Origin of the sequence: Streptomyces sp. NPDC005576 (assembly GCF_042871745.1) — a bacterium.
Taxonomy (GTDB): domain Bacteria; phylum Actinomycetota; class Actinomycetes; order Streptomycetales; family Streptomycetaceae; genus Streptomyces.
Genome location: NZ_JBIAJC010000010.1, coordinates 111,855 through 166,960, shown reverse-complemented (window position 1 = coordinate 166,960; position 55,106 = coordinate 111,855). Strand labels below are relative to the sequence as shown.

The window sequence follows — 55,106 nt, the reverse complement described above, 5'->3', positions numbered from 1 at the left end:
CTCGCGGGTTGGTTGGGGTGGGTGGGGGGGGGGGGGGGGGGGGGGGGGGTGGGGGGGGGGGGGGCGGGGGGGGGGGGGGGGGGGGGGGGGGGGTGGGGGGGGGGGGGGGGGGGGCGGGGGGGGGGGGGGGGGGGGGGGGGGGCGGGCGCCGCGGGCCCCCCCCCCCCCCCCCCCCCCCCCCCGCCGGGAGTTTCGGAAGGGTGTGGGCGGGCCACTCTCTTGCCATGACCGAACGCCCTGTGGTCAAGCGCACCGCACGCGCCATCCTGCTCGACGGCGACCGACTCGTCCTGATCAAGCGGACCAAGCCGGGGGTGGACCCCTACTGGGTGACACCCGGCGGCGGGGTCGAGCCCGAGGACGCGACGGTCGTCGATGCCCTGCACCGAGAGGTCGACGAGGAGTTGGGGGCCAAGATCGTCGATGTGGTGCCCTGCTTCGTCGACACCGTCGAACACATCACGGACGACGGGTCCGCCGGGGTGAAGGTCCAGCACTTCTTCGTCTGCCGACTGGCGTCGATGGACCTGTCGCGACGCCACGGCCCCGAGATCGAGGCCCCCTGCGGGGAATACGAGATCGTCCGGATCCCCTTCAGCCGGGTGGGGATCGCCGCCGTCCACCTCGTCCCGCTCTCCCTCCGCCACTACCTGGACGGCAACATCGAAGGCGTACGGGCCATGCACGCACCCGACTTGGGGTGACTCGGGCCGGGTCGGGCAGCGCCGGCTCCTCGACGGTGTCGTGGTGAATGCGCTGCGGCGGGACGTCCCTGTCCCCGAGGGCGTGCACGCGACTGCGGATCGCGCCGGGGTTGACCGGCCACGGAGAGGCGTCCCGTTCGTCCCCAGCCGGGCCTCTGGTCAGAGAGCCCCTGCCTCTGCCACGCCCTCGAACTGTCTCTCGGTCCGGGATTTCCGGTACCCGACCACACCGGCACCGTCCGGCAGTGGTGTTTCACGTGAAACACGCGTGAGCGGCCGTCGTGGCGTGTGGGTCCGCAGGCCCCGCGCACCGGCGCCGCACTTCGCACCGGCCCAGGGATGTAAGGCGTACCGCCCGGAACACCGACGGAAAACCTTGGCGAAGGAAGAGACAAAAAGGTGGACGGGCCGCCTCGACGTCGGACAGCCTGACTCTCATGCCCACCATCCGGCACGGCCTGCCCGACAACCTGCCCATCCGGCTCCTCGCCCGCGGCGACCTGGTCGCCTGTGCCGATCTCAGCGAGGACCGGGGCTGGCCCCGGGACGAACACCGATGGGGCCTGCTCCTCGGAGCGGGTACGGCATACGGCATCGACGACCCCGCCGGCAAGGGCTTGGCGGCCGCCTGTGTGGTAACCACCTACGAGCCGACGCACGCCGCACTCGGCATGATGCTGGTCGCGGAGCGGTTCGCGCGGCAGGGCGTGGGGCGCCGTCTGCTCGTCCACGTTCTGGCGGAGCACGGTCGGACACCCCTGACCCTCTTCGCGACGGACCAGGGGCGCCCGCTCTACGAGAAGTTCGGCTTCGTCGTCGTGGGAAGGGTGGAGAGGTCGGTCGGACGCCTTCTGCCGGAGGGCGCACGGGCGGAGGCCGGCGGAGGAGTGGACGGCTCGGTCGCGACGACGCGTCGGGCGACGGCCCGGGACCTGCCGGCGGTCGTGGCGCTGGACGCTTCGGCCTTTGGTACCGAGCGGACGCAGATACTCGCGCGGTTGCCCGCCTTCTCGGATCATTTCCGGGTCGCCGAGCGGGCGGGCGAGCTGGTGGGGTTCGCGGCGCTCTGGCCCAGCGGGGGGAGCCATGTGATCGGACCGCTCATCGCGCCGGACACGGACACCGCCAAGGCGTTGGTGACCTCGCTCGCCTCGGAGACGGACCTCCCGCTGAGGGTGGAGATCGACACCCGTCACACCGAGCTGCGTGAATGGCTCGCTCACCGCGGCCTCTCCGCCGTCTCCACCACGGCGGTGATGGCCAGGGGATGCCCGGAAGTACCCGGCGACTGGAGCCGCAGGTTCTCACCACTGACCGTCGCAACGGGCTGACGCGACAGCCGCTCCCCTGCGACTGCCGCGTCAGCGTTCCGCTCCGCGGCCGGACGGGTTGCGGAGCGGAACGTGGGGGAGAACGCTCAGACCAGCGAGGCCGCGGCGCCGGTGGCGAACCCGTGGTCCTGCTCGGGGGCGCCACCACCGACACCCACGGCGCCGATCAGCTGACCGTCGCGGTGCACCGGCACGCCGCCCGCGACGAAGAGCAGGGGACGGTCGAGCGCGGTCGTCAGCGAGTGGAAGATCCCGCCGGGCTGTACCGCCTCCACGAGGTCGGCCGTGGGGGAGTTCAGCTGCAGGGCCGTGTAGGCCTTGCGGGTACTGGTCTCGCCCGCGATGAGGACGGCACGGTCGTCCCGGCGGAAGGCGAGCAGGTGCCCGCCGGCGTCGAGGACGGTGACGGCGGCTGCGACACCGGCGGTCTCGGCCGCGGTGCGGGCCGCCTCGATCAGAACTTCCGCGTCGTCGATGGTGAGGGGCGCGACGGCGGTGCGGCGGGTGGTGCTCATGGTGATTCTCCTGCGTGACGCGATGAAAGGTACGGGCGGTCGTGGGGACGGCCCGAAGGGGGAAGTCAGGACCGGGTCGCGGCGGACGCGGCGGCCGGTTCGGGAAGGTGGGCGGCGACGATCCGGCCGCCCCGCGCCTGATGGCGCTCCAGCAGGCTGGAGACCACGGCGAGAATCAGGGCGGCTCCCGCGAGTGCTGCACCGACCCAGTTGGGCGCGGTGTAGCTGAAGCCGGCCGCGATCACCAGGCCGCCGAGCCAGGCGGAGAGCGCGTTGCCCAGGTTGAAGGCGCCGATGTTGACCGCGGAGGCCAGCGTCGGAGCACCCGATGCCTGGTCCAGCACCCGCTTCTGCAACGGCGGCACGGTGGCGAATCCCAGCGCGCCGATGAGGACGATGGTGACGGCTGCGGCGATCTTGTTGTGAGCGGTCACGGTGAACAGGGCCAGCACGACCGCGAGCGAGCCGAGCGTGACGAAGAGCATCGGCATCAGATGCCGGTCCGCGAACTTTCCGCCCAACAGATTGCCGGCCACCATGCCGATGCCGAAGAGGACCAGCAGCCAGGTGACCGAGGACGGCGCGAAGCCGGCGATCCCGGTCATCATCGGAGTGATGTAGGTGATCGCGGCGAAGACGCCGCCGAAGCCGAGCACCGTCATGGCCATGGCGAGCAGGACCTGCACGTTCCGGAAGGCCGCCAGCTCATGACGGAGTCGTACGCCTTCAGGACGGGGCTGCTCCGGCACGAGCTTCGCCACACCGAGCAGACCGACCACACCGAGGGCGGCGACGACGACGAAGGTCACCCGCCATCCGGCGGTCTGACCGATGTACGTACCCAGCGGAACACCGACCACATTGGCGACGGTGAGACCGGTGAACATCATGGCGATGGCGCCGGCCTTCTTCTGCGGGGCCACCAGGTCGGCCGCGACGACCGATCCGATACCGAAGAAGGCTCCGTGGGCGAGCGAGGCGATCACCCGTCCGATGATCATCACGCTGAACACCGGGGCCAGGGCTGACACGACGTTGCCGATGACGAAGAGGCCCATCAGCAGCATCAGCATGCGCTTACGACTGATCCTGGTGCCCAGCAGCGTCATGAGCGGTGCGCCCGCGACCACGCCGAGTGCGTACCCCGTGACCAGGAAGCCCGCGGTCGGGATGGACACCTGGAAGTCCGCGGCCACCTCGGGGAGCAACCCCATGATCACGAACTCGGTGGTCCCGATTCCGAAAGCCCCGATGGCGAGGGCGAGGAGCGCTAGCGGCATGGGTTCACCTTCTCTGAAGATTGCGTCTGCGCCTTACAGGCGTCCACAATAATTGCAGACGCTGGTTATTTGCAAGCGCGGGCTATTGCATATGTCCACTATCCTGGAGCCAAGCAGCTCCAGCACGGAGGAGAGACGAATGACCGCCACGGACCCCGCCCTGACCGCCCTTTCCCAGGGCTGGTGCGCTCTTTCCCTGCTGCACGGAAGGATCGAGGCGCACATCGAGCGAGCCCTGCAGGCCGGTCACAACCTCAGCGTCCGCGAGTACTCCCTGCTGGGCGTACTGAGCCGACAGCACCAGGGCCCCGGCGGCCACCTCCAGATGAAGCAGGTGGCCGACGCGGTCGTGCTGAGTCAGAGCGCCACCACCCGTCTGGTGACCCGCCTGGAGGACAGAGGGCTGCTCACGCGGTACCTCTGCGACACGGACCGCCGGGGCATCTACACCGACGTGACCGAGGCGGGCATGACCTTGCTCGCCGAAGCCAGGCCCACCAACGACACCGCACTGCGGACCGCTCTCGACGAGGCGGCCGAGCATCCCGAACTGGCCCCGCTCGTCCGGGCGGTCGAAGGGCTCAAGGTCCCCGCGTAGGGAGTGTCTCTCCGGGCGCGCACTGCATAGGGTGCCGATCATGAAGGAACTGCTGATACGGCCCGCGATCCTGACCGACGTCCCGGCCATCGTCTCGCTGCTCGCCGACGATCCGCTGGGCGCACAGCGCGAGTCGCCCGACGACCTCTCACCGTACGAGAGGGCGTTCCACCGGCTCGCGAACGATGCGAACCAGTACCTGATGGTCGCGGTACGCGGGGATCGAGTGGTCGGAACGGCCCAACTCACCATCGTGCCCGGGCTGTCGCGGCGGGGCGCCACCCGCTCCGTCATCGAGGGGGTCCGGGTACACAGCGAGGAGCGGGGCAGTGGTCTCGGAACACAGATGATCCAGTGGGCCGTCGACGAATCCCGTCGCCAGGAGTGCCACTTGGTCCAGCTGACCTCCGACGCGTCCCGGACAGACGCCCACCGCTTCTACGAGCGCCTCGGCTTCACCCCGAGTCACGTGGGTTTCAAGCTCGCGCTCTGAGGCACCTGCGCACGGCCTCACCGCGCATCCGGGCGGGGAGGGGGCACCGGATACGCCTCCACCTGTGGGGGACGGCCAGTCGGCACGCCAGCAGGGCGGGCAACCGGGCGGGGGCGTTTCACGTGAAACACCCTCGCGCGGTGGTTCAGAGCCTGCTCTCGGCTCTCTGCCCTGCCCCTCCGCCGAGGCGGTGAGCCTTCCGTTCAGCGCCCCCGAGCCCTCCCCCGAGCAGTCCTCAAAGAGCCAGCCCCCGCCAGCCCTCCGGGTCCACGCCCCCGGGGATGGCAGCCGCGGCATCGTACGGTTCACGAGTGAAGACGAAGGAGCCGAGGTCCAGATGGGCCACCGTTCCTTCGGCGTCCCGCACGATCCGCAACCGCTCCCCCGCGTGGTATCCGCTGAGCCCGGTCCAACCGCCGTCCGCCTCCGCCCGGAACTTCGCACCCCGGCCCGTCCCCGCCAGTGGGGCCAGTTCAAGGCCTCGGCCGTCGAGCAGCCTCACCACGTACCGCTGGGTTCCCCAGTACCAGGGTCCGGTCAGCGCCAGCAGATCCTGGTCGACCTCGGGCAGCGGGCGCCAGGGCTCCGGGATGCGCGGCTCCGCCTCCGCGACGATCCGCACCAGGTCCTGGGCCACCTCGGCGGGGGAAGGCCCCGAGGTGGCGTTGGTGAGCACGACCGCCGCCACGTCGTCCTCCGCGCACACCCAGAGGCAGGCCAGGAACCCGGGAAGCGAACCGGAGTGCCCGAAGAGAGTACGCCCGTCCCTGTGGACGACTTGGAGCCCGAGCCCGTACGTGCCGGTCCAGTCGCCGGCCTCGAGCGGTACGGAAGGGGCCCGCATCTCCCTGACCGAGTGGGCACCCAGGACCCGGTCGTCCCCCTCGGTGAGGAAGCCCGCGAAGGTGAGGAGGTCCCCCGCGGTCGACCAGAGCTGCCCGGCGGGAGCCATCAGCCCCAGATCGTGGCTCGGCTCGGGCAGCATCACGTCCGCCCAGGGGTGCACGGCCCAGCCCCCCGCGTGTGGCGCCCGGGGCCCCACGCTCGTACGGTGCATCCCCAGCGGCTCCAGGATCTCGCGCCCCAGCACCGCCTCCCAGGAGTCGCCGCGCACGGCCTCGACGAGTGAACCGAGCACGGTGTAGCCGGGGTTCGAGTAGTGGTGGCGGAGGCCGGCCGGGTGCCGGAAGGGCTCCTCGCCCAAGACGGCGGCCAGGTCCGGGCGGGTCTCCCCGGGAGTCCGCTCCCACCACGGGGCAGGGGTCTCGGCGGCGAGCCCGGCACTGTGGCCGAGGAGTTGGCGAATGCTCACCCCTCCGACACCGGAGCCCGGCAGGTACTTCTCCACCTGGTCGTCCAGGTCGAGCAGACCCTCGTCCCTCAGTCGGAGCACCAGGACGGCGGTGAAGGTCTTGGTGATCGAGCCGATCCTGTACTGCGTATCGCTGTCGGGCTCATGTCCGTCCACACAACTACGCCCCCCGCTCCAGCCGATCCGCCCCTCCCGGAGCACCCCGGCGACCATCGAAGGGGTCCGCCCTTCCCGCTGAGCGGTGGCGGTTCGGTGCAGCAGGGCCCGGCGAGTGGCCGGCAGCAGTTCTTCATCCCAAGACGTCATGAGCAGAAGGACTACCGAAGACAGCGCTGCCGCGCCAATCCGTTTCTCGCGCGCGGCCGCTGCACCAGCACTCCACCGGTTCCCATCGAGGTCGTCGGCCGACAGATGGTGCCGAACTACTCCTGATGCGGCGGAGTCTGCGGTCGATGGAGTTCCCTGGGGCCGTAGTGGGCGACTGCCGCTTGTGTCTCCAAGGCCCAGTAGCGGTCTCCGTACACCAGTGCCACCACTCTGTGGGGTAGTTGACCAGGTCGGCAGCGGTAAGCGCGGTGCTCAGGATGTCCCGATGGGAGCGAGCCCGATCGCTGATGTTGGCGGCCTGGGTGTAGCAGGCGCCCGCACTCTCCTCCGGACTCGCGTTCAGGCGTGTACCCATGTCGAGTTCGCACCGGTCGCCATCAGCAAGCGTCAGATCAACAGCTGCCCGGGCGCTGTGCGGTGCGATCTCAGGAGGGGACACATAGCGGCTGGCTGCCGAGCGAACCTGCTAAGCGGCCCATTCCGGATGTTCAGCGCGCAGTCGGGCTGCATATTCGTCGAAGTAGTGCCGCTGAAGGGACGGGGGGCGATATCCCTCGACGAACAGCAACCGCAACTCTTGAGGTAGCTGTGCCTGTGCTGTGAGGAGGCGGTCGAGCACTCCTTCTCGCAGGTGAGCGAAGGCACCGGCAGAGTCCTGCCACTTCCGCTCGTCGATCAGCAGGCGGCCGTCTCGTCGCAGATCCACGAGGCGTTCACCGCACTCCTGCACGGGAACGGCTGCGACCTTCGGGTCGGACATCAGAACGATTCCAGTCATGACGTGATCATCTCGTGGCCCTGCGACCCTTCGGTGGGGATCTTCAGAGCCACCGTGACAACGCATTTCTCGAAATCAGTGAGTGACCTGACCTGCCGGTCTCACGACTTTGGCCCCTCTGCCCTCGCACGGTCATCGGTCCTGGGACATGGCCACGGAGTTCGAGACCCGGCGCCGGTCGGATCAGGTCTGTGCCATGTCGACAAAGCGCGAGTAGTGGCCCTGGAACGCCACCGTGATGGTGGCGGTGGGGCCGTTACGGTGCTTGGCGACGATCAGGTCCGCCTCTCCCGCGCGGGGCGACTCCTTCTCGTACGCGTCCTCGCGGTGGAGCAGGATCACCATGTCGGCGTCCTGCTCGATGGAGCCGGACTCACGGAGGTCGGAGACCATCGGCTTCTTGTCCGTACGCTGCTCGGGACCACGGTTCAGCTGGGAGAGCGCGATCACCGGCAGCTCCAGCTCCTTGGCGAGCAGCTTGAGGTTTCGGGACATGTCCGAGACCTCCTGCTGACGGCTCTCGGCACGCTTCGATCCGCCGGACTGCATCAGCTGCAGGTAGTCGATGACCACCAGCTTCAGGTCGTTGCGCTGCTTCAGACGACGGCACTTCGCCCGGATCTCCATCATGGAGAGGTTGGGCGAGTCGTCGATGTACAGCGGCGCCGCCGAGACGTCCGGCATCCGCCGGGCCAGCCGCGTCCAGTCCTCGTCCGTCATGGTGCCCGACCGCATGTGGTGCAGGGCCACCCGCGCCTCCGCCGAAAGGAGACGCATCGCGATCTCGTTCCGCCCCATTTCCAGGGAGAAGATCACGCTCGGAAGGTTGCCCTTGATCGAGCAGGCCCGGGCGAAGTCCAGCGCCAGGGTCGACTTGCCCATGGCGGGGCGCGCGGCGATGACGATCATCTGGCCCGGGTGCAGGCCGTTGGTCAGCGCGTCCAGATCGGTGAAGCCCGTGGGGACGCCGGTCATCTCACCGCTGCGGGACCCGATCGCCTCGATCTCGTCGAGGGCGCCCTCCATGATGTCGCCGAGCGGCAGGTAGTCCTCGCTGGTGCGCTGCTCGGTGACCGCGTAGATCTCGGCCTGGGCGGAGTTGACGATGTCGTCGACGTCTCCGTCGGCCGCGTATCCCATCTGTGTGATCTTCGTACCCGCTTCGACCAGGCGGCGCAGCACGGCCCGCTCATGGACGATCTCGGCGTAGTACGAGGCGTTCGCGGCGGTCGGCACCGACTGGACGAGGGTGTGGAGGTACGGCGCTCCACCGACCTTGGTGATCTCGCCACGCCGGACCAGCTCGGCCGCGACCGTGATGGGGTCGGCGGGCTCGCCCTTGGCGTACAGGTCGAGAATGGCCGTGTAGACGGTCTCGTGGGCGGGCCGGTAGAAGTCGTGCCCCTTGATGACCTCCACGACTTCCGCGATGGCGTCCTTGGAGAGCAGCATGCCGCCGAGGACCGACTGCTCGGCGTCCAAGTCCTGCGGGGGAACCCGCTCGAATCCCGGAGAGCCGCCGTCCCAGCCGTTGTCACGGTCCCGGTCGTGCTGGTCGTCGCGGCCACCGCGGTCGCCGCGGTCGCCGCGGTCGCCGCGGTCGCCGCGGTCGCCGCGGTCGCCGCGGTCGCCGCGGTCGCCGCGGTCGCCGCGACGCTGACGGGAAACAGGCAGACGGTCGCTCGGACCGACCTCGGCCCAGGGCTCGTCCAAAGGCTCCGGAATGCTCACCGGGCCACCTCCTCCCGTCCGCTTCGCGGACCTAGCCATGCCACTCTTTCTTACGGCACGGCACCGACAAACAGGACACCCGACTCCGCTTCCGGCGCTTCGACTTCAGCGCGCTTCGAGGGATGGCCGGAGTACGGGTGAGGGTCCACGGTAGGCCGCTCCACACCGTCAGCCAATCCGGTTATCCACAGGGCATGTGGACGACGGACCAGATGCTGTGGAGAAGTCCTCCGATCCTGTGCACGGACCGGGGGACAGCACTGTGGACAAACTCATAGCATCGAGACGCACGCGTCGCTGACCTGGCATTTCTCCATCCACCGACTGTGGGAGAGAAAAAGTTTCCCGCTTCGGTCAAGATCGCCGAGGATGACGCGTGGCCCAGCGCACAAGCCCTGCAAAAGTAAGGGCTCCAGTGGCATTGCATCTATTACCTGTGGAAGATTGGATGGCTCTCATGACCAAGGCCTCCGCGACACCGGCATCCAGCCGCCGACGGCACGACCGAGAGATCGTGGCACTCGCCGTGCCCGCCTTCGGCGCACTCGTCGCCGAGCCTCTCTTCCTCATGGTGGACAGTGCGATCGTGGGACACCTCGGCACCCGGCAGCTGGCCGGGCTCGGGGTGTCCGCGGCTCTTCTCTCGACAGCCGTCAGCGTGTTCGTCTTCCTCGCCTACGCCACCACCGCAGCCGTCGCCCGCCGCCTCGGCGCGGGTGATCTCGCCGCCGCGATCCGGCAGGGGATGGACGGCATCTGGCTCGCCCTCCTCCTCGGCGCTCTGGTGGTGGCCGCCGTCGTTCCCACCGCACCATGGATCGTCGATGTCCTCGGCGCCTCCGGGACGGCGGCCCCCTACGCGACCACCTATCTCCGCATCTCGACTCTCGGAATACCGGCCATGCTGGTCGTACTGGCGGCCACCGGAGTGCTGCGCGGCCTCCAGGACACCCGTACTCCGCTGTACGTGGCCATCGGCGGCTTCTCCGCCAACGCCATCCTGAATGCGGTCCTGGTCTACGGCGCCGGCCTGGGCATCGCAGGGTCGGCGTGGGGCACGGTGATCGCGCAGATGGCCATGGCCGTGGCCTATCTGGTGGTCGTCGTCCGGGGCGCCCGCCGTCACCACGCATCACTCCTCCCCGACCTGGCGGGCATCCGCGCGAGTGCCCGGGCCGGGGTTCCGCTGCTGATCCGCACGCTCTCCCTGCGCGCGGTCCTGGTCATCGCCACCGCGGTCGCCGCTCGACTCGGCGACGTGGACATCGCGGCGCACCAGATCGTCCTCTCGCTCTGGACCCTCACAGCCTTCGCTCTGGACGCCATCGCCATCGCCGGACAGGCGATCATCGGACGCTACCTCGGTGCCGACGACGCGAAAGGCGCGCGCGAGGCGTGCCGTCGAATGGTGGAGTGGGGTCTCGCAGCAGGGGTGGTGCTCGGCGCGCTCATCGTGCTCGCCCGGCCGCTCTTCATCCCGCTGTTCACCAGCGACACTTCCGTACGGGACACGCTGCTGCCCGCGCTGCTGGTGGTGGCGGTCTCCCAACCCATCGCCGGCGTCGTCTTCGTCCTGGACGGCGTGCTCATGGGCGCTGGGGACGGGCGCTACCTCGCTCTGGCCATGCTCGTCACCCTTGCGGTCTTCGCTCCGGTCGCCCTGCTGATCCCGACCCTGGGCGGCGGCCTCACCGCGCTCTGGTGGGCCATGGACCTGATGATGGCCGTACGGCTCATCACCCTCTGGCTGCGCGCACGCTCCGGACGATGGCTCGTCACCGGCGCCGCCCGCTGACCCGGGCACCGTACCCGGCGGCGATACACCATGTTTCACGTGAAACGGCGGCAACTCCCGCAGAAGTTCATGTTTCACGTGAAACGACAAAGGGCCGTACCCCATGGGGTACGGCCCTTCACCTAACTCGTACGAGCACTGCCTCAGGCAGCGACAACCTCGACGCCGAGCTGCGCCGCGACCTCAGGGTGCAGGCGCACGGACACCTGGTGTCCGCCAAGCGTCTTGATCGGCGAACCGAACTCGACGCGACGCTTGTCGACCTCCGGGCCACCGGCAGCCTTGATCGCCGAAGCGACGTCGGCCGGGGTGACGGAGCCGAAGAGGCGGCCGGCGTCGCCGGAGCGAACAGCCAGACGGACCTTCACGGACTCGAGCTTGGCCTTGATCTCGTTGGCCTGCTCGATCGTCGCGATCTCGTGGATCTTGCGGGCGCGGCGGATCTGCGCCACGTCCTTCTCGCCACCCTTGGTCCAGCGAATGGCAAAGCCACGCGGGACCAGGTAGTTGCGAGCGTAACCGTCCTTGACGTCGACGACGTCGCCGGCGGTACCGAGGCCAGTGACCTCGTGGGTGAGGATGATCTTCATTTTTGCGTCACCCTTCCCTTATCGCGCGGTGGACGTGTAGGGCAGCAGCGCCATCTCACGGCTGTTCTTGACTGCCGTGGCGACGTCACGCTGGTGCTGAGTGCAGTTGCCCGTTACGCGGCGGGCACGGATCTTGCCGCGGTCGGAAATGAACTTCCGCAGCATGTTCGTGTCCTTGTAGTCCACGTACTGGGTCTTGTCCTTGCAGAACGCGCAGACCTTCTTCTTAGGCTTGCGCACAGGCGGCTTCGCCATGGTGTTTCTCCTGTGTGATCAAGAAGTGGGGTACGAGCCGGTCCTAGAAAGGAGGCTCGTCCGAGTAGCCGCCGCCGCCGCTGGAACCGCCGGAGCTTCCGCCCCAGCCGCCCTGGCCCCCGCCCTGCTGGCCGCCGGAGGGTGCGCCGGTTGCCCACGGGTCGGCGTCGGGAGCGCCGCCGCCGCCCTGCGGGGCACCGCCACCGGGACCGCCGCCCCAGTTGCCGCCGCCCTGCTGGCCACCGCCGTATCCACCCTGGCCGCCACCCTGGCCACTGCGACCTGCGGTCTTGGTGACCTTGGCCGTGGCGCTCTTCAAGCTGGGGCCGACTTCGTCGACGTCCAGCTCGTAGACCGTGCGCTTGATGCCCTCACGGTCCTCGTAGGACCGCTGCTTCAACCGGCCCTGCACAATGACGCGCATGCCTCGCTGAAGCGACTCCGCGACGTTCTCCGCCGCCTGACGCCAGACCGAGCAGGTGAGGAACAGGCCTTCGCCGTCCTTCCACTCATTGGTCTGCCGGTCGAAGATGCGGGGTGTGGACGCGACACGGAACTTCGCGACCGCCGCACCGGAAGAGGTGAAGCGCAGCTCGGGGTCGTCGACGAGATTGCCGACGACCGTGATGACGGTCTCGCCTGCCATGGATGAACCTCTCGGCGGGGATTGCTTGCTGCTGGCTGCTACTCGAACCCGATGACCGCTGAGCTAGATGCTCAGTGGGTCTCGGGACGGAGGACCTTGGTCCGGAGGACCGACTCGTTCAGGTTCATCTGGCGGTCGAGCTCCTTGACGACCGCAGGCTCGGCCTGCAGGTCGAGGACCGAGTAGATGCCCTCGGGCTTCTTCTTGATCTCGTAGGCGAGCCGACGACGGCCCCAGGTGTCGACCTTCTCCACCTTTCCGTTGCCCTCACGGACGACGGAGAGGAAGTTCTCGATCAGGGGAGAGACAGCACGCTCTTCCAGATCGGGGTCGAGGATGACCATCACTTCGTAGTGACGCATGTGGAACCCACCTCCTTTGGACTCAGCGGCCACGGTCGTTCCGTGGCAGGAGGGTCGTGATGCGTACGCATCGGTGTCCGTCGGGCGAAACAGCGGGCTCGGCGGGCGCCTCAGGGAGAGGGCCGCCGGGCAGCTCAAGGCAGACACCGGTGCAGACCGTACAGACTACCTGCCATGTACCCCCGGGTTGAAATCCAGGGCCAAGGATGCGCAATCTGTACATATCGGATGTGAGCGGCGTCTCAGTGCGCCGCCCCTTCGTCAGGAGGCACTTTCATGGCCCAGGTAGCGCACACCCGCCCGCGGAACCGGCCCACCGGCTCCCTCTTCGCCACGGACGGCAGGCCCCATCCGCTCCAGGACGCCCTGATGCTGGTCACCGGGGTTCTGGGCATCCTCGCGTTCGTGACCGCCATGTTCCACAACCTGCACCTGCTCAGCTCGTGGGCCGGCCTCATCGGCATCCTGACCGGCGGATACGGGATGTGGGTGTCCAGGACCACCTGGGAACGGTTCGCCCTGATCATGGGGCTGGGCTCCTCCGCGGTGGGCTTCTACCTCGGAATGGCCCACGGAGGCCTCTTCGGCAGCGTGGTCAGCTGACCCTCACGTCCTGTACGGGCCCCGGCGGCAGCTCCGCCGGGGCCCGTAGGACACCGCCTCGCGGCCAAGTGCCGTACGGGCCAGAACGGGCGCTCCCCGCTCACAGTAGGCTTCGGCGCGAGAGCCGGAGCCCCTGACCGATGGGGACACACCTGCCGAGGAGCGCCCCGCATGAGCCTGACCCTGAGGACCATCAGCCGCGAGCAGCATCTGGCGTACATCCAGAGTCTGCCCGCGGCCAGTCACTGCCAGGTCCCGGCGTGGGCTGACGTGAAGACGGAATGGCGGTCGGAGAGCCTCGGCTGGTTCGACAACAACGGTCAGATCGTCGGCGCCGGACTGGTGCTGTACCGACAGCTTCCGAAGATCAAGAGGTACCTCGCCTATCTCCCCGAGGGCCCGGTCATCAACTGGTACGCGCCCAACCTGGACGAGTGGCTGCAGCCGATGCTCGCCCACCTCAAGCAGCAGGGGGCCTTCTCGGTGAAGATGGGCCCGCCGGTCGTCATCCGGCGCTGGGACTCCACCGCGATCAAGGCAGGCATCCAGGACCCGGACGTGAAGCGCCTGCGGGACGTGGAGGCGACGGTCATCGAGCCGCGGGCCTTCGAGGTCGCGGACCGGCTGCGCAAGATGGGCTGGCAGCAGGGCGAGGACGGCGGCGCCGGTTTCGGTGACGTGCAGCCCCGCTTCGTCTTCCAGGTGCCGCTCGCGAACCGCTCCCTCGAGGACGTCCTCAAGGGCTTCAACCAGCTGTGGCGCCGCAACATCAAGAAGGCCGACAAGGCCGGTGTCGAGGTCGTCCAGGGCGGTTTCGAGGACCTCGCCGAGTGGCAGCGGCTCTACGAGATCACGGCCGTGCGCGACCATTTCCGCCCGCGCCCCCTCTCGTACTTCCAGCGCATGTGGTCCGTCCTCAACGCCGAGGACCCCAACCGGATGCGGCTTTACTTCGCCCGCCACAACGGGGTCAACCTCTCCGCGGCCACCATGCTCGTCGTCGGTGGACACGTCTGGTACTCCTACGGAGCCTCCGACAACATCGGCCGCGAGGTCCGGCCCTCCAACGCGATGCAGTGGCGGATGCTGCGCGACTCGTACGCGATGGGCGCGACCGTCTACGACCTGCGCGGCATCAGCGATTCCCTGGACGAGACCGACCATCTCTTCGGCCTGATCCAGTTCAAGGTCGGTACGGGCGGGGAAGCCGTCGAGTACGTCGGCGAGTGGGACTTCCCGCTCAACAAGCTCCTGCACAAGGCGCTCGACATCTACATGTCGCGACGCTGACGCGCCGGGCCCGGTGAACGACCGGGCCCGTCCGTTCCTCTTGGTTTCTCCGTACGCTCTGCGATCTCTGACACACCGCAGCCACCAGAAAGGTTCCGGGCCGGCCATGGCGCTCTCCCTCTACGTCGACACCGCGCGCTGGCGGGCGCACCAGAAGTCCGTGATCGATCAGTTCCCGGGCCTCGTGCCGGTCTGCAAGGGCAACGGCTACGGCTTCGGGCACGAGCGTCTGGCCGACGAGGCCATCCGCTTCGGCTCGGACATGCTGGCAGTGGGGACCACGTACGAGGCCGCCCGGATCAAGGACTGGTTCAGCGGCGACCTGCTCGTCCTCACGCCGTTCCGCAGGGGTGAGGAACCGGTTCCGCTGCCCGACCGCGTGGTCCGTTCGGTCTCCTCCGTCGACGGGGTGCACGGCCTCGTCGGCGCCCGGGTCGTCATCGAGTGCATGAGCTCGATGAAGCGCCACGGAGTCAGGGAAGAGGAGCTGGGACAGCTCCACGCCGCCATAGAGGACGTCCGCCTCGAAGGCTTCGCGCTGCACCTCCCGCTGGACCGCACCGACGGCTCGGACGCGGTGGAGGAGGTCATCGGCTGGATGGACCGCCTGCGCAACGCCCGGCTGCCCCTGCACACCATGTTCGTCAGCCACCTCAAGGCCGCGGAACTGGCCCGGCTGCAGCAGCAGTTCCCGCAGACCCGCTTCCGCGCCCGCATCGGCACCCGGCTCTGGCTCGGCGACCACGAGGCCACCGAGTACCGCGGTGCCGTGCTGGACGTGACTCCCGTCGTCAAGGGCGACCGTTTCGGCTACCGGCAGGGCAAGGCCGCGTCCGACGGCTGGCTGGTGGTCGTCGCCGGAGGTACGTCGCACGGGGTCGGACTGGAGGCTCCCAAGGCACTCCACGGGGTGATGCCGCGCGCCAAGGGCGTCGCCCGCGCCGGGCTCGCCACGGTCAACCGCAACCTGTCGCCGTTCGTCTGGTCGGGCAAGCAGCGCTGGTTCGCCGAGCCGCCGCACATGCAGGTGTCGATCCTGTTCGTACCGTCGGACGCCCAGGAACCGCGGGTCGGCGACGAACTCGTGGCACATCTGCGCCACACCACCACCCAGTTCGACCGTCTCGTCGAGCGCTGACGCGACCCCGTTCGGGACACGGGAAACCCGCCGGGCGGGACCGGTCAGTCGCCGGTCCCGCCGCCGCGCACCGCTCCCCAGTCGGCCGGCTCGCCCCAGAAAGCCTCGTCCTCGTACTCCCGGCTGCCCAGCGGCGCCAGCACGAATCTGTCCGGCGCCCCGTCGAGCACACCGCCGGAGGGGTCGTCCGAGCCGTCCTGCCGCACCACGTCACGCTCCGGCAGGACGATGTCCCGCACGACCAGGGCGACGAGGTAGAGCGTTCCCAGCAGGTGGAGGACGACGGCGAGCTGATAGCCGTCCTGCGGCAGCCCCTGGTGCTTGTCCCCGCTGCTCGTGTACGCGAGGTACATCCAGATGCCGAGGAAGTACAGCACCTCGCACGCCTGCCAGATCAGGAAGTCCCGCCAGCGCGGACGGGCCAGCGCGGCGAGCGGGATCAACCAGAGCACGTACTGCGGCGAGTAGACCTTGTTCGTGAGGACGAAGGCCGCCACCACGAGGAACGCGAGCTGGGCGAACCTGGGCCTGCGCCGCCCGACCAGGGCCAGCGCCGCGATGCCGAGGCAGCAGAGCACCATCAGCACCGCGGAACCCAGGTTCACGACGGAGACGTCGATGGGCCGTCCCAGGCGCTGCTGGGCGATCAGCCAGAACGACCCGAAGTCGATGGTGCGGACCTCGCTGAAGGTGTAGAACTTCTTCCACCCCTCCCAGGCGTACAGCATCACCGGCAAGTTCACCACCGCCCAGGCGACCACGGCCGAGAACGTGGCGACGAGGAACGGCCGCCACTTCCCCGCGCGCCAGCAGAGCACCAGGAGCGGACCGAGCAGCAGGACCGGATACAGCTTCGCCGCCGTCGCCAGGCCGATCAGGACACCGAACGCGACCGCCCTGCCGCGCGACCACATGAGCATCGCGGCGGCGGTCAGGGCGACGGCCAGCAGGTCCCAGTTGACCGTGGCGGTGAGGGCGAGGGCCGGCGCCAGAGCGACCAGCAGCCCGTCCCACGGGCGGCGGCGGTGGGTACGCGCGACGCACACGACCGCCACCACCGCGCAGATCATCAGCATGCCGGCGTTGACGAGCCAGTACATCTGCTCGCGCTGCTGCATCGGGTCGCTGTGAGGGGTGAGCGTGAGCCAGGAGGCGACCTGCATGAACAACCCGGTCAGGACCGGGTATTCGAGGTACTGCATGTCGCCGCCGAGCCGGTCGAAGTAGGGCAGCAGCCCGTCAGCGAAGCCCCGGCCGACGAAGAGGTGGGGGATGTCTGAGTAGCAGGCGTGGGTGTACTGCGAGCTGGCCCCTCTGAACCAGGCCCAGTTGTAGCAGGGCAGCTTCTGCACCATGCCGAGCGCGAACATCCCGATCGCCACCAGGGCGACCACGCGCACGGCCGTCAGCCCGCCGCCGCCGAAGCGCGCGAACCGGCCCGCCGGGCCGCCGATCAACTCGCTCCCCGCAGCGGCGATCTCGTCCCGTCGCGTGGGTGCGACGGGACGCTCCTGTTCCTCGCTGGTCTCTTCTGCGCTTGGCATGCGCCACATCCTGCCGTACCGGGCTGTGCGGGAGGCGGGGGACCGCCGGACGCGACCGAGGGCCGTCCGTACCCGGCTGGGTGCGGACGGCCCTCGTAGGCGGCCCGGGTACGGGCCCGGAGGCGGCTTCGGCTATCCGCCGCCTCCGCCGGTGCTGAAGAGCCCGGTGGTGGTGCCCGTGCTGTTGTTGCCGTTGCCGTTGCCGTTGGTGGTGCCGTTGGTGTTGCCGGTGGTGGTGGAGGAGTCCGTACCGGCGGCGTCGCTGCCGTCCGTCGTACCGGTGGTGTCGGTGCCCTCGGTCGTGCCGGTCGTGTCCGTGCCACCCTCCGCTCCGGTACCGGTGGCCGCGTCGGGGGCGCAGGTGTTCCATCCCCAGGTGGTGCAGGTGTCACTCGGGGTAGGGGTCGGGGGGGCCGAGGTCGTCGGAGTCGGATCCACGGTCGGCTTCTCGGACGGCGTGGGCGAGGCGGTGCTGGGGGTCGGCGAGGGGGACGGGCTGGGGCTGGCGCCGCCGCCGTAGACCTTCTCACCGACGGGGCCTGGCTTGGGGAACTCCACGACCTTCATGCCCTTCACCGCGCCGGCCATGTAGTCGTGCCAGATCTGCGCGGGGAACGACGCACCGTGGATCTTCTTCTCTCCACCGGTGCCGTACATGCTCTGGAAGGTGCGGTCCTTGTGCTTCTCGTTGTCGTCCAGGCGGAACATGCTGACGGCGGTGGAGATCTGGGGGGTGTACCCGACGAACCAGGCCGACTTGTTCTCGTCGGTGGTACCCGTCTTGCCCGCCACGTCACGACCGGGGATCTGGGCGGGGGTTCCCGTGCCGTGCTCGACGACGTTCTGGAGCACGTCGGTGACGTTGTCGGCGATCGCGGGGTCGAAGGCGGTCTGGGTCTTCTTCGCGTGCTGGTAGATGACCTCACCCTCGTGCTTGACCTCGGTGACCGAGAACGGGTCGTTCCGCTTGCCGCTGGTGGCGAACGTGGCGTACGCGCCGGCCATGCGGATCGCGCTGGGCGAGGAGGTACCGATGGAGAAGGACGGAACGTGGTCGTCGGCCATGAACGAGTCGTCGCGCAGGCCCGCCGAGATGGCCGCTTCCTTCACCTTGTCCGTACCGACGTCCATGCCGAGCTGGACGTAGGGCGAGTTGATCGACTCCTGCATCGCGTACCGCAGGTCCACGTCACCGTAGGACGTGTGGTCGTCGTTGGTCTGGAGCCACTGCTCGCCCTTCTTGTTCTCCCAGGGCTGCCCGGTCCAGTCCTTGATCTTCAGCTCGTTGTCGCCGTTGTAGATGCTCTTCGGCGAGACCGGTGTGCGCTGGGACTCGCTCTGCTCGGACCCCAGGCTCGGATCCCTCTTGCCGTACTCCATGGCAGCCGTGAGCACGAACGGCTTGAAGGTCGACCCGACCTGCGCACCGGTGGCGTCGGCGTTGTTGGTGTAGTGCTTGGTGGCGTCCTGCCCGCCGTAGATGGCGAGGATGGCCCCGGTGCTGGTGTCGACGGAGGCGCCGCCGAACTGGACGTAGGCGTCGAGCTTCGGTCGCTTCTTGACGTCGATCTTCTCGTCGTAGACCCGCTTCACAGCGGTGGTGAGCTGCTGGACCTTCTTCTTGTCGAAGGTCGTGTGGATCTCGTATCCGCCCTGCGCGAGGAGGTCTGCGTCGATGTTCGCCTTGTTGTTGGCGAGGAAGTACTTCTTGGCCAGGTCCACCAGGTAACCGGTCTGGCCGCTGAGCTGGGCGCTCTTCTTCGGCTCCACCGGCATGGGGAACTTCGTGTACTTGGCCCGCTCCGCCGCGTCGAGATGGCCGTCCTTGACCTCCTCGTCGAGGATCCACTTCCAGCGGAGCGTGGCGCGATGCAGGTTCTTCTCGGGGGTCGCCTCCACCGGGTCCACCTCGGGGACACCGGCCGGGTCGTAGTAGCTGGCGCCCTTGAGCAGGGTGGCCAGGAAGGCGCACTCGCTCGGGTTCAGGTCGGTGGCGTCCTTGTCGTAGTACGTACGTGCCGCGGCCTGGAGCCCGGAGGCGCCCCGGCCGTAGTAGGAGACGTTGAGGTACCCCTTCATCACGTCTTCCTTCTTCATCTTGCTGCCCACCTTGAGCGTGATGAAGAGTTCCTTGAACTTACGGGTGACCGTCTGCTCCTGGGTGAGCATCGAGTTCTTCACGAACTGCTGGGTGATCGTCGAACCGCCCTGGGTCTCGCCACCCTTGGCCATGTTGAACAGGGCTCGCGCGATACCCATCGGGTCGATGCCGTGGTCCGTCTGGAACGACTTGTTCTCGGCCGAGATCACGGCGTAGCGCATGGCCGCCGGGATCTGCGCGTAGCTGATCTCCTGGCGGTTGAACTCGCCACCGGTCGCGACCATCTGCGAGCCGTCGGCCCAGTAGTAGACGTTGTTCTGCGCCTTGGCCGCCTTGCTGACCTCCGGGGTCTGCACCAGCGCGTACGAGACGCCCGCGATACCCATGAGGAGGCCGAGGAAGCTCAGACAGAGGCCGGAGACCAGCTTCCACGACGGCACCCAGCGGCGGTACCCGTATCGGCCGTAACGGGGGTAGTCGATGATCCGCTTCTTCTCAGGCCCGCCGTCCCCCCGGCCCCGCCCGGGGCCCTCGGGACCCCCGCCGCGGCGTCGGCCACCTCCCCCGCCGCCGCCCGGTCCGCCGGAGCCGGGGCCCTCGGCCCCGCGCCGACGGCCGCCGCGCTGTGCGGCACGGCGCGCTTCGGCGCGGCCGCCCGGCGGGCGCTCCTCGGCATACGGCTCGGCAGGTGACTTGTTCGTCACTCTGGGTGATGGTGCTGCGCGGCGTCCTGCTGACTGCGGCGCGGCTCGTCGGGCCGCGGCACGCCCCCCGTCTTGCGGTTGAGGCGTTTTGCGACGGTGCTCGCTCATCGAACGACTACTCCTCGGGCAGGCGAGAGCGCCTGGAAGCGGCAGTTGAGATCCGGTCCCCCCGAATTGCGGACAGGCCCTGCGGAAGGCTCATCCGCAGTACATCCGGCAGTCCGCGAAGTCTGACGCCCGGCGGCGCCTCGCGGTTCCCGGTGATCTGCATGCCGGACAGACTACGCACGGTCAAAACCCATCTAGGGCCGAACTTCACCCCAAATGACGCAAGTCGCTTGCTACGAATTAGTGATGTGACGCCGTTCACGAAGCCAGCCCTTGTCGAACATCGCGGACCGATCTATCGTGCTGATGTATCGAGTCGATACATCAGGGCGGCATAAGTGCGTCGCCGGTGCATCACGGGACCACCCGACAGCAGAGGAGGCGAAGATGAGCAGACGCTCCGGCATCCTCGAATTCGCTGTCCTCGGACTGCTCCGCGAGTCCCCGATGCACGGCTATGAGCTGCGCAAACGCCTCAACACCTCGCTGGGCATCTTCCGCGCCTTCAGCTACGGCACCCTCTATCCCTGCCTCAAGACGCTGGTCACCAGTGGCTGGTTGATCGAGGAGCCGAGCACCGCCCCGGCCGATCTTGCGACGCCCGCCTCCTCACTCGCGGGCCGCAGGGCGAAGATCGTGTACCGGTTGACGGCAGAGGGCAAGGAGCACTTCGAGGAGCTGCTCTCGCAGACCGGCCCGGACGCCTGGGAGGACGAGCACTTCGCCGCTCGCTTCGCCTTCTTCGGCCAGACCGAACGCGATGTGCGGATGCGCGTCCTGGAAGGCCGGCGCAGCAGGCTGGAGGAGCGCCTGGAGAAGATGCGCGCCTCTCTCGCCCGCACCCGTGAACGACTCGACGACTACACACTTGAGCTGCAGCGACACGGCATGGAGTCCGTGGAGCGCGAAGTGCGCTGGCTGAACGAGCTCATCGAGAGCGAACGCTCGGGACGGGACCGGCGACGGTCCGCCCCCGGGGGTTCCCCTCAGCAGGACACAGCAGAAGAAGCGGACGGCCTGCCCCGGCGCCGGGATGACACCCCGCCGGATCCGTCCAACTGACACCGCCCGACGGCACCCCGCACATCGCGGGAGCCTCCGTCGGGACCACCATTACACACAGGGAGCAACCGGAATGGGTTCGGTTCGCGTAGCCATCGTCGGCGTGGGCAACTGCGCCGCCTCGCTGGTGCAGGGCGTCGAGTTCTACAAGGACGCCGATCCGGCCGGCAAGGTGCCCGGTCTGATGCACGTCCAGTTCGGCGACTACCACGTCAGCGACGTCGAGTTCGTCGCTGCCTTCGACGTCGACGCGAAGAAGGTCGGCCTCGACCTCGCGGACGCCATCGGTGCCAGCGAGAACAACACCATCAAGATCGCGGACGTGCCCACCACCGGCATCACCGTCCAGCGCGGCCACACCCACGACGGTCTGGGCAAGTACTACCGCGAGACGATCGAGGAGTCCACCGAGGCCCCCGTGGACATCGTCCAGGTCCTCAAGGACAAGCAGGTCGACGTTCTCGTCTGCTACCTCCCCGTCGGTTCCGAGGTCGCGGCGAAGTTCTACGCCCAGGCCGCCATCGACGCCAAGGTCGCGTTCGTCAACGCCCTCCCGGTCTTCATCGCCGGCACCAAGGAGTGGGCCGACAAGTTCACCGAGGCCGGTGTCCCGATCGTCGGCGACGACATCAAGTCCCAGGTGGGCGCCACCATCACGCACCGCGTGATGGCGAAGCTCTTCGAGGACCGGGGCGTCGTCCTGGACCGCACGATGCAGCTGAACGTCGGCGGCAACATGGACTTCAAGAACATGCTCGAGCGTGAGCGCCTGGAGTCCAAGAAGATCTCGAAGACGCAGGCCGTCACCTCGCAGATCCGTGACCGCGAGCTCGGTGCCGACAACGTCCACATCGGTCCCTCGGACTACGTGGCGTGGCTGGACGACCGCAAGTGGGCGTACGTCCGCCTCGAAGGCCGCGCCTTCGGTGACGTCCCGCTGAACCTCGAGTACAAGCTCGAAGTGTGGGACTCCCCGAACTCGGCCGGTGTCATCATCGATGCCGTCCGCGCCGCGAAGATCGCGCTGGACCGGGGCATCGGTGGCCCGATCCTCTCCGCTTCCTCGTACTTCATGAAGTCCCCGCCGGTCCAGTACTTCGACGACGAGGCCCGCGAGAACGTCGAGAAGTTCATCAAGGGCGAGGTCGAGCGCTGATCCGGCCGAACGGCTGACAGCATCGCCGTGAGCGGGCGCGGTAACGCCTCCTCACCCGCCTGACGTCGAAGGTCCCCGAGCCGCGCGCTCGGGGACCTTCGACGTATGTGACCCTTGCTCACATGGCTGTCGCGCGTGATCTGCGCATACTCCTGCGCCTTCGGAACTTCCGTCGCCTCCTGGCCGTGCGACTCCTCTCCCAGTCGGCGGACGGCGTCTACCAGGTCGCGCTCGCCGCGCACGTCGTCTTCTCGCCCGAGCGGCAGGCTTCGGCCGGCGCCATCGCCTCGGCCATGGCGGTCCTCCTCCTCCCCTACTCCCTGGTCGGCCCGTTCGCCGGTGTGCTGCTCGACCGCTGGCCGCGCCGCCAGGTCTTCCTCCACGGAAACCTGCTCAGAGCCGCGCTCGCCTGCTGCACCGCGTTGCTCATTCTCGGTTCGGTGCCCGAGTGGCTCTTCTACGCCTCGGCGCTCTGCGTCACGGCGGTCAACCGCTTCGTCCTCGCCGGGCTCTCCGCCGCCCTGCCGCGCGTGGTCGACGCCGACCGGCTTGTACTCGCCAACTCGCTCTCCCCGACCGCCGGCACGCTGGCGGCGACGGCCGGCGGCGGACTCGCCTTCGCCGTCCGGCTGCTGGCCGACGACTCCGACGCCGCGGTGGTCCTGTTGGGGGCTCTGCTCTATCTGCTCTCGGCCCTGGTCTCCCTGGCCCTGCCCACGAAGCTGCTGGGACCGGACGTCCAGGAGAGCGCGCTGCGTCTGCGGGCGGCGATGGGCGTCACCGCACGGGGACTCGTGGCAGGCATGCGTCATCTGGTGGACCGCAGAGACGCGGGCCGGGCGCTGATCGCCATGACGGTGCTCCGGTTCTGCTACGGAGCCCTGACCGTGATGGTGCTCATGCTCTGCCGCTATACCTGGACGGACGACGAGTCCCGAGGACTGGCGCTGCTCGGAGTGGCGCTGGGGATCTCCGGGGCGGGGTTCTTCGTCGCCGCGGTCGTGACGCCCTGGGCGGTGGGCCGGTTCGGCCGGTACGGATGGATCGTCGTCTGCGCGGGGGCCGCGGCCGTCCTGGAACCCGCCCTGGGCCTCTCCTTCGCTCTCGCGCCGATGATGGTCGCGGCGTTCGTGCTCGGTGTGGCGACTCAGGGTTCCAAGATCGCGACGGACACGGTGGTACAGACGTCGGTGGCCGACGCGTACCGGGGGGGCGTCTTCTCCCTCTACGACGTGCTGTTCAACGTGGCGTTCGTGAGTGCGGCGGCCGTCTCCGCACTCGTACTGCCGGCCGACGGCCGGTCCGTCCCCGTGGTGGCCGGAGTGGCGGTGCTGTACGCGGCCGTCGGCGTGGCGATGTTCCGGTGGCGAAAGGCTGCCGTCACCACCTCCTGATCCAGGGAGTCAGCTCTCGTTTCACGTGAAACGTCACCGTCCGGCCGACCGCACGGCTCCGGGGTCGTGTTTCACGTGAAACACGACCCCGGAGCGAGCAACCGCAGGACTCAGCCCTGGTTCGTCCACCACTCCCGGAGAGCAGCGGCAGCGGCCTCCTCACCCATCGGGCCGTTCTCCAGTCGCAGCTCCAGCAGGAACGCGTACGCCTGGCCGATGACGGGCCCGGGGCCCACATCGAGAATGCGCATGATCGCGTTGCCGTCGAGGTCGGGCCGGATGGAGTCCAGCTCCTCCTGCTCCTGGAGCAGCGCGATGCGCTCCTCCAGCGCGTCGTACGTGCGCGAGAGCGCGTTCGCCTTGCGCTTGTTCCTGGTGGTGCAGTCCGAACGCGTGAGCTTGTGGAGCCGCTCCAGGAGGGGCCCCGCGTCACGCACGTACCGGCGGACCGCTGAATCGGTCCACTCGCCGTCGCCGTACCCATGGAAGCGAAGGTGGAGTTCGACCAAGCGCGAGACGTCCCTGACCATGTCGTTGGAGTACTTCAGTTCCGTCAGACGCTTCTTGACCATCTTGGCGCCGACCACCTCGTGATGGTGGAAGGAGACGCGGCCGTCCTTTTCGAACCGCCGGGTCCGGGGCTTGCCGATGTCGTGGAGCAGCGCGGAGAGCCTCAGGACGAGGTCCGGGCCGTTCTCCTCCAGGTCGATCGCCTGCTCCAGAACGGTCAGAGAGTGCTCGTAGACGTCCTTGTGACGGTGATGCTCGTCACTTTCGAGCCGTAGTCCCGGCAGTTCGGGAAGGACGTACCGGGCCAGCCCGGTATCGACCAGCAACCCCAGTCCCTTGCGGGGGTGCTCGGAGAGGAGCAGCTTGTTGAGCTCCTCCCGGACGCGCTCCGCCGACACGATCTCGATGCGCTCCGCCATCTCCGTCATGGCCTCGACGACCTCGGGGGCCACCTCGAAGTCGAGCTGCGCGGCGAACCGTGCGGCCCGCAGCATACGGAGCGGGTCGTCGGAGAAGGACGCCTCCGGGGTCCCTGGAGTGCGCAGGACGCGGTCGGCGAGGTCCTTCATCCCGTCGTGCGGGTCGATGAATTCCTTCCGCGGAAGCGCGACGGCCATCGCGTTGACGGTGAAGTCCCGTCGGACCAGATCGTCCTCGATGGAGTCTCCGTACGAGACCTCGGGCTTCCGGGAGGTCCGGTCGTACGCCTCCGAGCGGTAGGTCGTGACCTCGACCTGGTAGCCGTCCTTCTGAGAGCCCACCGTGCCGAACGCGATTCCGATCTCCCAGACCGAGTCGGCCCAGGGGCGGACGATCTTGAGTACGTCCTCCGGGCGCGCGTCGGTGGTGAAGTCGAGGTCGTTCCCGAGCCGCCCGAGCAGAGCGTCCCGGACCGAGCCACCGACCAGGGCAAGGGCGAACCCCGCTTCCTCGAAGCGTCGGGCGAGCTCATCGGCGACGGGGGAGACCCGCAGTGGTTCGCCGGCCCCACGGGGCTCCGTTTGGCTCAGGGCGCTGGACTTGTCTTCGTTGGCGTTCGGCACAACAGAAAAGGGTACGTGCCCCGACCGGCCCGGGCGTCACCGTTTCCGGGAGCCCTGCGAGACTCTGCCGATCATGAGAGGCGGTCCGGAGCACTCCGCCACAGCGCACCTCGTTACCATGCGGGGACGCAGAACCGACAGCGATCGACACCCCCAGCTGACGACGACGAGGGACGGGTACACGCGTGGCCGAGGCGGCAGACTCTCAGGGGACACGTCCCTCTCCTGCTCGCCGGTGGATGGGGCGTACTGCGTCCGTTCTGCTGGGGGTGCCCCTGGTGACGGGTCTGCTGGCCGCGTCTGCGGTAGCGGCTCCGCTCACCGGTGCCCCTGCGAAGGCGACCGCCGTCTCCAGCACGGTCGACGTCTCACTGAACTCGCTCCTCCCCAGCGCGCCGGTGGACGGGGACACGCTGGTCGTCTCCGGCACCCTGACCAACCGGGGCAGCGAGACGATCGACGAGGCCGAGGTGGACCTCCGTGTGGGTCCGAGGCTCTCCGGGCGCTCCTCGATCGACGCGAACGCCAAGCGGACCGGATATCTGCCAGGTGTGGACGCGGAGGCGCTCGACGATCCGTACACCCTCGATGTGTCCTCGCTCCGCAAGGGCGTCAGCCAGGACTTCTCGATCTCCGTCCCGGTCGACAAACTGCCGCTGGACTCGGCCGGCGTCTACCAGCTGGCCGTCTCCCTGACGGGCCGGACGTCCAGCAGCTCCTACGAGCGTGTCCTCGGTATCCAGCGCACCTTCCTCCCCTGGCAGCCGGAGGAGAGCGACGCCAAGTCCAAGCTCACCTTTCTCTGGCCGCTGATCGCCTCCGCGCACATCACGTCCGAGACCGCCTCGGACGCGCAGCAGACTCCCGTGTTCCAGGACGACGAGCTGGCGACCGAACTGAGCCCCGGAGGCCGGCTGGAACAGCTCGTCTCGCTGGGCAGCGATCTTCCGGTGACCTGGGTGATCGATCCGGACCTGCTGGCGAGCGTCGACGCGATGGCGGGGACCTACCGGGTCAGGGCCGGTGACACCACGGTCCCCGGCACCCACCAGGCCATCGCGAAGAAGTGGCTCGACGCGCTGCAGAAGGGGGTGAACGGCGAGAAGATCGTCGCCCTTCCGTTCGCCGACCCCGACCTCGCGTCCATCGCGCACCGGGGCAAGAACGTCTCGGGCACCCTCAGCCATCTGCAGAACGCCACCGAAGCGGCCACGACCACGGTGGAGACGGTCCTGCACACCACGCCGACCACCGATTTCGCGTGGCCCGTCGACGGTGCCATCGATCCGTCGATCGTCGACGTCGCCACCTCGGCCGGAGCCCACAAGGTGATCGCCCGCAGCGACAGCCTCGAAGAGACCGGCAACCTGATGTACACGCCGACGGCTGCCCGGCCCATCGGCGGCGGCACGAGCGCCGTGGTGGCCGACTACCGGCTCTCCACCGTCTTCGGCGGTGACATGACGGGGGGCGAGCGCTCCACGCTCGCCGTCCAGAACTTCCTCTCCCAGACCCTGGCTCTCACCAAACAGGACGAGGAGAAGGACCGCAGCATCGTGGTGGCTCCTCAGCGGACGCCCACCGCCGCACAGGCGCAGACCATGGCGCGTGCCCTCCGGGCGCTGGACGACGACCGCTGGACGGAGTCGCTGGACCTGGTGGCCGCCGCCGAGGTGAAGCCGGACGCCGGAGCGACCACCAAGGTGCCCGGCTCGTCGGCGTACCCGAAGAAGCTGCGCAGCCAGGAGCTGCCCACGCAGGCGTTCCAGGACATCAGGGGCACCCAGGATTCGCTCAACAGCTTCCAGGTCATCCTGACCCAGCCCGAGCGGGTGGTGACCCCGTTCGGCAACGCCATCAACCGCTCCATGTCGACCTCCTGGCGGGGAAAGCCGCTGGAGGCCCAGAAATATCGCGACGCGGTGCGGACGTACCTCCAGGGACTCGTCGGCCAGGTGAACCTGATCGCCAAGTCGGACGTCACCCTCTCCGGGCGTAGCGCTACCATCCCGGTCACCGTGCAGAACCAGCTCGTGCAAGGGGTCGACCATCTGGTCCTCCGGCTGACCTCCGACAACGCCACCCGTCTCAAGCTCAACGACGGAGGCGCGGTCGCGCAGCAGCCGGTGGCGATCGCAGGCGGTCACAGCCAGTCGGTGAAGTTCGACGCGGACGCCAATGTCAACGGCCAGGTCCAGATCAGGGCCCGCCTCTTCACCCAGGACGGGACCCCCTACGGCGACGAGATGACCTTCACCGTGAAGGTCTCCGAGCTGACGCCGACCGTACTGCTGGTGATCGCCGGGGGTCTGCTGCTGCTGGTGCTGGCAGGTGTGAGGATGTACAACCACCGGAAGCGCGCCGTCGCAAGCGACACGTCGGAAGGCGGCGGCGGCGAGCCCGAGCAGCCGAGTGACCCGGCGCCGGACACCGGGCCGGAAAGCAGTAACCCGTCCGGGCCGGGTGAGAAAGTGGACCGTTGAGCGATGTCTGTCGAGGCCGGCCGGCCGGGGACGATGAGGTGGGGTTTCGATGAACGCGCCGTACGACGGTGACCGCGTGCACGGCGCGGGCGGGACGGGCGCCGACCGGGTGCCCTCGGAGACGGGACCGGACGGGATGGCCCCTGCCGACCCGTACCTCCAGCATGCCTACGACCACGACCCCTATCGGGCGAGTGACCTCGCCGCCCAGGACCCGGTCGGTGAGGCCCTCTACGACCGGGCCTCCCACCCGCCGCCGCCCCCGGGCACGTACCAGGAGCCCCAGCCGCTCTACCAGCAGCCTCCCGCGGCCCAGTACCCCCCGGACCCCCGGATCTGGGCCCAGACGCCCGCACCGGAGCCCGCAGGGCCCTCCCGGCACCTTCCCTATGGCGACGACGCCCTGACGACCCAGTTCGTCGGCGTCGACGACCTCGTCACCCGCGCCTCGGAAGACGACGTGGAGCCCGACGCGTTCGCCCACCTCTTCCGGGACCAGGAGGGCTCCGGCGGTGGCCGGCACGCCGGCGAACCCGAGCCCGCCGGGGCCCCCGCGCCGCAGAAGTCCGGAGGCCGGGCCTCGGGACTGCTCAAGTCCAGCGCACTGATGGCCGCCGGAACGCTCGTCTCACGGCTCACCGGCTTCGTCCGGAGCCTGGTCATCACGGCCGCGCTAGGCGCCGTCCTCCTCGGTGACAGCTTCACCATCGCTTACACGCTCCCGACGATGATCTACATCCTCACCGTCGGCGGCGGCCTGAACTCCGTGTTCGTACCCCAGCTCGTCCGCTCCATGAAGGAGGACGAGGACGGCGGCGAGGCGTACGCCAACCGCCTGCTCACCCTGGTGATGGTCGCCCTCGGTCTGATCGTGGCCGCTGCGGTGTTCGCCGCACCGCTGCTCATCCGGCTGATGTCCCTCCCGATCGCCAACGACCCCGACGCCAACAACGTGGCCGTCACCTTCGCGCGCTACTGCCTGCCGACGATCTTCTTCATGGGCGTGCACGTCGTGATGGGGCAGATCCTCAACGCGCGCGGCAAGTTCGGCGCGATGATGTGGACCCCGGTCCTCAACAACATCGTCATGATCACCACGTTCGGTCTCTTCATCTGGGTCTACGGCACCGCGGCCGAATCCCAGATCGGTGTGCGGACCATCCCGCCGGACGGAGTCCGACTGCTCGGCATCGGCACCCTGCTCGGACTCACCGTGCAGGCCCTGGCGATGATCCCGTACCTGCGCGAGGCGGGTTTCCGGTTCCGGCCGCGCTTCGACTGGAGGGGCCACGGTCTCGGCAAGACGATCAAGCTGGCCAAGTGGACCGTGCTCTTCGTCCTCGCCAACCAGGCGGGCGTCCTGGTCGTCACCCAGCTCGCCACCTCGGCCGGCAAGTCCTCCGGGCAGAACGGCACCGGCTTCCTCGCCTACTCGAACGCCCAGCTCATCTGGGGCATGCCGCAGGCCATCATCACCGTCTCCGTGATGGCCGCCCTGCTGCCCCGCATCGCACGGGCCGCGCACGACAACGATCCCGGCGCGGTCCGCGACGACATCTCCCAGGGGCTGAGGAACTCCGCCGTCGCCATCGTTCCGGTGGCCTTCGGGTTCCTCGCGCTCGGTCTGCCGATGTGCACCCTGCTCTACGGGTCGAGCGGCTCCGAGGCCGCCCGGTCGATGGGCTTCATCCTCATGGCGTTCGCCCTCGGCCTCATCCCGTACTCCGTGCAGTACGTCGTGCTCCGTGGTTTCTACGCGTACGAGGACACCCGCACCCCCTTCTACAACACGGTCATCGTGGCGGCCGTCAACGCCGCCGCTTCGGTCCTCTGCTTCCTCGTCCTCCCGTCCCGCTGGGCCGTGGTCGGCATGGCCGCGTCCTACGGCCTCGCCTACGCGGTCGGGGTCGGCGTCGCCTGGCGACGGCTGCGCAACCGGCTCGGCGGCGACCTGGACGGCACCCGCGTCGTCCGCACGTACGCCCGCCTCTGCATGGCGGCGGTCCCCGCCGCACTGGTCGGGGGTGTGGTGGGGGTCGCCCTGCTCGAACTCCTCGGCGGGGGCGTACTCGGTTCGGTCGTCGCGCTGATCTGTGGTGGTTTGTTGCTGCTCGCCATCTTCTTCGGTGCGGCCAAGAAGATGCGGATCGAAGAGGTGAACGGGCTGATGGGTATGGTCCGTGGACGGCTCGGCCGCTGAACGGGCGCCGCAGCACACAACCATCACCGGTCTCCGTGTGTCGTGCATAGGGCTGGAGTGTGGGCACAATTGGCGAGACTGTGAGCAGAGCCGGCTGGCATCGCGCAACGGATGGGGAGGCAGGAACGACGGTGGCGGAACGTAGCACGGCTGCCGTCGACGTGGCCGACAACGGCGGCGACGAGCCGCTGTCCGCCAAGGCGGACGAGGCCACGACCGACGGGACGGCTGAAGCCAAGAACGCGCCGGGCGAGAGCCCGGACGGCGTGGACGACAAGGACGTCGGCTCCCCCGCGGAACCACCGGCACCCGACCTGCACAGCGGCCACAAGCTGGCCAAGCGCTACCGGCTCGAAGAGTGCGTCACCCGACTGGACGGTTTCAGCAGCTGGCGCGCGATGGACGAGAAGCTGCGGCGCGCGGTGGGGGTCCACCTGCTCACGGCGAACCATCCCCGCGCCCGGCCGGTCCTGGCCGCGGCCCGCTCCTCCGCACTCCTCGGCGACCCACGCTTCGTGCAGGTGCTGGACGCCGTGGAGGAGGGCGACTTCGTCTATGTCGTCCACGAGTGGCTCCCGGACGCCGTCGAGCTCACCGCACTGCTCGCCGCGGGCCCCATGGAGGCGCACGACGCGTTCCAGCTCGTCGGGCAGCTCTCCCAGGCCATGGCTGCCGCACACCGTGAGGGTCTCGCGCACCTGCGCCTGACACCCGGCGCCGTCCTGCGCAGTTCCACGGGGCAGTACCGCATCCGCGGCCTCGCCGTCGACGCCGCGCTGCGCGGCATCACGGCCGAGCATCCACTGCGTACGGACACCGAGGCGATCGGCGCCCTGCTGTACGCGGCGCTGACCCAGCGGTGGCCGTACGAGGACGACGCCTACGGGCTCGCCGGCCTTCCCAAGGGCATGGGCCTCATCGCTCCCGACCAGGTCCGGGCCGGAGTCCACCGCGGTCTCTCCGAGCTCGCCATGCGCGCGCTCGCCAACGACGGCGCCACGGCTTCGCGGCAGGAACCGCCCTGCACGACCCCCGACGAGCTGGCCAAGGCGGTCGCCGCGATGCCGCGCATCCTGCCGCCCGAGCCGACCTTCACCGCTCCGCCCGAGTACCAGCGGACCACTTACCAGCAGGGGACGTACGGACGCCCGTCCGCCCGCCCCGCACCGACGGCCCCCTCCGTCATGGCTGTGCCTCCGGCCCCGCTCGAGAGCCGCACCGGCAGGGCGCTGAAGTGGGCCGTCTCCGCCCTGCTCATCGCCGCCCTGGGTCTCGGCAGCTGGCAGCTCGCCGAGACGCTCCTGGACAACAAGAAGACCGAGGAGACGGACACCACCCGCACGACGGACAGCGGCAGCACCGACAAGAACGTGCTCGTCTCCGGCAAGCCCCTCACCATCGCCGGCGCCCAGGACTACGACCCGCTCGGCACCGACGGCGGCGAGAAGCCCGAGGCGATAGGGAACGCCTACGACGGCGACGCCAGCACCTACTGGTCCACACAGAGCTACTACACCGCGAAATTCGGCGCCCTCAAGACGGGCGTCGGGGTCGTCCTCGACCTCGGGAAGGTGCAGCAGGTCGGTTCCGTGGACGTCTCCTTCCTCGACGGCACCACCTCGGTCGAGCTGCGCACTTCGGAAGACGCGTCGCCGCCGTCCATGCCCGACGGCTTCACCAAGGTGGCCGGGGGCTCGGGGACGGATGTGACACTCAAGCCAGACAACCCTGTCCAGGCGCGGTACCTTCTCGTCTGGCTCACCGAGCTGCCCGGCAGCGGCAAGCAGTACCGGGGCAAGATCTCCGAGATCAAAGTCACCAGCTGACGGACGCAGGGGGACGGGGACTCACCGTTGGACGATGCCAGATTCGCCGAGAGCAGTGACCAGGAGCTTCTGGCCCTGCACGTGGCGGGCGAACCGGATGCCTTCGGTGAGCTGGTGCGGCGCCACCGGGACCGGTTATGGGCGGTGGCCCTTCGGACACTCGGGGACCGGGAGGAAGCGGCTGACGCGGTCCAGGACGCCCTCGTCTCCGCGTTCCGGTCCGCCCACACGTTCCGGGGTCAGGCAGCCGTCACCACCTGGTTGCACCGGATCACGGTGAACGCCTGTCTCGACCGGGCACGCAAGGCCGCGTCCCGCAGGACCTCACCGGTGGAGACCGCGGAGCGCCTCGACCAGCTGCTGGAGCCGCACGAGTCGGCCGAGGCGCCCGCCGAGCGTCAGGATCTCCACCGCGAGCTGCTGGCCGCGCTCGCGACACTCCCTCCCGATCAGCGCGCCGCATTGGTCCTCGTGGACATGCAGGGGTACCCGGTCGCGGAGGCGGCCCTGATCCTCGACGTTCCGAGCGGCACGGTGAAGAGTCGCTGCGCCCGCGGGCGGGCCAAGCTCCTGCCTCTCCTGGCTCACCTGCGCGGCAGCGACGCGGAAGACGCGCCGACGACGAGCAAGAGCACCGGTGCCGAACGGAACCTGCCGCGAGGTCCATCCGTCCCACGGGTGTCGGAGCCGAGGGACGCGGGAGCGCATGATCCTGCAGCAGTGCAGGGCGGAGGCGGACACGTATGACATCCACGACCGGTACGACCCAGCACCCGGACGTCTCGGAGATCGCCGACCTCGGCGAAGGCATCCTCTCCGTTTCCCGAGCCACGGACATCCGGCGCCACCTTCTCTCGTGCGCGCTCTGCGAGGATGTGCGGTCCTCCCTCGAAGAAGTCGAGTTCTTTCTCGGCTCACTGCCGTCGCCCACCCCCATGCCGGCCGATGTCGCTGCCCGTATCGACGCGGCTCTCACCGCTGAGGTGTATCCCGTCCCGGGGTCGTCCGCGATCACGCCGCGGGAAAACCTCGATGTTTCACGTGAAACATCGAGGAGCGAACCGGCAGACCGGACGACCGAGCAGCCTGAGCAGTCTGGGCAACCCGCAGCAGAGATGACGGGCGCGGAGGGTACGGCTGATGACTCCGCACCTCGGGACTCCACCCCTCAGGACTCCGCACCTCGGGACTACGCCACCCGAGAGTCCGCGACTCAGAGTTCCGCGAGTCAGCTGAAGCGGAACGGACCGTCGCCGTCCCCCTCCACCACCCGACCGTCGCCCGCCTCCACCGGCCCGGGACGCCGCTCCAGGTGGCCCCGCCGCCGCCTCGTCCTCGGGGCAGCGTTCGGCGCGGGGATTCTCGGCGTGGGCACCCTTCTGGTCCAGACGGCCGGGACCATGCTCGACAACTCCAGTGCGTCAGACTCCGCCTCGTCGGCCAAAATCGCGCCCCCGGAATCCCGAACCCCGGCAGTGTCGGGAGCCGGTGAGTTCACCACGGCCACCCTCCCCGAGCAGGTACGCAAACTCTTGGGCAGTACGCCCACGCTCCGCCACACCGAGAGCGCCGACAGCCCGGCGCAGGAGCCACAGCCCTCCGGGACACCTCTCCTCGACGATCCACGGGCGGCCCCGTACGTACCGGCGTGCGTCCAGCGCGCGCTCGGACGCACCGTCACGCCCCTCGGGGCGGAGCCTGGTGAGTACGAGGGGACCGAGACCTACCTCGTGGTGCTGCCTCACCCGACGGACAGTTCCCTGGTCTCCGCCTATCTCGTCGACGCCCGGTGCACCGACTCCGATCCCTCGGGCACGGGTTCTCTGATGTTCTCCCACCCCTACCCCCGTTCCTGACGCGCAGTGCCCTGTGCCACACGGGGAGATCGGGAATGCACGCCCCGTAGGATCCGTTGGGTGGGGTGAGAGTCGTTGAACCGACCACCTCAGACAGCAGGCAGACCGCAGAGACGAGGAAGACACCCGTGAGCGACGTCCGTAATGTGATCATCATCGGCTCCGGGCCGGCTGGGTATACGGCCGCCCTGTACACCGCTCGCGCCTCGCTGAAGCCCCTCGTCTTCGAAGGTGCCGTCACCGCCGGTGGCGCGCTCATGAACACCACCGATGTGGAGAACTTCCCCGGCTTCCAGGACGGGATCATGGGTCCTGACCTCATGGACAACATGCGTGCCCAGGCCGAGCGCTTCGGCGCGGAGCTGGTTCCGGACGACGTCATCGCCGTGGATCTGACCGGTGAGATCAAAACGGTCACCGACACCGCCGGTACGGTTCACCGCGCGAAGGCTGTCATCGTGACCACCGGGTCCCAGCACCGGAAGCTCGGCCTGCCGAACGAGGACGCCCTCTCCGGACGCGGCGTCTCCTGGTGCGCGACCTGTGACGGGTTCTTCTTCAAGGACCAGGACATCGCGGTGATCGGTGGCGGCGACACCGCCATGGAGGAGGCCACCTTCCTCTCCCGCTTCGCCAAGTCGGTCACGATCGTCCACCGCCGTGACACGCTGCGCGCCTCCAAGGCGATGCAGGAACGGGCCTTCGCCGACCCCAAGATCAACTTCGCCTGGGACAGTGAGGTCGCCGGAGTCCACGGGGAGCAGAAGCTGTCCGGTCTGACCCTGCGCAACACCAAGACCGGCGAGACCTCCGAGCTGGCGGTCACCGGCCTCTTCATCGCAGTCGGCCACGACCCCCGGACCGAACTCTTCAAGGGTCAGCTCGACCTCGACGAGGAGGGTTACCTCAAGGTCCAGGCTCCCTCCACGCGCACCAACCTCACGGGTGTCTTCGGCGCCGGCGACGTCGTCGACCACACCTACCGTCAGGCCATCACCGCGGCCGGCACGGGTTGTTCCGCCGCCCTCGACGCCGAGCGCTTCCTGGCCGCCCTCGCGGACGAGAAGCTCGCCGAGCCGGAGAAGACCCCGGCCGTCTGAACTGCTCCACCCTCACCCCCCTCACCCCTGTTGATAAGGAGGCCGCCGTGGCCGGCGCGCTGAAGAACGTTACCGACGCTACTTTCGAGGAAGAGGTTCTGAAGAGCGGCAAGCCCGTTCTCGTGGACTTCTGGGCCGCCTGGTGCGGCCCGTGCCGTCAGATCGCCCCCTCCCTGGAGGCCATCGCGGCTGAGCACGGTGAGATCGAGATCGTGAAGCTCAACATCGATGAGAACCCGGAAACCGCCGCCAAGTACGGCGTGATGTCCATTCCGACGCTCAACGTCTACCAGGGTGGCGAGGTCGCCAAGACCATCGTCGGTGCCAAGCCCAAGGCCGCGATCCTCCGCGACCTCGAAGACTTCATCGTCTCGAAGTAAGCACCCCGCTCCCCGCGCACGCGCAGCGGTACGCACGGAGCATGTTTCACGTGAAACGGGTCGGCCTCACCAAGGGGCCGACCCGTTCTGCTGCGCCCTCTGAGCCGTGTCCGGCCCCGCACACACCGTTCAGAGCGGCCGGAGCGCGGGTTCCTTCTGCACCGCTCCCAGCAATCGGTCCAACGCCAGCTCGACGTCTTCCCTCCAGGTGAGCGTCGTCCGCAGATCCAGTCGCAGACGCGGATGGACGGGGTGTGGGCGCACGGTCTTGAACCCCACCGCCAGGAGGTGGTCGGCCGGAAGGAGACAGGCGGGTTCCTTCCACCGTGCCTCGCCGATGGCCTCGATGGCCTTGAAGCCTCGCTGAAGAAGGTCCTTCGCCACGGTCTGGACCATGACCCTTCCCAGCCCTTGCCGCTGGTAGGCGGGGTCGATCCACCCGGTGATCAGCTGGACGGCGTCCGGGGAGACCGGGCTGGTGGGAAAGGCGATGGAACGCGGCACGTAAGCCGGCGGTGCATAGAGGACATAGCCCACTGGCACATCGTCGACGTGGACCAGACGACCGCAGGAACCCCATTCCAGGAGAACGGCGGAGAGCCAGGACTCCTTGGCCGACTCCGTCTCGCCTGCCTTGACCGCGGCATCCGCCCGCACGGGGTCCAGCTCCCAGAAGACACACGACCGGCAGCGCTGGGGGAGATCGGGGAGGTTGTCCAGGGTGAGAGGTACGAACCGACGCCCCATGAAGGCGATCCCTCACTTCCTTGGATCCCGGGAGATGCGCCCTACCAGAACGCATCGTATCCACGCAGGCAGGGAGCGCATACCCGGGAACGAGCAAAGGACGGGCCTCGGAGGCCCGTCCTTCCCCGCACTGCCGTACGTACTCCGTCCGTCAGCTCGCCGCTTCACCCTCGGTCGCCTTGGCGGAGGTGCCGCGTTCCAGCACACGGCCCTCACCCGGCGCGAGGCTGCCGAGAATACGGTCGAGGTCCTCCATCGAGGCGAACTCGACGACGATCTTCCCCTTCTTCTGCCCGAGGTCGACCTTCACCCGTGTCTCGAACCGGTCCGAGAGCCGTGACGCCAGATCACTCAGGGCGGGCGAGACCAGGCTTCCCGCCCTCGGCCCCTTCGGCTTCGCGGGGCGGCTGCTCTTCGACTCCATGACCTTGACGATCTCCTCGGTCGAGCGCACCGAGAGTCCCTCACGAACGATGCGACGGGCGAGTTCCTCCTGCTCCTCCGCGTCCTCCAGCGAGAGCAGGGCGCGCGCATGACCGGCCGAGAGAACTCCCGCGGCCACCCGGCTCCGCACGGAGAGGGGCAGGCGCAACAGACGCAGAGTGTTCGAGACCTGGGGTCGGGAGCGGCCGATCCGGTCGGCCAGCTGCTCCTGAGTGCAGTTGAACTCCTTGAGGAGCTGGGAGTACGCGGCTGCCTCTTCGAGCGGGTTGAGTTGAGCCCGGTGCAGGTTCTCCAGGAGTGCGTCCAGCAGCAGCTTGTCGTCGTCCGTCTCCCGGACGATCGCGGGGATGCGCTCCAAGCCCGCCTCCCGGCTGGCCCGCAGGCGCCGCTCACCCATGATGAGCTCGTAGCTGTCGGTCCCCACCTGGCGTACGACGACGGGCTGGAGAAGGCCCACCTCCTTGATGGAGATGATCAACTCGTCGAGCGCCGCCTCGTCGAACACCTCTCGCGGCTGCTGGGGGTTGGGCCGGATCGAGTCCGGCAGCAGTTCGGCGAAGTACGCGCCGACGGCCTCCGGCTCTCCCCGCACCACCGGAGGTTCCGCGGACTTCGGCTCGGGCACCAGAGGTCCGTTCGTGAGAGCGGACAGCTTCGCGGCCGGCACCCCTCGCTCCGCCGCCAGTACCTGCCCGGCGCCCGTGGGAGCCACCTGCTTCTCCGAGGGAGCTGCGGGAATCAGCGCGGCGAGCCCACGCCCCAGCCCTCGACGACGGTCACTCACTGGATGCCCTCCGAAATACTCCGCTGGGTGCTCTGATTGCCCACGTGGGCGGGCTGGGGCTCGTACCGCACTCCGACGCCCCGCAATGCGATCTCACGCGCTGCCTCGAGGTACGACAGCGATCCGCTCGATCCCGGATCGTACGTCAGGACGGTCTGTCCGTAGCTGGGAGCCTCCGAGATACGGACGGACCTCGGAATGCTCGTACGGAGCACCTCCTTGCCGAAGTGGCTGCGCACCTCCTCCGCGACCTGGGAGGCGAGGCGAGTCCTGCCGTCGTACATGGTGAGCAGGATCGTGGATACGTGGAGATCCGGGTTGAGGTGACCACGTACCAGTTCGACGTTCCGGAGCAACTGGCCGAGGCCTTCCAGCGCGTAGTACTCGCACTGGATGGGAATCAGCACCTCGGCGCCGGCGACCATCGCATTGACCGTCAACAGGCCCAGCGAGGGCGGGCAGTCGATGAGGATGTAGTCGAGCGGCTGCTCGTACGCCTGAATAGCGCGCTGGAGACGACTCTCCCGTGCCACCAGGGAGACCAGCTCGATCTCAGCACCTGCGAGATCGATGGTGGCAGGAGCGCAGAAGAGACCTTCCACGTCCGGGACGGGCTGCACCACTTCGGAGAGCGGCATGCTCTCCACCAGAACGTCGTACACCGAGGGCACCTCGGCGTGATGGTCGATCCCCAGAGCCGTTGAGGCATTCCCCTGCGGATCGAGGTCGATCACCAGAACGCGGGCACCGTGCAGAGCGAGCGAGGCGGCAAGGTTGACGGTCGACGTCGTCTTGCCCACACCGCCCTTCTGGTTGGCGACCACCATGACGCGCGTCCGGTCAGGGCGTGGCAGCCCCTCGCCGGCACGGCCCAGGGCCTCCACCGCCAGCTGGGCCGCACGACCAATAGGAGTGTCATCCATCGGCGGCGGTGTTTCACGTGAAACACCGTCCCCCAGGGATTCGGTACGGGGACCGGGGACCGGATCGGTCATCGGTCCCGCGATGTTGGCGTCGGACCGCAAGGATTCACTCTCCTCGACTTCAGGCTCGCAGTAGGCAGAGCCTGCCATGCTTTCGGGGTTGTGAACCAGCGAGGCCCGCTGATCTGTGGATGGCTCCACCGATGTGGACAACTTGGTAGCTCGTTCGGGGTTGCGGTCCCGCGGCGTGGCAGCCGCACGGCCGCGGCCGATGATTCCCTGCAGCAGAGAGCGACGTTTCACGTGAAACACGATGCCTCTGCCGGGCAACTACCCAGCACCGACACTCCGCGTGAAGGGCTCACGGCTACTTCTGTGGAGCATCACTCTGCGAGCCGACCGACGGGATCCCCGCTGGTATCTCTTCCGGCCGAGCCCCCGCCCCGGCCGTGGTACACGCTTCAGCGCCGTCGGCGCGTCCGCCCCACCCGGGCCGCCTTGGCCCGCTTTGCGGCGAACCTCACACCGCCCGGGCTCTCGCCCACGACCACCCGGACCACCGTCGTGGTGGGGTCCACCACACCCGCACCGGCATGAAGCACTTCGGTCTCCACCACGCCCAGCTTGCTCAGCGCGGCACGGGCACCGTTGATCTCCTCTTCGGCGGTGTCACCCTTGAGGGCCAGCATCTCGCCGTACGGCCGCAGCAGAGGAACTCCCCAGCCGGCGAGGCGGTCCAGTGGTGCGACCGCCCGTGCCGTGACGACATGGACCGGCTGAAGCTTCCCCAATACTTCCTCGGCGCGGCCCCGCACGACCGTCACATGATCCAGCCCGAGCAGTTCCACGACCTCCTGGAGGAAATTGGTCCTCCGGAGCAACGGTTCCAGCAGCGTGATCTTCAGATCCGGCCGTACCAGAGCCAAGGGGATGCCCGGCAATCCTGCCCCGGAGCCCACATCGCACACCGTCACCTCCTGAGGGACCACCTCGGAGAGCACGGCGCAGTTCAGCAGGTGCCGTTCCCACAGACGCGGGACCTCACGAGGACCGATCAGTCCCCGCTTGACGCCTGCGTCCGCGAGCAGCTCCGCGTACCGGACAGCCTCGGGGAAGAACTCGCCGAAAACCGCCTTGGCCGCCTCAGGTGCCTGAGGGAGCGCTGCTTCCTCCGTCACGGGGACCGTCCTTCCCTACTGCACTCACGCACTGTGGATGGCTGACTATCAGGCTGACAAAGATCGGCCCCGCCTGCGAACAGACGGGGCCGACAGAACACGTTCCGGTCAGGCCGGAAGGACGACGACGAAGCGCTGCGGCTCCTCGCCCTCGGACTCGCTCCGCAGTCCGGCCGCTGCGATCGCGTCATGCACGACCTTGCGCTCGAACGGCGTCATCGGCTCCAGCCGCACCGGCTCACCGGAGCTCTTGACCTCGTCCGCCGCCTTCGCGCCGAGCGCCGCCAGAATCTCACGCTTCTTGGCCCGGAAGCCCGCGATGTCCAGCATCAGCCGGCTCCGGTCGCCGGTCTCCCGGTGAACCGCGAGCCGCGTCAGTTCCTGGAGTGCCTCCAGCACCTCACCGTCGCGGCCCACCAGCTTCTGCAGTTCACCCGCCGATTCGCTGATGATCGAGACCGCGGCCCGGTCCGCCTCGACGTCCATGTCGATGTCGCCGTCGAGGTCGGCGATGTCGAGGAGACCCTCAAGGTAGTCGGCCGCGATCTCGCCCTCCTGCTCGAGGCGGGTCAGGGTGTCGCTGCCTTCGACGGCCGTGGAGATGGTGCCTTCCGACACGGATGGACTCCTTACTTCTTGGACGGGTGCTTGGGCCGCTGCTGGCCCTTGCGCGGTCCGGACTTTGCCTGGCGTGAGGAGCCCGACGCGGGCTTGGCCGCCGGCTTCGACTGGTCGTCCTGCTTCTGGAGCGAGGTCTTGACCTCCGGAGTGGCCTCCGCGGTCGGCTCCTTGGGCGCTTCGGCCTGACCGGCGGCCGCAGTCCGCTGCGCCTTGGTCTGCCGCTTGGGCTGGTGCCGCCGCTGTGCCATGCCCTCGGCCTCGGCCACTGCCGACTCGCTCTTCGCCACGGTCCCGTCCTCCTGAGCGGCGAGGCCCAGCTTGGAGAGTCCGTTGATGAACTTGCGCTCGATGTCGTTGCGCTCCGCGCCCTTGGCATAGATGCGCTTGACGGTGTTGCGACGGGTCCGGCCGCGTACTTCGCCGTGCTGGGTGATGCTCTTCAGCAACCGTCCGAGGTACTGGTCCTGGGCCTTGCTGCCCGGCGTCGGGTTCTGGTTGATCACGAACATCTGCTGACCCATGGTCCAGACGTTGGTGGTCAGCCAGTAGACGAGGACACCGACGGGGAAGTTGATGCCCATCACGGCGAAGATCAGCGGGAAGACGTACATCAGCATCTTCTGCTGCTGCATGTACGGAGTCTTCACCGAGAGGTCGACGTTCTTCGTCATCAGCTGGCGCTGGGTGAAGAACTGCGAGGCCGACATCATGACGATCATGACCGCGGTGACGACCCGGACGTCCAGGAGCGAGGCACCGAGGGCGTGCACCTCGGCCGAGCTGTTCATGAACTTCGCCGCGAGCGGGGCACCGAAGATGTGGGCCTGCCGCGCGCTGTCGAGCAGCGGCTGGTCGATGACGCCGATCGTCTTGCCGTTGGCGATGGCCGCGAGCACGTGGTAGAGCGCGAAGAAGAACGGGGACTGCGCAAGGATCGGAAGGCACGAGGAGAGCGGGTTGGTACCCGTCTCCTTGTACAGCTTCATCATCTCTTCGGACTGACGCTGCTTGTCGTTCTTGTAGCGCTCCTGGATCGCCTTCATCTTCGGCTGGAGCACCTGCATGTTCCGCGTCGACTTGATCTGCTTCACGAAGAGCGGGACCAGGCAGATACGGATCAGGACCACGAGGGACACGATGGACAGGCCCCAGGCCCAGCCCGTGTCGTCACCGAACATCGCCCCGTAGACCTTGTGGAACTGGACGATCACCCACGAGACGGGTGTGGTGATAAAGCTGAACAGACTGGCAATCGTGTCCACTAATCAGGCTCCTTGAGCTTTGGGCGAGGTCTCTGTGGCCGGGCCCGGCAGCACGGCCGAGGCCGCTGTCGCGGCTGCCCTGTCCCCGGGGGGCACATCAGTGGCGGAGTCCCCGCCCTTGTCACCACGCAGCGCGTTGCGCAGCAGTTCGTGCCAGCGCGGACGCTTGCGCGGGGGGACATGGTCCACACCGCCCGGCGACCACGGATTGCATCGCAGAATGCGCCAGGCGGTCAGCGCCGTTCCCTTGATCGCGCCGTGCCGGTCTATCGCCGTGAACCCGTAGTGCGAACACGACGGGTAATAACGGCAGACAGGACCCAGCAGTGGGCTGATCGTCCACTGGTACAGCTTGATGAGAGCCAGCAGCGGGTACTTCATCGCGCGCCCCCTCCCAGCAACCGCTCGAGGGCGGCGTCCAGGTCTCGGGTCAGCTGGGCGTGGTCGGCATCGCCCGAACCGGGCAACGCGCGCACCACCACCAGGCTACCGGGGGGCAGCTGAGCCAACCGGTCTCGGACCAGATGGCGAAGCCGACGCTTCACAGCGGTGCGGACGACCGCACCGCCCACGGCTTTGCTGACGACGAAACCCGCACGCGGTGGGGGAGGGGTCTCCCCCGACACGTGCGGGTCCGTAGTACCGCTGCGTAGATGGACGACGAGCAGAGGGCGACCGGCCCTGCGTCCTCGTCGTACCGCGGTCGCGAAGTCCTCGCGCCGCCTCAGCCGATTCTCGGTAGGCAGCACGTCATGACCTGTGGGTGATCAGGCTGACAGGGCGCTGCGACCCTTGCCGCGGCGGTTCGCCAGAATCGCGCGGCCGGCACGGGTACGCATACGCAGGCGGAAGCCGTGGGTCTTGGCGCGACGACGGTTGTTCGGCTGGAAGGTGCGCTTGCTCACTCGGGGGCTCCAGAATAAATCGGGTGATGGCGGGACATCGCCTGGCTGTCACCGTGCGCCCACGAGGAACTCGCGTAAACGCCTTAGTGCACCGCTTCACGATCACAGATCGTGATCTTTGCCCATCGGAGGCAGGCGGCAGCAGCCATCGACAACTCGACCTGGTCACGGTACGCGCGGCTACGCCATCCGGTCAAACTCGCCGCGAGCGACCCCCCGCTATACACAGGCTGTGGACAACAACTTGAACCGGGCGGGTCCGCGTGACTACCGTGGCTGAACTCCGGTTTCTTTTCGTTCCCCCCTGCCGGGCCCGACCCGACCCGACCCATTCCGTCCCGGGAACCACATATTCGTGGGACATGCGAGAGAGCGTGCCTTGTGGCTGACGTACCTGCCGATCTTGCCGCAGTGTGGCCACGCGTGCTGGAACATCTCCTCGGTGAGGGCCAGCAGGGCATCGAGCCGAAGGACAAGCAGTGGATCGAGCGCTGCCAGCCGCTCGCGCTGGTCGCCGACACCGCGCTGCTCGCCGTGCCCAACGAGTGGGGCAAGCGGGTCCTGGAGGGACGGCTCGCGCCGCTCATCAGTGAGACGCTGACGCGGGAGTGCGGTCGGCCGATCCGGATCGCGATCACCGTCGACGACTCGGTCGGTGATTCTCCGACCCCGCCGGCGCCGCCGCTGCACCAGACCCAGCAGGGCCGGCAGAACCACCGGTACCCGAACCCCTCCCACGACGAGCAGCAGCACGGCGACCCGTACGACACGTACGGTCACCGCCAGCAGGACGACGGAATGCCGACGGCCCGCCCCGCGTACCCGGATTACCAGCAGCGTCCCGAACCGGGCGCCTGGCCGCGCACCCAGGAGGACCTGTCCTGGCAGCAGCCCCGGCACGGCGGCTACCAGGACCGCGAACAGCAGGCGGACCAGTGGCGCGAGCCGTACGGCACCGGGCGCCCGCAGCAGCCCTCGCACGACTACCGTCCGCAGCCCCCCGAGCGTCAGGGGTACGACTCCCAGCGGTCCGAACGGCACGACCTCCAGGACCAGCAGCACCGCCCCGGCCGGAACGGCGGCGGGATGGCCGGCCCCGGCTCCCAGGCGTCCCCCGCGCCGGGACCGGGCGAGCCGCATGCCCGGCTGAACCCCAAGTACCTTTTCGACACCTTCGTCATCGGCGCCTCCAACCGGTTCGCCCACGCGGCAGCGGTGGCGGTGGCCGAGGCGCCCGCGAAGGCGTACAACCCGCTCTTCATCTACGGGGAGTCCGGGCTCGGCAAGACCCACCTCCTGCACGCCATCGGGCATTACGCGCGGAGCCTCTATCCGGGGACGCGGGTGCGGTACGTGAGCTCCGAGGAGTTCACCAACGAGTTCATCAACTCGATCCGTGACGGCAAGGGCGACACCTTCCGCAAGCGGTACCGCGACGTGGACATCCTGCTCGTCGACGACATCCAGTTCCTGGCGAGCAAGGAGTCGACGCAGGAGGAGTTCTTCCACACCTTCAACACGCTGCACAACGCGAACAAGCAGATCGTGCTCTCCTCCGACCGGCCGCCCAAGCAGCTGGTGACGCTGGAGGACCGGCTGCGGAACCGTTTCGAGTGGGGGCTCACCACCGATGTGCAGCCGCCCGAGCTGGAGACGCGGATCGCGATCCTGCGGAAGAAGGCGGTACAGGAGCAGCTCAACGCCCCGCCGGAGGTGCTGGAGTTCATCGCGTCCCGGATCTCACGGAACATCCGTGAGCTGGAGGGCGCGCTGATCCGGGTGACGGCGTTCGCCAGCCTCAACCGGCAGCCGGTGGATCTCGGCCTCACCGAGATCGTGCTGAAGGACCTCATCCCCGGCGGGGAGGACTCCGCTCCGGAGATCACCGCACCGGCGATCATGGCGGCCACGGCCGATTACTTCGGTCTGACGGTCGAGGACCTCTGCGGTTCGTCGCGCAGCCGCGTGCTGGTGACGGCCCGGCAGATCGCCATGTACCTCTGCCGCGAGCTGACGGATCTCTCCCTCCCGAAGATCGGCGCGCAGTTCGGCGGCCGTGACCACACCACGGTGATGCACGCGGACCGCAAGATCCGTGCGCTGATGGCGGAACGCCGGTCCATCTACAACCAGGTCACCGAACTCACCAACCGCATCAAGAACGGCTGACGCCCGCAGGCTCGCCGGCGCGGGTCCGCCCTGCCCGCGCAGCAGGACCCGCAGGTGCAGCCGTTCCCCTCACCTACGCGCACCGGGGTCGCGGACGCCCACCCGCAGGACCGCGTTCCCCGCCCACAGGGAGTGGACAACGAGGCGCCCCGCCAGACCTCTTCACGGTCCGGCGGGGCGCCTCTTCGTCGTCCCCCGTTGTCGTCCCACCGTTCCCGCTCCTCGCTCCTCGCTGGAAGAAAGGTCCCTCCCCCGGACCCCCGCCCCCGGAAACGGCAGACGCTGCTCACCCCTCCCCGCCGCTCTTCGATCCGGCACCGCGGATGTCACCGGGGCCGAGGCCCGGTCGCCCGCCGTCACTTCTCTCCGCGGCCTCCACACGATCGGCGAGGAGTCTCCGGCGACCGCCCGCGGCCCTCTCGCGGCGCCTGGAGGACCTGCAGCAGGGGCATTTCGGGGCCCACGGGAGTGCGCGGGGCCTTTCTCCGGGCGGGTGCGGGGCCTGTCGGTGTTCGAACAGAAGGTCACAGAAGCGCTGACACGGTGCTTCTCCACAGATGTGCCGGAAATCTTCCCTCCACAGCCTGGGGACTGGGAAGTTGTCCAGATTGCATCCACAGGGTGCGCTGTCGATACTCCATCAGGCCAGGTCAACTGCCTGGGGATTTGTGGTCAACCGTGATCCACAGCCTGTGGATAACAAATTTGTCCACAGGGGAGTCGCTGGGTTGTCCACCGCCAACTCACAGGATCGGCTCTCTTGTCCCCAGGGGGAACGTTCTTCTCCACACCTCTGTCCACTGTTCGGCAACACGACACCCCCCCTCACTGCCACGAGTGAAAGGCGTCACACCGAGGTGGTCGATTGGGCTGTGGGGAACCGGGGTAAAGCTGGGGACGGCCCTGGGGAGAAGTACCCCCGGCCTGTGCATCGGGTGTGCAGAACTTTCGTGTGTCCACAGAAGTGCCTGGTTATCCACGGACTGCACCCACAGGGTCGGTGGACAAAAAATAGGTTCTGACCTGGGAAAACGACGTTATCCACTGTTTCCACAGGGCCTACTACTACTACCCCTCAGAGTTAGCAAGGAATCAGCTTCGAAGTGGGGGCTGTGCACAACTTGGCCCGCCGAGCTTTCGGACCGCCTCGGGTGACTTGACCCCGAGCAGCAACGAGTGTCGGCGCCGTACGTCAGACTGGACCCCGGCGTCCTCCCCGGCCCCCCGGCCGACGGACCCGATTCGACGACGAGGCCAGCAGGGCGAGCGAGCAACAGCAGGAGGCGGTTCCGGTGAAGATCCGGGTGGAGCGCGATGTACTCGCGGAGGCGGTGGCCTGGGTGGCCCGCAGCCTCCCGGCCCGTCCGCCGGCGCCCGTCCTCGCGGGCCTTCTGCTGAAGGCCGAGGACGGTGCCCTCAGCTTCTCCAGCTTCGACTACGAGGTCTCCGCGAAGGTCTCGGTCGACGCCGAGATCGAGGAGGACGGCACGGTCCTGGTCTCCGGCCGCCTGCTCGCCGACATCTGCCGCGCCCTGCCCAACCGCCCGGTGGAGATCTCCACCGACGGTGTGCGCGCCACGGTGCTCTGCGGCTCGTCGCGCTTCACCCTCCACACACTGCCTGTGGAGGAGTACCCGGCGCTGCCGCAGATGCCGACCGCGACCGGCACGGTGCCGGGCGAGGTGTTCGCCTCGGCCGCCGCCCAGGTCGCCATCGCCGCGGGCCGTGACGACACCCTCCCGGTGCTCACCGGCGTCCGCATCGAGATCGAGGGCGAGACCGTCACGCTGGCCTCGACCGACCGCTACCGCTTCGCCGTCCGCGAGTTCCAGTGGAAGCCGGAGGACCCGGAGGCGTCCGCGGTGGCCCTGGTGCCCGCCAAGACGCTCCTGGACACCGCCAAGGCGCTCACCAGCGGGGACACGGTCACCCTGGCGCTCTCCGGCGCCGGCGCGGGCGAGGGTCTGATCGGTTTCGAGGGGGCCGGCCGCCGTACGACCACCCGTTTGCTCGAAGGCGATCTGCCGAAATACCGCACGCTCTTCCCGACCGAGTTCAACTCCGTCGCCGTGATCGAGACCGCCCCGTTCGTCGAGGCCGTCAAGCGTGTGGCCCTCGTCGCCGAGCGGAACACCCCGGTGCGGCTCAGCTTCGAGCAGGGCGTGCTCATCCTGGAAGCCGGTTCCTCGGACGACGCACAGGCTGTGGAGCGGGTCGACGCGGTGCTCGAGGGCGACGACATCTCGATCGCCTTCAACCCGACCTTCCTGCTGGACGGTCTGAGCGCCATCGACTCCCCGGTCGCCCAGCTCTCCTTCACCACCTCCACGAAGCCCGCCCTGCTCAGCGGCCGTCCGGCCGTGGACGCCGAGGCGAACGACGCGTACAAGTACCTGATCATGCCGGTCCGCCTCTCCGGCTGACCGGCCGCCCGTGCCGTGACCGGCACGAGGTACCCGTACCCATGACAGAGGATCCGGCGGGCAGGCTCGGCGCTGAGCTTGCCCGCCGCTCCGTGTCCCGGTGCCGGGCGTAGGCTCGGAGTCGGGAACGTATCGGCACAACGTTTAAGGAATCTCTGATGGAGCTCGGTCTCGTCGGCCTCGGCAAGATGGGCGGCAACATGCGCGAGCGCATCCGCCGCGCAGGCCACACCGTCATCGGTTACGACCGGAACCCGGACGTCGCCGATGTCCACAGCCTCGAAGAGCTTGTGGGCAAGCTGAAGGGCCCGCGGGTCGTCTGGGTCATGGTCCCGGCCGGCGCCGCCACGCAGTCCACCATCGACGAGCTCTCCGAGCTGCTGCAGCCCGGCGACATCGTCGTCGACGGCGGCAACAGCCGCTGGACCGACGACGAGAAGCACGGTGCCCAGCTGGGCGCCAAGGGCATCGGTTTCGTCGACTGCGGCGTCTCCGGCGGTGTCTGGGGCCTGGAGAACGGCTACGCCCTGATGTACGGCGGCAAGCCCGAGGACGTCGAGAAGGTGCAGCCCATCTTCGACGCGCTCAAGCCGGAGGGCGAGTTCGGTTCCGTCCACGCGGGCAAGGTCGGCGCCGGCCACTTCGCGAAGATGGTCCACAACGGCATCGAGTACGCCATGATGCAGGCCTACGCCGAGGGCTGGGAGCTCCTGGAGAAGGTCGACTCGGTCACCGACGTGCGTGAGGTCTTCCGCTCCTGGCAGGAAGGCACCGTCATCCGCTCCTGGCTGCTCGACCTCGCGGTCAACGCCCTGGACGACGACGAGCACCTCGACAGCCTCCGCGGCTACGCCGCCGACTCCGGCGAGGGCCGCTGGACGGTCGAGGCCGCGATCGACAACTCGGTGCCGCTGCCCGCGATCACCGCGTCGCTCTTCGCGCGCTTCGCCTCGCGGCAGGACGACTCGCCGCAGATGAAGATGATCGCCGCGCTGCGCAACCAGTTCGGTGGCCACGCGGTGGAGAACAAGAAGTAGTGCCGCACCCGGCAGTGTTTGCCCCCTGAGGAGCGGTGGTCGGTGCGTGCGATCGCCAGGCGGCCGGAAGTCCTGGTAGCGGAGCCACCAGGGCTTCCGGTCAACGCCGCGAGTGCGCGTGCCGACCACCGCGACGGGGCAAAGCTTGCCGGGCACGGCACTAGCACGCACGCACAGCAGGACGGACGGAAGGCCCGCGACCATGCACGTCACGCATCTCTCGCTGGCCGACTTCCGCTCGTACGCCCGGGTCGAGGTACCTCTCGACCCGGGCGTCACCGCGTTCGTGGGGGCCAACGGCCAGGGCAAGACCAACCTCGTCGAGGCGGTCGGCTATCTCGCCACCCTGGGCAGCCACCGGGTCTCCTCGGACGCCCCGCTGGTGCGGATGGGCGCCGAGCGGGCCGTCGTACGGGCCTCGGTGACCCAGGGCGAGCGCTCCCAGCTGATCGAGCTGGAGCTCAACCCAGGACGCGCCAACCGTGCCCGGATCAACCGGTCCTCGCAGGTCAGGCCCCGGGACGTGGTGGGCATCCTGCGGACCGTGCTGTTCGCCCCCGAGGATCTGGCCCTGGTCAAGGGCGATCCGGGTGAGCGGCGCCGCTTCCTGGACGAGCTGGTCACCGCCCGCTCCCCCCGGATGGCCGGTGTCCGCTCCGACTACGACCGCGTGCTGAAGCAGCGCAACACCCTGCTGAAGTCCGCCGCGATGGCCCGGCGCCACGGCGGCCGTTCCATGGACATGTCGACGCTCGACGTCTGGGACCAGCACTTGGCCCAGGTCGGCGCCGAGCTGCTGGCGCACCGGCTCGCCCTGATCGCCGTCCTCCAGCCGCTCACCGACAAGGCGTACGGCGACGTGGCCCCGGGCGGCGGCCCGGTGGGCCTGGAGTACCGCGGCTCGGTGGACGAGAACCCGGCGCGGACCCGTGAGGAGCTGTACGAGCAGCTGCTGGCCGCGCTCGCCGGCGTACGCAAGCAGGAGATCGAGCGGGGCGTGACCCTCGTCGGGCCGCACCGGGACGATCTGCTGCTGGGCCTGCGCGGGATGCCCGCGAAGGGGTACGCGAGCCACGGCGAGTCCTGGTCGTACGCGCTGGCGCTGCGGCTGGCCTCGTACGAGCTGCTGCGGGCCGAGGGGAACGAACCTGTGCTGGTGCTCGACGACGTCTTCGCCGAGCTGGACGCGCGGCGCCGCGAGCGCCTCGCGGAGCTGGTGGCCCCGGCCGAGCAGGTACTGGTGACGGCCGCGGTCGACGACGATGTGCCGGGGGTGCTCACCGGTGCCCGGTACGAGGTGGCGGCAGGCGAGGTGACCCGGCTGTGAGTGCGTCCGGAGACCGTGCGGAGGGAACCCCCGACGGCGCTGCGACCGGTGGTGCGGCCGGCGCTGTGGCCAAGGGTGGGCCGTCCGGCGGCAAGGTGCCCGAGCCGTCCGGGGTGGACCTGGCCCGGGTGGCGCTGCGGGCGGCGAAGGAGCAGGCGGCGGCCCGGGGTGCGGCCGTACAGCAGCGCAAGCAGGCCAGACGCGGAGGCGGACTGCGCTCCGGCGCGCGGTCGGACGGCCGGGACCCGCTGGCGCTCGGCTCGGCGATCAACCGGCTGATCACCGAACGCGGCTGGGAGACGCCCGCCGCGGTGGGCGGGGTGATGGGGCGGTGGCCGCAGATCGTGGGCGCCGACCTGGCCAAGCACTGCGTGCCCCTGAAGTACGACGAGGCTCCCGAGGCCCGGGTGCTGACCGTCCAGTGCACGTCGACCGCCTGGGCGACGCAGCTGCGTTTGCTCGCGCCCCAGTTGGTGGCGCGGCTCAACGCCGATCTCGGTCAGGGTACGGTCCGCGTGATCAAGGTGCTGGGCCCCGGCGGCCCGCAGCGCCGGTACGGTCCGCTGCGCGCGCCCGGATCGACCGGTCCCGGCGACACCTACGGCTGACCGTCCCCCGGTCCGCCGACGGGTCACTCGGTCGGAAACCCGCCGTGAGCTGGGCCTTGGCGGTCCGTCGAGGAGAAGTGACCGGGCCCGCCGTGCTCTCGGCGGGCCCTTCGCACTGTCCGGGGACCCGTACCGCCCGCCCGGCCCAGGCGGACCGGGGGCGTCCGGCTTGTTCCGTTCTGTGGTGGTTGAAACCTCCGGGGGCCGAGCGGGTGTCCCTCACCGTAGCGGGAGCTTGACAGGCGGAAGCGCTCAATGCCCGTGTGAGCCTCTCAGGGCCCCGTCCTGAATATGGGGAGTCGTCAGCCGTCGGTTCAGGGCGGCACATGCGGACTCAGGTGCCTCCAAACCCCCATTCGGGTCGGCGCTAGCGGTAGACTGACGAACAATCCCGCTACTGAGCGGGTGTCGTCGATTACCAGCCGAACGACGCAGCCGCTCCCGCCCGCCGGAGAACGGCCTGTGCTGTGCCAGAAAGGGCGCTTCGTGGCCGATTCCGGCAACCCCAACGAGAACAACCCGTCCACCGTCGGTGAACACGGCGAGGTCACCACCTCGTACGACGCCAGCGCGATCACCGTCCTCGAAGGACTGGACGCGGTCCGCAAGCGACCTGGCATGTACATCGGTTCGACCGGTGAGCGTGGGCTCCACCACCTCGTGCAGGAGGTCGTCGACAACTCCGTCGACGAGGCTCTCGCCGGGCACGCCGACACGATCGACGTCACGATCCTCCCTGACGGCGGGGTCCGCGTGATCGACAACGGGCGAGGCATCCCCGTCGGCATCGTGCCGTCCGAAGGGAAGCCGGCCGTCGAGGTCGTGCTGACCGTCCTGCACGCGGGCGGCAAGTTCGGCGGCGGCGGTTACGCCGTCTCCGGCGGTCTGCACGGCGTCGGCGTCTCCGTCGTCAACGCCCTCTCCACCCGTGTCGCCGTCGAGGTCAGGACGGACGGCCACCGCTGGACCCAGGACTACAAGCTGGGCGTGCCGACCGCACCCCTGGCGAAGCACGAGGCCACGGAGGAGACCGGCACCTCGGTCACCTTCTGGGCCGACGGTGACATCTTCGACACCACCGAGTACTCCTTCGAGACCCTCGCGCGCCGCTTCCAGGAGATGGCGTTCCTCAACAAGGGCCTCACGCTCAAGCTCACCGACGAGCGGGAGTCGGCGAAGGCGACCGTGGGTGCGGACGAGGCCGAGGCCACGGCGACCGCCGAGGAGCCGCCGGCGCGCACGGTCACGTACCACTACGAGGGCGGCATCGTCGACTTCGTGAAGTACCTGAACTCGCGCAAGGGTGACCTGATCCACCAGTCGGTGATCGACATCGAGGCCGAGGACAAGGAGCGCCTCCTCTCGGCCGAGATCGCCATGCAGTGGAACACGCAGTACACCGAGGGTGTGTACTCCTTCGCGAACACGATCCACACGCACGAGGGCGGTACCCACGAAGAGGGCTTCCGCGCCGCGCTGACCTCGCTGGTCAACCGGTACGCGCGCGACAAGAAGCTGCTGCGCGAGAAGGACGACAACCTCACCGGCGAGGACGTCCGCGAGGGTCTGACCGCGATCATCTCGGTGAAGCTGGGCGAGCCGCAGTTCGAGGGCCAGACGAAGACCAAGCTGGGCAACACGGAGGCGAAGACCTTCGTGCAGAAGGTCGTCCACGAGCAGCTCACGGACTGGTTCGACCGCAACCCGAACGAAGCGGCCGACATCATCCGCAAGGGCATCGCCGCGTCGACCGCCCGTGTGGCGGCCCGCAAGGCGCGTGACCTGACCCGCCGCAAGGGTCTGCTGGAGAGCGCGTCGCTGCCGGGCAAGCTGAGCGACTGCCAGTCGAACGACCCGACGAAGTGCGAGATCTTCATCGTCGAGGGTGACTCCGCCGGCGGTTCGGCGAAGTCGGGCCGCAACCCGATGTACCAGGCCATCCTGCCGATCCGCGGCAAGATCCTGAACGTCGAGAAGGCCCGGATCGACAAGATCCTCCAGAACACCGAGGTCCAGGCGCTGATCTCGGCGTTCGGTACCGGTGTGCACGAGGACTTCGACATCGAGAAGCTCCGCTATCACAAGATCATTCTGATGGCGGACGCCGACGTCGACGGTCAGCACATCAACACCCTGCTGCTGACGTTCCTCTTCCGCTTCATGCGCCCGCTGGTCGAGGCCGGTCACGTCTACCTCTCGCGCCCGCCGCTCTACAAGATCAAGTGGGGCCGGGACGACTTCGAGTACGCGTACTCGGACCGCGAGCGGGACGCCCTGGTGGCGCTCGGCAAGCAGAACGGCAAGCGGATCAGGGAAGACTCGATCCAGCGCTTCAAGGGCCTCGGCGAGATGAACGCCGAGGAGCTGCGCGTCACCACGATGGACGTCGACCACCGGGTGCTCGGCCAGGTCACCCTCGACGACGCGGCACAGGCCGACGACCTCTTCTCCGTGCTGATGGGTGAGGACGTCGAAGCACGGCGCTCGTTCATCCAGCGCAATGCCAAGGACGTCCGCTTCCTCGACATCTGAGTCGGCCGTACAAGCAAGCCGCCGCTCGAAAGGACTTTGACCAGCAATGGCCGACGAGAACACCCCTGTGACACCGGAAGAACAGCCTGCCGCGGCCGGTGTCGGCATGCGTGTCGAGCCCGTGGGGCTCGAGACGGAGATGCAGCGCTCCTACCTCGACTACGCGATGTCCGTCATCGTCTCGCGTGCGCTCCCCGACGTGCGGGACGGCCTCAAGCCCGTCCACCGCCGGGTTCTTTACGCGATGTACGACGGCGGGTACCGCCCCGAGAAGGGCTTCTACAAGTGTGCCCGCGTCGTCGGTGACGTCATGGGTACGTACCACCCGCACGGCGACTCCTCGATCTACGACGCCCTGGTGCGGCTCGCGCAGCACTGGTCGATGCGCATGCCGCTGGTGGACTCCAACGGCAACTTCGGTTCCCCGGGCAACGACCCGGCCGCGGCCATGCGGTACACCGAGTGCAAGATGATGCCGTTGTCGATGGAGATGGTCCGGGACATCGACGAGGAGACCGTCGACTTCAAGGACAACTACGACGGCCGCAACCAGGAGCCGGTGGTTCTGCCGGCGCGCTTCCCGAACCTGCTGATCAACGGTTCGGCGGGCATCGCGGTCGGTATGGCGACCAACATCCCGCCGCACAACCTCCGCGAGGTCGCGGCCGGCGCCCAGTGGTACCTGGAGCACCCCGAGGCCTCGCACGAGGAGCTCCTGGACGCGCTGCTGGAACGCATCAAGGGTCCGGACTTCCCGACCGGCGCGCTGGTCGTGGGCCGCAAGGGCATCGAGGAGGCGTACCGCACCGGTCGTGGCTCCATCACGATGCGCGCGGTCGTCGCCGTCGAGGAGATCCAGAACCGGCAGTGCCTGGTCGTCACGGAGCTGCCGTACCAGACCAACCCGGACAACCTCGCGCAGAAGATCGCCGACCTGGTGAAGGACGGCAAGATCGGCGGGATCGCGGACGTCCGCGACGAGACCTCCTCGCGCACCGGTCAGCGCCTGGTCGTCGTGCTCAAGCGCGACGCGGTCGCCAAGGTCGTGCTGAACAACCTCTACAAGCACACCGAACTCCAGACGAACTTCGGCGCCAACATGCTGGCGCTCGTCGACGGGGTGCCGCGCACCCTCTCGATCGACGCGTTCATCCGCCACTGGGTGACACACCAGATCGAGGTCATCGTCCGGCGCACGAAGTTCCGGCTGCGCAAGGCGGAGGAGCGCGCGCACATCCTGCGCGGCCTCCTGAAGGCCCTGAACGCCATCGACGAGGTCATCGCCCTCATCCGGCGCAGCCAGACCGTGGACGTCGCGCGGGAGGGCCTGATGGGCCTCCTGGAGATCGACGAGCTCCAGGCGAACGCGATCCTGGAGATGCAGCTGCGCCGACTGGCCGCGCTGGAGCACCAGAAGATCACCGCCGAGCACGACGAACTCCAGGCGAAGATCAACGAGTACAACGCGATCCTGGCCTCGCCCGAGCGGCAGCGCCAGATCGTCAGCGAGGAACTGGCCGCGATCGTCGAGAAGTTCGGCGACGACCGGCGTTCCAAGCTGATCCCCTTCGACGGTGACATGTCCATCGAGGACCTGATCCAGGAAGAGGACATCGTCGTCACGATCTCCCGTGGCGGCTACGTGAAGCGCACGAAGACGGACGACTACCGCTCGCAGAAGCGCGGCGGCAAGGGCGTACGCGGCACGAAGCTCAAGGAAGACGACATCGTCGACCACTTCTTCGTCTCCACGACCCACCACTGGCTGCTGTTCTTCACGAACAAGGGCCGGGTCTACCGCGCCAAGGCGTACGAGCTCCCGGACGCCGGCCGGGACGCGCGCGGTCAGCACGTGGCGAACCTGCTGGCCTTCCAGCCGGACGAGCGGATCGCCCAGATCCTCGCGATCCGCGACTACGAGGCGGCGCCCTACCTGATCCTGGCCACCAAGGGCGGCCTGGTGAAGAAGACGGCGCTCAAGGACTACGATTCGCCCCGTTCCGGCGGTGTCATCGCGATCAACCTGCGGGAGACCGCGGCCGGCAGCGACGACGAGCTGATCGGTGCGGAGCTGGTGTCGGCCGAGGACGACCTGCTGCTCATCAGCAGGAAGGCCCAGTCGATCCGGTTCACCGCGACGGACGACGCGCTCCGCCCGATGGGCCGCGCCACCTCGGGCGTCAAGGGGATGAGCTTCCGTGAAGGTGACGAGCTGCTCTCGATGAACGTCGTCCGGACCGGTACGTTCGTCTTCACCGCGACCGACGGCGGGTACGCGAAGCGCACCCCCGTCGACGAGTACCGCGTCCAGGGTCGTGGCGGCCTCGGCATCAAGGCCGCCAAGATCGTGGAGGACCGCGGGTTGCTCGTCGGGGCCCTGGTGGTGGAGGAGACGGACGAGATCCTCGCCATCACCCTCGGCGGTGGTGTGATTCGTACGCGAGTCAATGAAGTCAGGGAGACGGGCCGTGACACCATGGGCGTCCAACTGATCAATCTGGGCAAGCGGGATGCCGTCGTCGGCATCGCGCGCAACGCCGAGGCGGGCCGTGAGGCGGAAGAGGTCGATGGGACCTCGGAGGCCGAAGACGGTTCGGACGAGGCATCGGCCGAAGTTCTGGCCGAGGGCACTGTCGGGGGCACGGAGCCCTCGACCGGGGAGCACGAGGAGTAGAGCGTGAGTGGAGCCACGGGCGCCGATTCGGCCGCTTCTGGAGACGGAGCGAACGGTGCCCGTGGCCCTGCCACGGACTCCCAAGGGGGCACTGTGACGGACACTCGGGGCCCGCAGCCCCAGTACGAGGGCTACGCGAACGGGCCTCTGCCCGGGGAGCGGGAGCCCGCGCAGGGAACGGCGGGTCCGTACCACCCGCCGCAGGCGTACGAGTCGCCGGCTGGGGGCCGACAGGCCACCGGTGGGCAAGGCGTACG

At 68.6% G+C, this 55,106-nt stretch carries 46 protein-coding genes and 1 pseudogene (1 of these 47 only partly in view); 26 read left to right on the top strand and 21 right to left on the bottom strand.

All coding sequences use genetic code 11. The features are described from left to right. Positions 1-224: 224 nt before the first annotated feature. Both ACFYPN_RS19565 and ACFYPN_RS19560 read left to right on the top strand, forming a co-directional pair. Positions 225-704, top strand: a complete 480-nt coding sequence (locus tag ACFYPN_RS19565) for an NUDIX hydrolase (protein WP_358765486.1) — start codon at positions 225-227, stop codon at positions 702-704. Between the two features lie 437 nt (positions 705-1,141). After that, positions 1,142-2,035, top strand: coding sequence for a GNAT family N-acetyltransferase (locus ACFYPN_RS19560; protein WP_389299642.1), 894 nt, complete (start codon positions 1,142-1,144; stop codon positions 2,033-2,035). A gap of 86 nt (positions 2,036-2,121) precedes the next feature. On the opposite strand, the gene ACFYPN_RS19555 is transcribed toward ACFYPN_RS19560, so the two are convergent. Both ACFYPN_RS19555 and ACFYPN_RS19550 read right to left on the bottom strand, forming a co-directional pair. Next, positions 2,122-2,550, bottom strand: coding sequence for a heme-binding protein (locus ACFYPN_RS19555; RefSeq protein WP_358765482.1), 429 nt, complete (start codon positions 2,548-2,550; stop codon positions 2,122-2,124). 65 nt (positions 2,551-2,615) lie between these two features. After that, positions 2,616-3,830 carry an MFS transporter gene (locus ACFYPN_RS19550; protein ID WP_389299638.1) on the bottom strand — a complete coding sequence of 405 codons (1,215 nt, stop codon included), beginning with the start codon at positions 3,828-3,830 and terminating at the stop codon, positions 2,616-2,618. A gap of 139 nt (positions 3,831-3,969) precedes the next feature. On the opposite strand from ACFYPN_RS19550, the gene ACFYPN_RS19545 reads away from it, so the two are divergent. Then, a complete protein-coding gene (locus ACFYPN_RS19545; protein WP_358765478.1) occupies positions 3,970-4,428 on the top strand; it encodes a MarR family transcriptional regulator in 459 nt (152 codons plus the stop codon). A 40-nt stretch (positions 4,429-4,468) separates the two neighbouring features. Then, positions 4,469-4,921 carry a GNAT family N-acetyltransferase gene (locus ACFYPN_RS19540; protein ID WP_358765476.1) on the top strand — a complete coding sequence of 151 codons (453 nt, stop codon included), beginning with the start codon at positions 4,469-4,471 and terminating at the stop codon, positions 4,919-4,921. Positions 4,922-5,156: 235 nt separating this feature from the next. On the opposite strand, the gene ACFYPN_RS19535 is transcribed toward ACFYPN_RS19540, so the two are convergent. The 3 genes and pseudogenes from ACFYPN_RS19535 to dnaB all read right to left on the bottom strand — a co-directional run bounded on the left by ACFYPN_RS19535 (position 5,157) and on the right by dnaB (position 9,051). Then, complete coding sequence (locus ACFYPN_RS19535; protein WP_358765474.1) at positions 5,157-6,539, bottom strand: serine hydrolase domain-containing protein; 1,383 nt, start codon at positions 6,537-6,539, stop codon at positions 5,157-5,159. Positions 6,540-6,655: 116 nt separating this feature from the next. Then, a pseudogene (locus tag ACFYPN_RS19530) lies at positions 6,656-7,338 on the bottom strand (M15 family metallopeptidase). A gap of 183 nt (positions 7,339-7,521) precedes the next feature. Beyond that, positions 7,522-9,051 (bottom strand): replicative DNA helicase, encoded by a 1,530-nt coding sequence (gene dnaB, locus ACFYPN_RS19525; RefSeq protein ID WP_389299863.1) that lies wholly within the window; start codon positions 9,049-9,051, stop codon positions 7,522-7,524. 475 nt (positions 9,052-9,526) lie between these two features. On the opposite strand from dnaB, the gene ACFYPN_RS19520 reads away from it, so the two are divergent. After that, complete coding sequence (locus ACFYPN_RS19520; protein ID WP_389299860.1) at positions 9,527-10,864, top strand: MATE family efflux transporter; 1,338 nt, start codon at positions 9,527-9,529, stop codon at positions 10,862-10,864. 143 nt (positions 10,865-11,007) lie between these two features. Here the strand turns inward: ACFYPN_RS19520 and rplI are convergent, their stop codons facing one another. The 4 genes from rplI to rpsF all read right to left on the bottom strand — a co-directional run bounded on the left by rplI (position 11,008) and on the right by rpsF (position 12,717). Beyond that, entirely contained in the window at positions 11,008-11,454 is a 447-nt protein-coding gene (rplI, locus tag ACFYPN_RS19515) for a 50S ribosomal protein L9 (RefSeq protein ID WP_358765470.1), read from the bottom strand. 18 nt (positions 11,455-11,472) lie between these two features. Further along, a complete protein-coding gene (gene rpsR / locus ACFYPN_RS19510) occupies positions 11,473-11,709 on the bottom strand; it encodes a 30S ribosomal protein S18 (protein WP_003967857.1) in 237 nt (78 codons plus the stop codon). Positions 11,710-11,752: 43 nt separating this feature from the next. Further along, positions 11,753-12,355 (bottom strand): single-stranded DNA-binding protein, encoded by a 603-nt coding sequence (locus ACFYPN_RS19505; protein WP_389299633.1) that lies wholly within the window; start codon positions 12,353-12,355, stop codon positions 11,753-11,755. Between the two features lie 71 nt (positions 12,356-12,426). Then, the gene (rpsF, locus tag ACFYPN_RS19500; RefSeq protein ID WP_266706588.1) at positions 12,427-12,717 is read right to left on the bottom strand and encodes a 30S ribosomal protein S6; all 291 of its coding nucleotides are present in this window, start codon (positions 12,715-12,717) and stop codon (positions 12,427-12,429) included. A 276-nt stretch (positions 12,718-12,993) separates the two neighbouring features. Between rpsF and ACFYPN_RS19495 the strand changes: the two genes are divergently transcribed. From ACFYPN_RS19495 to ACFYPN_RS19485, 3 genes are all read left to right on the top strand, one after another. Beyond that, positions 12,994-13,320, top strand: a complete 327-nt coding sequence (locus ACFYPN_RS19495) for a hypothetical protein (protein ID WP_358765466.1) — start codon at positions 12,994-12,996, stop codon at positions 13,318-13,320. Positions 13,321-13,491: 171 nt separating this feature from the next. Then, on the top strand, positions 13,492-14,610 hold the full coding sequence (locus ACFYPN_RS19490) for a lipid II:glycine glycyltransferase FemX (protein WP_389299630.1): 1,119 nt from the start codon (positions 13,492-13,494) through the stop codon (positions 14,608-14,610). A 106-nt stretch (positions 14,611-14,716) separates the two neighbouring features. Beyond that, positions 14,717-15,748: an alanine racemase gene (locus ACFYPN_RS19485; RefSeq protein ID WP_358765462.1), complete on the top strand. Its 1,032-nt coding sequence runs from the start codon at positions 14,717-14,719 to the stop codon at positions 15,746-15,748. Between the two features lie 44 nt (positions 15,749-15,792). Here ACFYPN_RS19485 and ACFYPN_RS19480 read toward each other — a convergent pair whose 3' ends face one another. Further along, positions 15,793-17,292, bottom strand: a complete 1,500-nt coding sequence (locus ACFYPN_RS19480; protein WP_389299628.1) for a glycosyltransferase family 87 protein — start codon at positions 17,290-17,292, stop codon at positions 15,793-15,795. 132 nt (positions 17,293-17,424) lie between these two features. Then, the gene (locus ACFYPN_RS19475; RefSeq protein WP_389299625.1) at positions 17,425-20,205 is read right to left on the bottom strand and encodes a transglycosylase domain-containing protein; all 2,781 of its coding nucleotides are present in this window, start codon (positions 20,203-20,205) and stop codon (positions 17,425-17,427) included. Between the two features lie 387 nt (positions 20,206-20,592). Here ACFYPN_RS19475 and ACFYPN_RS19470 point away from each other — a divergent pair, with 387 nt between their 5' ends. The 3 genes from ACFYPN_RS19470 to ACFYPN_RS19460 all read left to right on the top strand — a co-directional run bounded on the left by ACFYPN_RS19470 (position 20,593) and on the right by ACFYPN_RS19460 (position 23,817). After that, complete coding sequence (locus ACFYPN_RS19470; RefSeq protein WP_358765456.1) at positions 20,593-21,267, top strand: helix-turn-helix transcriptional regulator; 675 nt, start codon at positions 20,593-20,595, stop codon at positions 21,265-21,267. Positions 21,268-21,340: 73 nt separating this feature from the next. Beyond that, positions 21,341-22,423 (top strand): inositol-3-phosphate synthase, encoded by a 1,083-nt coding sequence (locus tag ACFYPN_RS19465; RefSeq protein WP_358765454.1) that lies wholly within the window; start codon positions 21,341-21,343, stop codon positions 22,421-22,423. Positions 22,424-22,545: 122 nt separating this feature from the next. Then, entirely contained in the window at positions 22,546-23,817 is a 1,272-nt protein-coding gene (locus ACFYPN_RS19460; RefSeq protein ID WP_389299622.1) for an MFS transporter, read from the top strand. Between the two features lie 110 nt (positions 23,818-23,927). Here the strand turns inward: ACFYPN_RS19460 and ACFYPN_RS19455 are convergent, their stop codons facing one another. Continuing rightward, positions 23,928-25,370, bottom strand: a complete 1,443-nt coding sequence (locus ACFYPN_RS19455; protein ID WP_358761708.1) for a CCA tRNA nucleotidyltransferase — start codon at positions 25,368-25,370, stop codon at positions 23,928-23,930. Between the two features lie 185 nt (positions 25,371-25,555). Between ACFYPN_RS19455 and ACFYPN_RS19450 the strand changes: the two genes are divergently transcribed. The 7 genes from ACFYPN_RS19450 to trxA all read left to right on the top strand — a co-directional run bounded on the left by ACFYPN_RS19450 (position 25,556) and on the right by trxA (position 35,215). Continuing rightward, the gene (locus ACFYPN_RS19450; RefSeq protein ID WP_389299617.1) at positions 25,556-27,853 is read left to right on the top strand and encodes a DUF6049 family protein; all 2,298 of its coding nucleotides are present in this window, start codon (positions 25,556-25,558) and stop codon (positions 27,851-27,853) included. A gap of 49 nt (positions 27,854-27,902) precedes the next feature. Further along, positions 27,903-30,053, top strand: a complete 2,151-nt coding sequence (murJ, locus tag ACFYPN_RS19445; protein WP_389299614.1) for a murein biosynthesis integral membrane protein MurJ — start codon at positions 27,903-27,905, stop codon at positions 30,051-30,053. A gap of 131 nt (positions 30,054-30,184) precedes the next feature. Beyond that, a complete protein-coding gene (locus tag ACFYPN_RS19440) occupies positions 30,185-31,879 on the top strand; it encodes a protein kinase family protein (protein WP_389299612.1) in 1,695 nt (564 codons plus the stop codon). 27 nt (positions 31,880-31,906) lie between these two features. Continuing rightward, a complete protein-coding gene (gene sigM / locus ACFYPN_RS19435; protein ID WP_358761700.1) occupies positions 31,907-32,626 on the top strand; it encodes an RNA polymerase sigma factor SigM in 720 nt (239 codons plus the stop codon). 620 nt (positions 32,627-33,246) lie between these two features. After that, complete coding sequence (locus ACFYPN_RS19430; protein ID WP_358761698.1) at positions 33,247-33,735, top strand: hypothetical protein; 489 nt, start codon at positions 33,247-33,249, stop codon at positions 33,733-33,735. A gap of 128 nt (positions 33,736-33,863) precedes the next feature. Next, positions 33,864-34,835: a thioredoxin-disulfide reductase gene (gene trxB / locus ACFYPN_RS19425; RefSeq protein WP_358761696.1), complete on the top strand. Its 972-nt coding sequence runs from the start codon at positions 33,864-33,866 to the stop codon at positions 34,833-34,835. Between the two features lie 47 nt (positions 34,836-34,882). After that, positions 34,883-35,215: a thioredoxin gene (gene trxA, locus ACFYPN_RS19420; protein ID WP_358761694.1), complete on the top strand. Its 333-nt coding sequence runs from the start codon at positions 34,883-34,885 to the stop codon at positions 35,213-35,215. A gap of 129 nt (positions 35,216-35,344) precedes the next feature. On the opposite strand, the gene ACFYPN_RS19415 is transcribed toward trxA, so the two are convergent. The 9 genes from ACFYPN_RS19415 to rpmH form a co-directional block, all read right to left on the bottom strand. Next, a complete protein-coding gene (locus tag ACFYPN_RS19415; protein ID WP_358761692.1) occupies positions 35,345-35,962 on the bottom strand; it encodes a GNAT family N-acetyltransferase in 618 nt (205 codons plus the stop codon). 151 nt (positions 35,963-36,113) lie between these two features. Beyond that, positions 36,114-37,190 carry a ParB/RepB/Spo0J family partition protein gene (locus ACFYPN_RS19410; RefSeq protein WP_389299607.1) on the bottom strand — a complete coding sequence of 359 codons (1,077 nt, stop codon included), beginning with the start codon at positions 37,188-37,190 and terminating at the stop codon, positions 36,114-36,116. Further along, positions 37,187-38,263: a ParA family protein gene (locus ACFYPN_RS19405; protein WP_358761688.1), complete on the bottom strand. Its 1,077-nt coding sequence runs from the start codon at positions 38,261-38,263 to the stop codon at positions 37,187-37,189. Before ACFYPN_RS19405 ends, ACFYPN_RS19410 begins: the two co-directional genes overlap by 4 nt. Positions 38,264-38,574: 311 nt before the next feature. Next, positions 38,575-39,291, bottom strand: coding sequence for a 16S rRNA (guanine(527)-N(7))-methyltransferase RsmG (rsmG, locus tag ACFYPN_RS19400; RefSeq protein WP_358761686.1), 717 nt, complete (start codon positions 39,289-39,291; stop codon positions 38,575-38,577). A 108-nt stretch (positions 39,292-39,399) separates the two neighbouring features. Beyond that, complete coding sequence (locus tag ACFYPN_RS19395; protein ID WP_358761684.1) at positions 39,400-39,909, bottom strand: R3H domain-containing nucleic acid-binding protein; 510 nt, start codon at positions 39,907-39,909, stop codon at positions 39,400-39,402. A gap of 11 nt (positions 39,910-39,920) precedes the next feature. Continuing rightward, positions 39,921-41,174: a membrane protein insertase YidC gene (yidC, locus tag ACFYPN_RS19390; protein WP_358761682.1), complete on the bottom strand. Its 1,254-nt coding sequence runs from the start codon at positions 41,172-41,174 to the stop codon at positions 39,921-39,923. Positions 41,175-41,177: 3 nt separating this feature from the next. Continuing rightward, positions 41,178-41,555, bottom strand: coding sequence for a membrane protein insertion efficiency factor YidD (gene yidD / locus ACFYPN_RS19385; RefSeq protein ID WP_389299601.1), 378 nt, complete (start codon positions 41,553-41,555; stop codon positions 41,178-41,180). Continuing rightward, positions 41,552-41,923 carry a ribonuclease P protein component gene (gene rnpA, locus ACFYPN_RS19380; RefSeq protein WP_266706611.1) on the bottom strand — a complete coding sequence of 124 codons (372 nt, stop codon included), beginning with the start codon at positions 41,921-41,923 and terminating at the stop codon, positions 41,552-41,554. Before rnpA ends, yidD begins: the two co-directional genes overlap by 4 nt. 18 nt (positions 41,924-41,941) lie before the next feature. After that, positions 41,942-42,079 (bottom strand): 50S ribosomal protein L34, encoded by a 138-nt coding sequence (gene rpmH, locus ACFYPN_RS19375; RefSeq protein WP_112448007.1) that lies wholly within the window; start codon positions 42,077-42,079, stop codon positions 41,942-41,944. A gap of 381 nt (positions 42,080-42,460) precedes the next feature. Here rpmH and dnaA point away from each other — a divergent pair, with 381 nt between their 5' ends. From dnaA to ACFYPN_RS19335, 8 genes are all read left to right on the top strand, one after another. Continuing rightward, on the top strand, positions 42,461-44,248 hold the full coding sequence (dnaA, locus tag ACFYPN_RS19370; RefSeq protein WP_358761678.1) for a chromosomal replication initiator protein DnaA: 1,788 nt from the start codon (positions 42,461-42,463) through the stop codon (positions 44,246-44,248). A 1,292-nt stretch (positions 44,249-45,540) separates the two neighbouring features. Further along, positions 45,541-46,671, top strand: a complete 1,131-nt coding sequence (gene dnaN / locus ACFYPN_RS19365) for a DNA polymerase III subunit beta (protein ID WP_358761676.1) — start codon at positions 45,541-45,543, stop codon at positions 46,669-46,671. Between the two features lie 158 nt (positions 46,672-46,829). Then, the gene (gene gnd / locus ACFYPN_RS19360) at positions 46,830-47,708 is read left to right on the top strand and encodes a phosphogluconate dehydrogenase (NAD(+)-dependent, decarboxylating) (RefSeq protein ID WP_358761674.1); all 879 of its coding nucleotides are present in this window, start codon (positions 46,830-46,832) and stop codon (positions 47,706-47,708) included. A 202-nt stretch (positions 47,709-47,910) separates the two neighbouring features. Beyond that, a complete protein-coding gene (recF, locus tag ACFYPN_RS19355; protein WP_358761672.1) occupies positions 47,911-49,035 on the top strand; it encodes a DNA replication/repair protein RecF in 1,125 nt (374 codons plus the stop codon). A 65-nt stretch (positions 49,036-49,100) separates the two neighbouring features. Then, positions 49,101-49,643 carry a DUF721 domain-containing protein gene (locus ACFYPN_RS19350; protein ID WP_389299857.1) on the top strand — a complete coding sequence of 181 codons (543 nt, stop codon included), beginning with the start codon at positions 49,101-49,103 and terminating at the stop codon, positions 49,641-49,643. Positions 49,644-50,105: 462 nt separating this feature from the next. Further along, a complete protein-coding gene (gyrB, locus tag ACFYPN_RS19345) occupies positions 50,106-52,175 on the top strand; it encodes a DNA topoisomerase (ATP-hydrolyzing) subunit B (protein WP_358761670.1) in 2,070 nt (689 codons plus the stop codon). Between the two features lie 46 nt (positions 52,176-52,221). Beyond that, entirely contained in the window at positions 52,222-54,849 is a 2,628-nt protein-coding gene (gyrA, locus tag ACFYPN_RS19340; RefSeq protein WP_389299596.1) for a DNA gyrase subunit A, read from the top strand. 93 nt (positions 54,850-54,942) lie between these two features. Next, a protein-coding gene (locus ACFYPN_RS19335) for a DUF3566 domain-containing protein (protein ID WP_266706619.1) crosses the window boundary here: on the top strand, positions 54,943-55,106 show its 5' portion. Its footprint extends 403 nt past the window's final position; only the first 164 of its 567 coding nucleotides appear in the window; it begins with the start codon at positions 54,943-54,945; its stop codon lies beyond the right edge, outside the window.

Excerpts from the sequence above, each read along its gene's own strand:
- ACFYPN_RS19475 (WP_389299625.1), bottom strand. The coding sequence starts at position 20,205 with ATGAGCGAGCACCGTCGCAAAACGCCTCAACCGCAAGACGGGGGGCGT.
- ACFYPN_RS19480 (WP_389299628.1), bottom strand. The coding sequence starts at position 17,292 with ATGCCAAGCGCAGAAGAGACCAGCGAGGAACAGGAGCGTCCCGTCGCA.
- murJ (WP_389299614.1), top strand. The coding sequence starts at position 27,903 with ATGAACGCGCCGTACGACGGTGACCGCGTGCACGGCGCGGGCGGGACG.
- ACFYPN_RS19465 (WP_358765454.1), top strand. The coding sequence starts at position 21,341 with ATGGGTTCGGTTCGCGTAGCCATCGTCGGCGTGGGCAACTGCGCCGCC.
- ACFYPN_RS19495 (WP_358765466.1), top strand. The coding sequence starts at position 12,994 with ATGGCCCAGGTAGCGCACACCCGCCCGCGGAACCGGCCCACCGGCTCC.
- ACFYPN_RS19485 (WP_358765462.1), top strand. The coding sequence starts at position 14,717 with ATGGCGCTCTCCCTCTACGTCGACACCGCGCGCTGGCGGGCGCACCAG.
- ACFYPN_RS19560 (WP_389299642.1), top strand. The coding sequence starts at position 1,142 with ATGCCCACCATCCGGCACGGCCTGCCCGACAACCTGCCCATCCGGCTC.
- ACFYPN_RS19490 (WP_389299630.1), top strand. The coding sequence starts at position 13,492 with ATGAGCCTGACCCTGAGGACCATCAGCCGCGAGCAGCATCTGGCGTAC.
- ACFYPN_RS19565 (WP_358765486.1), top strand. The coding sequence starts at position 225 with ATGACCGAACGCCCTGTGGTCAAGCGCACCGCACGCGCCATCCTGCTC.
- ACFYPN_RS19520 (WP_389299860.1), top strand. The coding sequence starts at position 9,527 with ATGACCAAGGCCTCCGCGACACCGGCATCCAGCCGCCGACGGCACGAC.
- ACFYPN_RS19505 (WP_389299633.1), bottom strand. The coding sequence starts at position 12,355 with ATGGCAGGCGAGACCGTCATCACGGTCGTCGGCAATCTCGTCGACGAC.
- rpsF (WP_266706588.1), bottom strand. The coding sequence starts at position 12,717 with ATGCGTCACTACGAAGTGATGGTCATCCTCGACCCCGATCTGGAAGAG.
- gnd (WP_358761674.1), top strand. The coding sequence starts at position 46,830 with ATGGAGCTCGGTCTCGTCGGCCTCGGCAAGATGGGCGGCAACATGCGC.
- ACFYPN_RS19540 (WP_358765476.1), top strand. The coding sequence starts at position 4,469 with ATGAAGGAACTGCTGATACGGCCCGCGATCCTGACCGACGTCCCGGCC.
- gyrA (WP_389299596.1), top strand. The coding sequence starts at position 52,222 with ATGGCCGACGAGAACACCCCTGTGACACCGGAAGAACAGCCTGCCGCG.
- yidD (WP_389299601.1), bottom strand. The coding sequence starts at position 41,555 with ATGAAGTACCCGCTGCTGGCTCTCATCAAGCTGTACCAGTGGACGATC.
- rpsR (WP_003967857.1), bottom strand. The coding sequence starts at position 11,709 with ATGGCGAAGCCGCCTGTGCGCAAGCCTAAGAAGAAGGTCTGCGCGTTC.
- ACFYPN_RS19545 (WP_358765478.1), top strand. The coding sequence starts at position 3,970 with ATGACCGCCACGGACCCCGCCCTGACCGCCCTTTCCCAGGGCTGGTGC.
- ACFYPN_RS19535 (WP_358765474.1), bottom strand. The coding sequence starts at position 6,539 with ATGACGTCTTGGGATGAAGAACTGCTGCCGGCCACTCGCCGGGCCCTG.
- ACFYPN_RS19460 (WP_389299622.1), top strand. The coding sequence starts at position 22,546 with ATGGCTGTCGCGCGTGATCTGCGCATACTCCTGCGCCTTCGGAACTTC.
- ACFYPN_RS19405 (WP_358761688.1), bottom strand. The coding sequence starts at position 38,263 with ATGGCAGGCTCTGCCTACTGCGAGCCTGAAGTCGAGGAGAGTGAATCC.
- ACFYPN_RS19470 (WP_358765456.1), top strand. The coding sequence starts at position 20,593 with ATGAGCAGACGCTCCGGCATCCTCGAATTCGCTGTCCTCGGACTGCTC.
- ACFYPN_RS19555 (WP_358765482.1), bottom strand. The coding sequence starts at position 2,550 with ATGAGCACCACCCGCCGCACCGCCGTCGCGCCCCTCACCATCGACGAC.
- rplI (WP_358765470.1), bottom strand. The coding sequence starts at position 11,454 with ATGAAGATCATCCTCACCCACGAGGTCACTGGCCTCGGTACCGCCGGC.
- ACFYPN_RS19415 (WP_358761692.1), bottom strand. The coding sequence starts at position 35,962 with ATGGGGCGTCGGTTCGTACCTCTCACCCTGGACAACCTCCCCGATCTC.
- ACFYPN_RS19550 (WP_389299638.1), bottom strand. The coding sequence starts at position 3,830 with ATGCCGCTAGCGCTCCTCGCCCTCGCCATCGGGGCTTTCGGAATCGGG.
- recF (WP_358761672.1), top strand. The coding sequence starts at position 47,911 with ATGCACGTCACGCATCTCTCGCTGGCCGACTTCCGCTCGTACGCCCGG.